Origin of the sequence: Bradyrhizobium sp. SZCCHNR3119 (assembly GCF_032487775.1) — a bacterium.
Lineage (GTDB): Bacteria > Pseudomonadota > Alphaproteobacteria > Rhizobiales > Xanthobacteraceae > Bradyrhizobium.
In genome coordinates, this window is the sequence record NZ_JAUEUV010000001.1 from 1,080,557 (window position 1) to 1,136,473 (window position 55,917).

Below are 55,917 nucleotides of genomic sequence, written 5' to 3' on the forward strand. Positions count from 1 at the left end.
GCCGGATTGGCGGACCCAACCCCGATCACAGACTATTTCGTGCCGAGATTACCAGTTGTCGATGCTTGGACAGCACGACAGGCCGGCGTGCGTACACGAATCCGTCTCTGGACGGCAACTTCCGCCTTCATCTCACCACTGCCTGGCCGGGGTACTGCCGCAGCAGCGAGCATGCGACCGCTATAGCTCGAATAACTTCTTCTCGGTGCGATGGAGGCACGCACCCGGCCCTCCCGGGCCAATGAGATAATTGTCGCAGATCACGGCGAAAATCGCGTCGGTCTCATATCCTGGATGCACGGCCAAATTCATGCCGACGGCGATCGCCATGGTCTCGTCGCGACGGATCAGCGGCCGTTCCACCATATCGTAGCCCTGGCTGTGGGCATAGAGCCTCACCTCGGGCGGAAGGCCGCGGGTGGTCATGTAGTCGTCGTGGGCCGCGGCAATAGACCGGGCCGATGTTCCCGGCTTGAGCAGCGACAACGTATGGTCTTGAGCCGCCTTGACCGCCGCGAAGCCATCGCGCAGCTCCGCGCTGGCCTTGCCCAGCACCAAGGTGCGCGCAATCTCGCAAAAGAAGCCGCCGGGCCCGTTGACCTCGATCAGCAGCGACAGATGATCGCCCTCGGCCAAGGTGCGGCCCTGGAAGTGCCGGCCCATGAAGGGCGAGCGAATGCCGATCTTGGCGGAGGCGCCCAGAAAGATGCCCTGCTCGCTGCCGAGCTGCTGGGCCTTCATCTGCGCGGCCGAGGTGATGTCGATATCACGCAGTCCGGGACGAATGACGCGGCAGACATGCGCGAACACCTCATCCTGCTGCGCCGCGGTGCGTCGGATCAAGCCCTGCTCCTCCTCGCTCTTGATCGCCTTGATCGCATCGATCTCCTCCGTGACGTCGACGATCTCGATATTGGCAAGCCCAGCGCGCAGCGCCTCGCTGAACCCGGCGAGAACCCCCCCGGCATTGGCGAGCCCGACCCGCCGCACATTCCGCGCCTGCAGATCCGCCACGGCCAAATCGGCGTCATAGCGCACCGTATAATCGATCGACGGAAATGACGGTGTCGTCAGGATGGTACCGACACCGCGGTGGATCGGGTCTTCACCCTTGAGCGAACGCCGACCGTTGAAGACGCCCATTTCGATCACGGTCATGAGGTCGTCGGCATAGAACAAGACCGTCCGCGGATAGCCGTTGTTGGCCGGAATGTCGGTCAGCCACTTGACGTTTCCGCCGAGCCAATCATTGGTGGCCTGCACGATGACGACGTCGATGCCGTGCTGCTTCAACGCGGCCCGCATCGCGGCCCAGCGCCGAGAGAGTTCCGCATCGCTGATGCGGACCGGAATTCGTTCGTGCACGCTCATGCGGCAGCTCCAGCTCGACCTGATATGATCCGATTGCGCATCCGCGCATGATCGCCCGCCGCAAACGCCCTCACGTTCTCCATCACAAGCGGTAGCAGCTGCTCTTCATAGCAGTCGCTCATGCCGCCGAGATGCGGCGTGATCAGCACATTGTCCAGCTGCCAGAGGGCGCTGGTGGCAGGCAACGGCTCGACATCGAAGACGTCAAGACCTGCCCCGGCGAATGTCCGCCGCTGCAGCCGGTCGATCAGCGCGGCCTCATCCACGACCGGCCCGCGCGCCAGATTGATCAGGAAGCTGTGGGATGGCAGCGCGTCCAGCACCGTCCCGTCGATCAGGTGCCGCGTCTCGGGCGTATAAGCTGCAAGCACGATCAGGAAATCGGCCTCCCGCGCGGTGCGCACCAGTTCGCCGCGGGGACGAACAGCGTCAAATCCACGTCCCTCGCCGCGCGCGTCGCTGATGCCGATCACGCGCACGCCGAATGCCTGGCAGCGCACCGCCAGATCCTCGCTGATCGCCCCGACCCCGACCAGCACGGCGGTCTTTCCGAGCAGGAGACGCTGCGGCCAACGCTCCCATGCTGCGCGATGCTGGTTGTCGACCATCCGCGGCAGTCCCCGCCCCAACGCGAGCATGTGCATGAACGCCATCTCCGACATCTGAGGCCCGTGGATGCCGCGCGCCGAGGTGACGAGGATGTGGTTCGGCAGGCCAAGCGCCAGCAATGGATCGACCCCGGTGGTGAAGGCTTGGATCCATTGCAGCCGCGGGGTGGCCGCAACGAGCCCAGGCGTGATCGACTGCGCGAGTCCCATCAGCACCCGGGCCGAGGCTGCGTGCGCGAGCACCGCCGATGCCGACCCTCCGGCATGGATGATGACCTCCGGACAAGTTTCGGCGAGGCGCGCCGCAAGCCGTGGCACGTCCTGCGTGATTACGACGATCTCGAGAGGACGATCAGCCATACAGGACCCTCGGCAGCCAGAGTGCGAGTTCGGGAAAGATCAGGAGCAGAGCAAGCAGCAGGAAAGGCGCAATCAGGAACGGCAGAATGCCGCGATAGATTGCGCCGAGGCTGATATCCGGCACCTGCGCCTGGATCACGAACAGGTTCATCCCAACCGGCGGATGGATCAGGCCGAGCTCGACCACGATCACCACGATGATCGAGAACCACACCGGGTCGTAGCCATATTGCGTGACCAGCGGCAGAAACACCGGCACCGTGATCAGAACCATGCCGATGCCTTCGAGGAAGCAGCCGATCACGACATAAGCGACTATGATGATGCCCATCACCGCAAGGCCGGGCAGATGCAGCGATTGGGCGATCGTGGCGAGCAGCTGTGGCAATTGCGTCTGAACGACGAAGCTCGCGAAATAGGTCGCGCCGATGATGATGGCGAACAGCAAGGCCGAGGTCGATACCGCGCCCTCGACCGCCTGAAACAGCTGGGCTGCCGACAGCCTGCGGCCGATCACGCCGAGCACGATCGCGCCGAACGCACCGAGCGCAGCGGCTTCGGTCGGACTGAAAATGCCGCCATAAATGCCGCCAATGGTCAGCGTGAACAGCAGCAGGAATTGCCAGGGCTGGCGTAGCGCGCCGAGACGCTCGCGCCAGCCGACGGGCTTGCCGAGCGGGGCGAGCTTTGGGTTCAGCTTCGCCGCAAGCAGCGCCAGCGCGACATAGGACACGGTGAGGATAATCGCCGGAAACAGCGCAGCCGCGAACAGCTTTGGCACCGACTGCTCGGCGATGGCGCCGTAGATCACCAGGATGATCGATGGCGGCACCAGAATGCCGATCGATCCCCCCGCCGCGATCGCACCGGCGGCAAGACCGTCATCGTAGCTCGCCTCGCGCATTTCCGGCAACGCAATGCGCGACATGGTGGCCGCGGTCGCAATCGATGAGCCGCAGACCGCACCGAAGCAGGCGGAGGCCCCGATCGCCGCGACCGCGAGACCGCCGCGCACGCCCGACAGCAGCAGGCGCGCGGCATTGAATAGATCCGCCGATAGCCGCGTGCTCGAAGCGACATCGCCCATCAGGATGAACAGCGGAATCACCGACAGTGCATAGGAATTGGCGACGTCGAACGGCGTCGTGCCGAGCGTCGTGAAAGCTGCGGCCCAGCCATTGATGACGGTGTTGCCGGTGAGGCCGACGATGAGCAGTGCCGCCCAGACCGGAACGCGCAGGAACAAAAGCGCAAACAGCGCGAGAACGCCGATCGCACCGATCCACTGGACACTCATGCCCCCTCCCCGCCTTCGGCATGAGAGATCCTGCGCGAGGCCGGTACTGGCCGCACCAAGGGTCCGAGCGCGCACAGCAGCGTGCCGATCAGGCCGACGATCGCAAAGATCCAGAGCACCCAGAGCTGCAGACCCAGCTCCAGCTTGCGATCACCGTAATCATAGGCCTGCAGGGCGGGCGCGATCATCGCCGCGGTGACAACGATGAGAAGCGCGAGCGAGATCACGTCGGAGAGGCGGACCAGCACGCGCTCGACGCGTGAGCTGACCAGGGAATCGACGATATCGATCACGATGTTCTTGCGCGCAAAGAAACTCGCCGACATCCCATGAAAGACGAAAACGACGAGGCACGCCTCGACGATGTCGTAGGCCCCGCGGATCGGGCGGTTGAAGAGAAAGCGCAAAGTCACGTCGACGCATGTGCTGAGCATCATGATGACGAGCGCGATCATTGCGAGCCGGACTTGAGCTGTTTTCAGACGGGCGGTGAAGGTTTCAAGTGGCGCGGCGGCCATGTTGATATCCTATCGCAGCACACCGCCGGGTTTTCGGCAGGCGTCAGGTGGCTTCCGCTTTAGGCGGTGTAGGCGTCGAGAAACGCTTTGCCCGGCTTGCCTGCCTTCTCGAGCTCGCCGAGGGCCTTGTTGCGCAGCGGAGCAAGAATCTCCTTCACGCGGGAGAGCTCAGCATCGGCGAATTGCGAGATCTGCACGCCCTTGCCGGCCATGTACGCACGACCGGCCTTTTCGCTGGCGTCGAAGGCAGCTCCGAAGCGCTCGGCCATCGCGGGCCCCGTGGTCTTGTCGATCAGCTGTTGCAGTTCGGCCGGCAGTGATTTGAACTTGTTTGGATTCATGGCCACCGCGAAGGTCGCGGTGCTGACACCCGGCTCCAGTGAATATTTGATCACGGTACCCAGATCAAAGCTTTGGCACGCTTCGTAGGGAAATGTCGCGGCATCAATGATGCCCTTGGAGAGGCTGTCTGCGGTTTCGGCCGGAGGCACGGCGAGCGGCGTTGCACCGAGCAGCGGAATGATCTGCGCGAACTGCTCGCCGGCATAGCGGACCCGCAAGCCCTTGAAATCTTCGAGCTTGGCAACGGGACGCTTGCTGGTGTGGACCATGAGCGGATTGGTCACCGCCATCCACAACACCTTCATGCCCTGATGTTCCGGATAGAGGTAGGTCGGCGCCAATTCTGTGAGCCTACGCGAGGTGACGGCGCTGTTGTTGCCTGCCTTCGGCGCCGAGTAAGGCAACGCCACCAGATCTGCCATTGGGAAACGGCCGGGCGTTGCGCCATGGAGACCGACCGCGATGTCCACGACGCCGTTGCGCACGAGATCGAATTGGCGGTTCACCGGACCGAGCTGGGAGGCCGGGAAGATGTTGAGCGTCAGCTGCCCTTGCGACTGCTCGGTGAGGCTCTCGCCCCATTTTGTCAGCTCGCGGTGAAACGTGTGATTGGGCGGCAGATAATGCGAGACTTTCAGACCGATCGGCTCGGCCCTGGCGGACCGTGAGCCGACCATCCCGACCGCAGCTCCCGAGATGGCCCCAAGCAGAGCCGACCGACGTGTGATCATGGCGTTTCCTCCTGCCCTCATGCGCCCGGAGCTTGTTCGCCCCCGGTCCTACAGCGTGGATGTCTCGAACGGACATCTTCTATCGCTGTATTGTTATTCGGTTCAGATGTACCGCATCATGGTTGCGCTCGCAAGAGCCCATTCGCCCCTCAGCGCGACAGAATGCCTTCAACCCTCCGCCGGAAGCCGAGCAGCTTTTCGGCAAAGGCGTCGCGGTTTTCCAGAAAGCGCTGCGTCGGCACTGGAATCGACACCGCGACCGGACGGCCGAAATGATCGATCACGGCCGTGCCGATCGCGCTGATGCCCGCACCATGCTCTTCGAGATCGTAGGCGAGATGAGTGCGGCGAATATCATTGAGCTCGTCGATCAGGCGCTTGCGGTTGGCGAGCGGGAAGTCGGGGTGCTCGGCCAGGCTCTTCTCGATTAGTTCCTCGCTTTCTTCCGGCGAGAAACAGGACAGCACGGCCTTGCCGTTCGCGGTGCAATGGAGCGGGAAACGCTCGCCGACTGCGGACAGCGCTGTTAGCCGGCGACGGCCAGGCACCTGATCGACGAACACCACCGACCCGCCCGACAGGACGGACAGATCGACGGTTTCGCCAACCTCTTCGCCCAAGGCGAGAAGGTGCGGACGAATAATTTCGCTGGAATTTGCACCGATTGAAGCCGCGATCCGCAACAGGCCCATGCCGATCCGAACCTGTCCGGGCCCGCTCGACGTGACGAAGTCCTCGGCCATCAGCGCCGCCACGATCCGCTGCACCGTCGAGCGGGCGAGCCCGACCGACTTCGCAATCTGGCCGAGGCTCAAGCCGTTCGGATGGCTCTCCAGCGTGCGCAGAATGCTGCCGGCGCGCGCCAGCACCTGGATGCCATTGCCGCCACGTTCATCAGACGGTGGCGGCGCGGAGGCTCTGGTTTTTAATGCCCGCGCTGCGGCTTTCGACATCAGTCTCTTATCCTCCGATTGGACCGATCATGCGATCGGAATCTGCTCGCTGACACTTTAGCGCAACGGCCAAAAACACGACGACGCCGCGCGCTCGGATCACACCGATGTCCCTGACTGGCCGACGCGCCGGTTGGCATGAGCCGTTGCGCGTCCGAATTTCGGTTGACCTTTTCCGTTATATGGTACATGTGTATCGCAATGTGGGGCAAGCAGGATTACTTGCTTCGAGGAAAAAGCAGTTCAAAGGGGAAGGATGCGCATGTCCATCAAGATTCGGGGCATCGATTTTCAGAGCAACACCGACAACGCCATGGGTCTGAGGTTCACCAACCTCTCCCATCGCTGGGGATTCCAGTGCCCGAACTGGCCCTATTTCGAAGACGTGAAGATCGAGCGCATCCACTACATGGCGAAGTCTGGCGTGCTGTCTCAGCGCATCACGACCTCGATGCATTCGACCACGCATATCGATGCACCGGCCCATGTGGTGCAGGGCACGCCCTTCATCGACGAAGTGCCGCTGCCGCATTTCTTCGGCTCGGGCCTCGTGGTGTCGCTGCCGAAGAAGAAGTGGGAATCCATCACCGCCGATGATCTGGAAAAGGCCTGCGGCCATGCGATCCGTCCGCACGACGTGCTGATCATCAACACCGGTTGGCATAAGGCTTACGAAGATGGCGATTACTTCGCCTACTGCCCGGGCTTGGTCCCGTCAGCGGCAGACTGGATGGTCGACAAGCAAGTGAAGGTGGTGGGCCACGACACCCAGGCCAACGACCATCCGCTCGCCACGGCCATCGGCCAGCATCGCAACGGCCCGCTGCTGCCGCATCTGCGGGAAGAATATCGCGCCTGGTCCGGCGGTCGCGACTGGACCGAGGACTTCCCGGAATGGGAGCCGGTCCATAACAAGCTCTTCAAGCACGGCATTCTCGGCATCGAGAATGTCGGCGGTGATCTCGACGAGGTCACCGGCAAGCGCTGCACCTTCGCGTTCTTCCCTTGGAATTGGGATCGCGGTGACGGCTGCATCATCCGCTTGGTTGCCATCACCGATCCAAACCAAGCTTACCGCATCGAGAAGGGCGAGGCGTTCTGATGCATGTGAAGCGCTTCCATGATGCCAAGCCCTATGACGCGCCCAACCACCGCGGCGTGGTTGGCCTGCGGCTGCAGGGGTTTGAGCCGGGCGGCCCGACCAACCAATGGGTCGGCCTCTCGCAATTCCTGCCAGGTGGCGGCGCCGGTCCGGATTCGACGCCGTTCGAGAAGGTCTATGTCGTCCTCGCCGGCGAGATGACGGTGATCGTAGACGGGAAGGAGACCGTGCTCAGTCCCTATGACAGCTGCACCATCGCGCCGAACGAGGTCCGCGAGATCGTCAATCGCCGCAATGATGTCTGCACCATGCTGGTCATCATCCCCTATCCGCCGGGTGTCACGCCATGAGCAAGAGCGCGAACTTCCTGAAAAATCCCCTGTCTCTGTTCGATATCGGCGGCAAGGTCGCGGTCGTGACCGGCGCCTCGGGTGCGTTTGGCGCGCTGGCTGTCCAGGTGCTGGCCGGAGCCGGTGCCAAGGTCGCTGCGGTCGCCGGCAATGCTGAAGCGCTGGACAAGACGGTCGCCGATGCGAGAGCGCTCGGCGCCGAGGCGCTGAGCATCCAAGCGCGCCCGCGCGATGAGAAGACCTGCGACGACATTGTTGCCAAGACGGTCGCTGCCTTCGGCGGCGTCGATATCCTCGTCGTCGCCTCCGGCAAGAACGACGTATCCAAAATCGTCGACATGGCGCCAGCGCGCTTCCTCGACGTGATGGATGCCAATGTGACGCAGTCCTGGCTGATGGCCAAGGCAGCCGGCAAGCAGATGCTGGCGCAGGGCCGCGGCGGCAAGATCGTGCTGATGTCCTCGGCGCGCGGCAAGCTCGGCCATCCCGCCGGCTATTCGGCCTATTGCGCCTCGAAATCCGCGATCGACGGCATCACTCGCGCACTCGGCTGCGAATGGGGCGATAGCGGCATCACCGTCAATGCGATCGCGCCAACGGTGTTCCGCTCGCCGCTGACGGCCTGGATGTTCGAGGACACCGAGCGGGCGCGCGACGTACGCAAAGGCTTTCTGGCCCGCGTTCCCAAGGGACGGCTCGGCGAGCCGCAGGATCTCGCAGGTCCCCTGCTGTTCCTGGTCTCGCGAGCCTCGGATTTCTACACCGGCCATACCCTCGACGCCGACGGCGGCTACACGGCGGGATAATCCCCGCCGCCGAACTCCTGACAGCTGGAGACAGGCATGTTGCAGCGGATTGCAGTGATCGGTGGCGGCACGATGGGGCGCGGCATCGCGGCCGCGTTCGCGCTGCGCGGCTTTCCGGTGAACTTGGTCGAACCCTCGGCCGCGCAGCGCGCCACCATCAGGTCTGAGGTCGAGGCCGGCTATGACCTCCTGGTGGACGAGGCATCTGTCGCAGCGGACGCGGCCACAGCCGCCATCGAGCGCATCACTCTATTCGAATCCTTGGCGCCAGCAGTCCAAGACCGCGACTTCATCGTCGAGGCCGCGCCCGAGAAGCTGGAGCTGAAGCAGGCGCTGTTGGCAGAGCTCGACAGTCTGGCGCCGGCTCACGCGATCTTCGCCACCAACACCTCGAGCCTGCCGCTCGCGCCAATGATTGCAGCTCTGCCGGGGGCGCGTCAGGCCCGCACGCTGGTGACGCATTGGTACAACCCGCCGCTGCTGATGCCGCTGGTCGAAATCTCCGCCTTCGGCAACATGCCGCCTGACCTGCTCGAAGAGGTCATAGCCCTGCATCGGCAGATCGACAAGCGCATCGCCAAGGTGGCGAAGGATGTGCCAGGCCTGATTGCCAATCGGATTCAGCAGGCGATCGCGCGCGAGGTGTTCTCCCTGATCGAGCAGGGCGTCGCCGACGCCGCCGACGTCGACACCGCGCTGAAATTCGGCCCGGCCTTCCGCTATGCCACCACCGGCCAGCTCGAGGTCGCCGATTTTGGCGGCCTCGATATCTGGCTCACCGTCGGCGACAATCTGCTCGCGGCGATGGACGCCTCGCGCCAGGCCAGCCCGTTGCTGCGGCAGAAGGTCGCCGAGGGCAAGCTCGGGATCAAGACGGGTGAAGGATTCTACGTCTACGACAAGGAGAACATCCCTGCGATCCGCCGCGCCTTTCTCGGGCGCCTGGTGAAACAGCTCAAGGCGTCAAGCGATTATTCGTGAGATTCTAGTCAACGATCAAGCCGTAACGCCGCTGGTGCACAAAGGAGAGGAAAAAGATTTATGGCCGACACCATCATCACCGTCGCTCCCACCGGCGCGTTTCCAACCAAGGAGCACAATCCAGCAATTCCACTCACGCCACGCGAAATTGCCGAGGACGTCTACGAATGCTGGCAGGCCGGCGCAGCAATCGCGCATTTGCATATGCGCGACGATGCCGGCAAGGGTACCATGGACAAAGGTCGATTTATCGAGACCGTCGGACGCATCCGCCAACGCTGCGACGTCGTGCTGAACCTCACCACGTCAGGCGACCTGAACGCGACAGATGAGACCCGCATGGCGCATCTGATCGAGCTGAAACCCGAGCTCGCTTCCTTCGACGCTGGCTCGATGAATTGGATGCATTCGACGCTGTTCATCAATCATCCGGCCTTCCTTGAGAGGCTTGCCGGAGTCATGAACGAGAACGACGTTATGCCGGAGATCGAGGTATTCGATCCGGGCATGCTCTACAACGCCATCCACTACATGAAGAAAAGCGTGTTGCGAGGACCCGGCTATTTCCAGTTCGTACTGGGCGCAGCCGGAGGTATCGCCGCTACGGTCGAAAACCTCGTGTTCCTCAAGAGCCTCTTGCCACGTCATGCGGAGTGGTCGGCTTTCGGCATCGGCGCTGGCCATCTGCCAATCTTGTTCGCCACCCTTTCGCTAGGGGGGCATATCAGGGTCGGTATGGAGGACAACGTACTCTATGCCAAGGGCCGCCTTGCCAAGAACAATGCTGAGTTTGTTGCCCGCGCTGCACGTCTCGTTCGCGAAGCAAACGGGAGCGTTGCAACCGCACCCAGCGCGCGGGAGATACTCAACCTTTCGGGACGACCATCTCACGCCGCGTAGCATGGTGTCTCGCGCTTGAGACGAAGACAATAAGCAAGATCAACGATAACTACATCGGGAGGAAACGGTGGAATTCGAGGACTGCAATCATCTGCTTGATCCCGGCTATCTTCCGTTCGAGTCGGGCTACAAGGATCTCGCCGCCGGCAAGAAGCTGGTCGCCGCCTTGACGCGGATGCCGGGCTGCCGCGCCAAGATGGTGCACTGGTGGTTCGGCTGGCTCGGCGGCATCGAGCAATACAAGCTCTGGCATCCGCGGGATCATGTCGCCAGTGCCTGGCTCAACCGAGTCGACGGCAACTATATCGGCGCCTCTCACGTCGTCAGCGAATATATGGTAGGTCCTACAGGGCCGCTTTATGATCTCGTCATCGACTTCCACCATCCGCACGAGATCTTCGACGCCGCACGCTATGACGCCTCCGGCGCAGTCGCAGTCTGCGCGCGCATCGGCGATCAGGACGCGCCGGTCCATGTCGGCCGGATGTGTCATTTCGTGCGGGATACCGATTATGGCTGCGAGATGCGCTCCCGCTTCTGGCTCGGCATTCTCGCCGACAAGAAGACGCGCGAGCCGGTGCCCGAACATATCGCCGTCGAAGGGCGCAAGCGCCAGCTCAACGACGATTTCACCCGACGCCTGCACCAGCACGCCACCGAGGAAATGGGTTACCTCGCCGAGATCTTGCCCGTCCTGTACCGGCGCTATACCGGCGACAACACGTTCTAAGGCGGCGCGGGGCGCTCCGGCTCAAGGAGCGCCCCCAAATAAGAGATGGGCCAAAACGGCCTCGCGCAGCAATTGGAGGAAACATGGCCACCCGCACGTCGCAGGCGCCGTTATCAAGACGGCTTCCCGTCCTCAAACGAATTCTGCCCATCACGCTGCTTTCGCTGGCCGCAGCTTGGTCCGCAACGCCAGCCAACGCAGCCGACGACATCGTCATCGGCGCGTCGATTCCGCTGAGCGGACCGCTGGCCGGGTTCGGCAGCTTCCAGAAATGGGGCTACAGCCGTGCGGTCGACGAGGTCAACAAGGCTGGCGGCATCACCATCGATGGCAAGAAGATGCCGGTCCGGCTCGTGCTGCGTGACGACAAGACCGATCCCAACGTCACCGCCGCCAATACCGAGAGCCTGCTGTCGCGCGATCAGGCGCGCGCCCTGCTCGGCTCCTGCACCCCGGCACTGGTCAATGCCGGCGCGCTGGTCGCCGAACGCAAGAAGATCCCGCTGGTCACCGGCTGCAATCCGATCGAGGCATTCAAGTCGGTCCGTAAGTGGAATTACGTCTGGGACCTGTTCTTCCACGAGCCCGAACTCGCCGCGATCCCGTTCAAGGTGCTGGACGATCTCAAGCTCGAGACCAACAAGAAGGTCGCGATCTTCCATGACAACGGCCCGGACGGCCAGGTCGTTGGCGGCACGCTGTGGCCGCAGATCGCCAAGGACGCCGGCTATGACGTCGTGCAGAACGCGTCGTTCCCAGTCGATAACACCCAGTTCACTTCGGTTGTCGCCGAGGCGAAGGCGAAAGGCGCCGAGATCGTGCTGGTCGATGCCATCACCCCGCAAGCGGTCTCGATCCGCAAGCAGATTGCGTCCGCAGGCTTTGCACCCAAGCTGCTCGTCATCGAGAAGGGGGCCGAGCCGGTGCAGTTCGCCGAAGCGCTCGGCAAGCTTGCTGACGGTGTGCTGGTCGGCGGCTACTGGGATCCGAGCTTTCCCTATCCGGGCGCCAAGGATCTCGCGGCCGCGTTCGAAAGCGAGACCAAGCTGACCTTCAGCCAGCACATCGCCGACAGCTATGCTGCGGCGCAGATCCTGCTCGACGCGATCGCGGCGGCCGGCTCGCTCGATCCCGAGAAGATCAACGCTGCGGCCGCCAAGACCGACAAGACCTATGTGGTCGGGCCCATCAAGTTCGACGAGAACCACACCGCCAAGCTGCCGCTGGCGATGCTGCAATGGCAGGGCGGCAAGACGAGCATCGTCTGGCCGGCGGACCGCGCCACCGGCAAGATCCTGTTCCCGGTGCCTTGACCGCTGAGACAAGGCCGGCGCCGATCGCGCCGGCCGTCACCGATGTCATGCGGGCGAATGCGAATGCCTGGTCTCGATGTGATCGTCAATGCACTGATCTCGGGCCTGCTGCTCGGCGGCATGCTGGCGCTGACGGCGCTTGGCCTGTCGATCATCCTTGGCGTCATGCGTCTGGTGAACCTCGCGCATGGCGAATTTCTCGTGGCGGGCGCCTATGCCGGCCTCTTCCTGCTGCAGCGAACCGGCATCGATCCGCTGGCCGGATTAGCGCTGATCGGCCTCATTCTCGCGCTGATCGGCTATCCGATCTATCGCTTCCTGCTGGAGCCGCTGGCCGGCAAGGGATCGGAAGCGGCCATGATGACCATGTTCGGCCTCTCCATCATCCTGCAGAACCTGTTCGTGCTGCTGTTCAGCGCCGACACCCGCGCCATCGAGCGCGATTACGCCACGGTTCCGCTGACGCTCGGCCCGATCAGCGCGCCGCAGATCTACGTGATCGGCTTCGCCATCTCGGCCGCGCTGATCCTGGCGGTGCATCTGTTGATCGCACGCAGCCGGTTCGGCAGCGAGCTGCGCGCCAGCGCCGACCAGCCGCTTGCGGCTGCCATCATCGGCATCAATGTCAGCCGGGTCTATGCCTTGACCTTCTGCCTCGGCACCGCCTGCGCCGGAATCGGCGGCACGCTGATCGGGGTGGCGCTGTCTTTCACGCCGACCAGCGGCGCCACCTATCTGTTGACGGATTTCGCGGTGATCGTGCTCGGCGGACTCGGCAATGTGCTGGGAACGCTGGTCGGAGGCATCGTGCTCGGCGTGCTGCAGAGCGTCGGCGGGCTCACGCTCGGGGACGGCTATCGCGACCTGGTCGGCCTGGTGCTGTTCCTGGCGATGCTGCAGCTCAGGCCGCAGGGCTTCCTCGGGAGCCGCGCATGACCGTGCTGACCACACGCGCTCCCGAGCACAGCCTGCTGCTGCATCATCCGCTTGTCCGCCTCGCCCTCGCCGGCATCTTCTTCGCGGCGCTGATGGTCGCGCCTTCGATTCTGCCAACCTATTTTGTCGAGATCGGCTTCAAGCTGCTGCTCTATATCGTGCTGGCGGAAGCGTGGAATCTGCTTGCCGGCTATGGCGGGCTGGTGTCCTTGGGAAGCTCCTCCTTCTTCGGCCTTGGCGCCTATGTCACGGTCGGGCTGCTCAATTACGCCGATAGCGGCATCGCCTTGGCGCTGGCTGCCTCGGCGGTTGCGGCCATGGCACTCGCGCTTGTGATGTCGCGCGGTCTGTTTCGGCTGCGTGGACTCTATTTCACCGTCGGCACCTTGGCGCTTGCCGAAGCGCTGCGGCTGCTCGTCGTCAATGTGCCCTGGTTCGGCGGCGCTACCGGCCTGTTCGTCAGCGCCGATTTGCCCGATATCACAGCGTTGTTTCGCGACACCGCGCTGCTGCTTGTCCTCGCCTCGCTGGTTATGACCTTGGCAACCGGCTCTCGCTTCTCGGTACTGCTGCGGGCGGTGCGCGACGACGAGGACGCCGCAAGCCAGGTCGGCGTGCGTGCGTTCCGCGTCAAGCTCGCGGCGTTCACTGCGGCCAGCGCGCTCGTCGCAATTGCCGGGGGTCTTCAGGCGATCAAGCTCGGCGCCATCGAACCCTACGGCAGCTTCGGCCTGCAATGGTCGGTCGATCCGCTCGCGATCGTGATCATCGGCGGACTCGGCATGCGCTTCGGCGCCATCATCGGCGCAGTCTTCTTCGTCGCCATCGGCGAGCTGCTCGCCGACTACCCAGAGCTCCATGTCGCGATCACCGGAGTCATTCTCATCATTCTGATCCGCTTCGCGTCGCGCGGACTCTGCGGCCTCGTCGAAGCCGCGCTGCGGCGCGCCGGCCCCACCAGGGCTGCGAGCTCATGACCGTCGCCACCAATACGACTCCGCTGCTCGACGCCGTCGGTCTCGGCAAGCGCTATGGCGGCCTCGTCGCGATCGAAAGCCTGGATATCAGGCTCGAAAAGGGTCGCGTGCTCGGTGTGATCGGCCCGAATGGCGCCGGTAAGTCGACCCTGATCGGGCTGCTCGGCGGCGCCATTTCCGCGAGTGCAGGACGCATCGATTTCGAGGGCCGCGACATCACCGGTCTGCCCGCCTCCGAGCGAGCGCGGAGCGGCATCGGCCGCACCTACCAGATCCCCCGCCCCTTCCTCGACATGACCGTGGAGGAGAATCTCGCCGTCGGCCAATTCTCGCTGACCCCGTTCATCGCCACCTCGACGGCCGCGGCCGAACGGCGCGACATCCTCGACCGCTGTGGGCTCGGCGGTGCCGCCCACGTCAAGGCCCGCGATCTGCCGCTGCTCCGGCGCAAGCGCCTCGAAGTCGCCCGCGCGCTAGCGCTCAAACCAAAGCTGTTGCTGCTCGATGAGGTCGGTGCCGGCCTGATCGACAGCGAAGTCAGCGAGCTGATCGCCCTGATCCAGTCGCTGAACGACGGCGAGCGCTCGATCATCGTCATCGAACACGTGATCCGGATCGTGAAGGAGTGCTGCGACGATCTTATGGTCATCAACTTCGGCAAGCTCCTGGCGAGGGGGCCGACCACCGACGTGCTGGCGAGCGACGATGTCGCCGCGATCTATCTCGGCACCAGCCATGGCGCCGCCCCCAAGACCTCCTCTTCAGAGACGCCGCGCGCCAACGTCATTGCGTCGACGGCAGGCGCTGAGCCGCTGCTTGCACTCGATGGCGTGTACGCGGGCTATGGCCAGGCTCGGGTGATTCATGACCTCAGCCTGTCGGTGATGCCGGGTCAGGTCGTGGGCATTCTCGGCAGCAACGGCGCCGGCAAGACCACCCTCGCTCATGTGATCAGCCGCGCCTTGCCAATCACTGCCGGCCGGATCCGATTCGATGGCGAGGACATCACACGCTTGCCGCCGCATGCGGTGGCGGCGCGCGGCATCGCCCATTGCATGGAGGGGCGGCGCATCTTCGGCTCGTTGTCGGTCGAGGAAAATCTGCTGGTGGCTGCACGCCGCGCCGACACAGCAGAACGCAAGGCGCGTCTGGCGCGCGTCTACGCCCTGTTTCCGGTGCTCGCGGAGCGGCGTAACGCGCCGGGCACCTCGATGTCGGGCGGCCAGCAGCAGGCCTTGGCGATCGGTCGCGCGTTGATGGCCAAGCCGCGGCTCGTTATTCTCGACGAGATCAGCCTTGGTCTCGCGCCGGTCATGATGGACCGCCTGTATGCGGCGCTTGCCGAGCTCAAGCGCGAGGGGCTGTCCATGCTGGTCGTGGAGCAGGATATCGAGCGCGCGCTCGACCTTGCCGATGTCGCCCACATCATCAACAAGGGACGGATTACTCTGTCCGGCCCGCCGGCCGTCCTGCGTGCGGACGAGCGGCTGCGTCATCTTTATTTCGGGACCGAAGAATGAGCGGCCGGACAGCGTCGCAAGGAGCGTGACATGAAAAAGATTGCCGTCGAAGAAGCCTTCGTCACCGCCGAGATCGCCGCAGAATGGACGAAGGTGCTGGCGCGCTCAGACGTCGAACCAGGCTTTGCCAAGATGGGCGAAAGCATCCTGGCCGACACGCCCGGCAACGCGCTGCTGCATGGACGCCTGGTTGACATCGGCAAGGGCCGGATCGCGCATATGGACGAGGTCGGCGTCGACATGCAGGTGCTCTCCTTGACGTCCCCCGGCGTCCAGGTGTTCGCGCCCGATCTCGCCGTACGGCTCGCAGCCGACGCCAACGACGCGCTCGCCGAAGCAGTGCGCGCTGCACCGACGCGGCTGGCCGGACTGGGCGCCATCGCGCCGCAGGATCCCCCCGCGGCCGCGCGCGAGATCGAACGGATCAAGTCGCTCGGCCTGCGCGGCCTGATCGTCAACTCCCACACGTTCGGCGAATATCTTGACGCGCCCCGCTATGTCCCGATCTTCGAGGCGATGGAGGCGACCGGCCTGCCGATGTACTTGCATCCGCGCGAACCTGCACCCGGAATGGTTCAGCCGTTCCTCGATTACGGCCTTTATTTCGCCGGCTGGGGCTTTGCGGCGGAGACCGGCCTGCACGCCATGCGGCTGATCATGTCCGGCAGCTTCGCTCGCCATCCGAAGCTCAAGATCATTCTCGGCCATATGGGCGAAGGCATCCCGTTCTGGCTGCAGCGCATCGACAATCGCTATCTCCTGCAGGTGAAGATCGGCGCCGTCGAAAAGCTGCCCCGGCTGCCGAGCGAGTACTTCCTGGACAACTTCGTGATCACAACGGCCGGGGTCACCTCCATGCCCGCGCTTCGGCTGTCGATCGACGTGCTCGGAGCTGAACGCATCCTGTTCGCTGCCGACTTTCCTTACGAGGATGATGCTGAGGCGCTCCGCTTCCTCGAAGGAGCTGCGCTCACGCAGCGCGAGCGCGAGCTGATCGCATACCAGAACGCCGAGCGCCTGTTCGCGCTCTCCTGAGCGGACCGGCCGCACATCTCGGCGGGCGGCCGACCTACGAATCCTCGTCAGCGGAGGGCCCATGCGGTGCCATAGACTGGACCTGAACCTGCTGCTGGTCCTCGACCTGCTGCTCAAGCTGAGGAACGTCAGCCGGGTCGCCGAGACACTCAACCTGACTCAGTCCACGATCAGCAGCGCACTGGCGCGGTTACGCAGTCACTTCGATGACGACCTCCTGATTCAATCCGGCCGCGAGATGCTGGCGACCCCGTTCGCCGCGCAGATCGCGGACTCGGTCGATCAGTTCGTGGCGCGCGCCCGTACGATAGCGCTGGCGCGCGCCGAGTTTACGCCGGAAACCGCAGAGCACGACTTCGCGGTCGTCGCGTTGGATTACGTAGCCGGTATTCTCTTGTCCAATCTCATCAAGCGGGTCGCCCAGGCTGCGCCGGGTATTTCGATTTCCCAACTGCCGCTTCCGGACACGCGTGAGCGTGCGTCCGCCGCTGAATTCGATGTTTTCATCGGCTCCAACGTTCCCTTCCATGCCGCCGTCAACACCAGCGTGCTATGGGAGGAGCGGTTCGTTCCTGTTGTCTGGGCCGGCAATACGGCGGTGGTGGACCCCGTCTCGCTGAACGCGATTGCGGCCTTCACCCACGTTTCTGTTGCACTCGACGAGCGCTTGAGCGTCCGCATCGTCGATCAGTTCTTCCAGTCCGTGGGGATCCGGCGGACGAAAACGATCCGCCTGCAGAGTCTCCTGCTGGTGCCCGAGTTCATCGTCGGCACGCCGTATATGGCGATCCTGCCGTTGCGCCTGGTCCTGTCTCGCGCGCAAGGGCTGCCGCTTCGTATTCTGCAGACCGACTTCGAGCTCCCAACCATCACCGAAAGGCTGCAGTGGCCCGTGCATCTCGACAAGGATCCTGCCAATATGTGGCTGCGCGAGATGATCCAAACCTCGGCGGCCGACGTGGAGGCACGATGGCCCGTTTGCGCACCAGTCTGCCCACCCTTGTCCGGAGCGGCGCTGCGTGAATATCGCAGCGCCGCTTCGAAGCCAGCCACGTGAGCAATGAACTAGAACTTCACGGTGATACCGCTATAGACCGTCTTTTCCGTGCAGGAGTTCGTGCTTTGGCCGGTCGCGGCGACAGTGCACACGCCGGGCATGGCGTTGTGGTCGAGACCGAACTTGTTCTGCCAATACCGGTAGGCAACCCAGACATCCACCAGATGCGAATATTTGGGACCCATCATTGCCTTGCTGGCATCGAACGTCAGCCTGACAGGCTCGCTGTTGAACTCGACGGCGCTGGCCGTGCTGAACCGTCCAGCGCCTGAGAGTGCCGGCAGGCCATTCGAATCCCCTTTGGTCCCATACCAGCCGGCGCGTCCGCTGATCGAGAAGAATTGCAGGGACGGCGGCAGGAAACCCAGGTCCATGTAATAATTGGCTTCCACAGCCCATGTCGGGTGGTAGCTGACATTGCCGGTGGCGTTACAGCTGACGCCGGCAACCTGCCCGCCTGCAAAGGCGGTTCCGCACTGAGTAAACGCGTTGTGGTTGGAGAATTCCCAGGACACCAAGGGCGCGACGTTGAAATAGCCCTTATACGGCAAGTCAAACGCAAATTGGAGCCCGGCAACGGCCTCGCGCTTGGCCGGCGCGAGGAAGATGTTGTCAGTCTCGACGTCCGCGCCGATCTCGAAGGACACGTCGTGCAACGGTCCAACACTGAAGGCATTGGTGTTGAATATCTGATTCCAACCGAAGGTGCTTCGGAACAAGCCGTAGAACTCGGTCCCCCCCGCGCAATCTCCCGGCGTGAAATTGACCGTGACGCCAGCATTGATGCAGGGCGACGCCGGGTCATTGTGACCCGACTTGAGCATCATGATGTTCACGAAGTTGGTGCCGTAGGCCCATGCGTCGAAGTGCGTGAACGCGTAGACCTGCTTCGCGGTCGTGCCGTTGACCGTTCCGTTCGGGTTGACGCTGAACTGGCCGGGGGTTGTTCCGCTCGGCATCCATGAAAAGGTCGCTCGATTGTCGACGACGAAGAAGAACGGTTGATCCGGCGGCGGGTTTGCCATGACAGCCAAGTCCGCAGCATTGGCAACCACACCCAGCTGAACGATGATGACAGACGCAAGCAAGTGGCAACGAAATGCCATATATCCTCCCCCATTTTTTGTTTTCGGCGGCTGTGATCCTCTTCGGGATACTGGCCAACCGCGCTCTCTGAAGAGCTTGCATAAACATCGCGATCCTGGAGAGTTGGCGCTCTCCGAACAAACGAAATCGATCGATACGAGCTATTGTCGTTCTTGATAGCATCCCATCGATTGGCTCCCGCACGCGTTCCTTCAGCAGGTCACGCCGCGCAGAGACCACCGCTGCAACATCCCGTACGACCGATGGTCGCGACTGATAATTAGTCGGCGGAACGACGAATTATCGAGGATTTCTTTGATGATATATGGACCAGCCTAAGTCAGGCTTGCCACGGCACTGAGCGCAACGATCTCGTCCTGCTTACCGGTCCCGCCGCTGGTGCCGATCGCCTCGATGATCTTGCCGTCTTCTACGATCGGGACGCCGCCCGGCACTGCGACGAGTCCCGGCGTGAGCGTCGTGATATAGACACGCCCTGCTTCCACCAGATCGAAGAACGCCTTTGTCGGGCGTCGAAATCGAGCCGCCGTACGCGCTTTCTCGATCGCGATCATCCATGACGCAAGGTGCGTGTCGTCCATTCGCTCGAGATAGACGAGGTCGCCATTTGGGTCGGTGATTGCGATCGAGAATGTCCAGCCGCGTCTCGTCGCCTCGTTGACGGCTGTTCCTGCCAGCTCCTTGGCGCGCGAAAGTGTGATCGGGACGCCGTAAGCCAGCGGGCGCGTCTGTTCGGACATGAAAATCGACCTGCTTTGTTTTGAACTCTCGAGTGCGCGTCACATCTTCCTTGTGCGGACTTCAGGCGGAAAGACGTGCAGACAGATCCGCTGACCGCGTCTCGACGCCGCTGGTCCGCAAGTGCACGCCGACGAAGCATGCAGCCGCTCCCCATGCCAGCATCGCCGCGGTGATACCGAGCGCCGGATAGCCGAAGCCGGTCACAACGCTGCCTCCGAGAAACGGCCCGATCGCGGTGCCGATCATCATCATCGCCGGCGTCAGCGCCGCCATGTGACCGCTGCGATCGAGCTTGGCGATCAGGCCGAACATGAAGACATGGGAAAATACGACAAGAAAGACCGGTGTCGAGGCTGCTATCGCATAGACGGCGAACAACGTGGCGTGGGTGATGATCAGTGATGCGCAGCCGTGCAGGAACATGCCACAGGCGGCCACGTGGGTTGGCGACAGACGTCCTTGAAGGAGCCCGGCGAGAGCGGGAGCGGAAAGATTGATAAAGGCTGCTATTGCAAGCATCGTCGCGACCGACGCGGCAGGAAACCCATCATAGGAGCCGACACGCTCGATAAAGCTGAAAATGGCCGACTGCGCGGAGGTCAGCAGCACAACGCCCAGGAAGGCCATCACGCGAGTATCGAGCGGGCTCCGCTCGGGTTCCCCCACCACAGCCAATGTCACACTCTCCAGCTTGTGCGGAAAGGCGATCGCGCTGAGAACCGAAGCCGCCAGCATCAAGGAGCCCAAGACGATAAAGACAGCGGCAACGCCGCTCTGGGTCATCAAATGAGGAACGACAGCGAAGAACGGGATGCCGAATGCACCCACGCCGACGTTGACCAGCGCAAAGAGCCGATGCGGATTGCGGCTGCGGCCGATCGTGCCGTGCACGCAAGAGAGCCCTGCCCCAGCGCCAAGCCCGGCAAGGAGGTGCAGAGGCGTAAACACCAGGAGCCCATCGAGTTGCGCCATTGCCAGGAAGCACCCGGCCGCGACAGCAAAGCCGAGACCCGCCACCAGCCTGCCGTCGACCCGATCGAAGCGCGGTCCCAAGATCAGATTACTGGCGAGAATGCCCGCGATATAGAGGGTGACAAGCAACCCCGCTTGTTGTGACGTAAAGCCATGCGACTGGACTAGACCGCCGACCCATAGCGGCAAAACGACAAGATCCGCGAGCCCCGCCACATGTGATACCAGGAGGACGGCGCGACCTGGCCATGTCTCGCTTGTGGTTTTAATCATTTTCCTTCCCCGATCGTTTTTGTTCGTTTGTATCGAGCTTTTTGTTTTACCGGACAGATCTCCGAAGAGGCAAATCGTCCATCGTACCCAGTTGCACAGCCCCCCTGCGCAAAACCACCGCGACCCGTGACGACTGGAATTCCCTATCCGCGTCTCACGACCAAGTCTTGCTGGCTGCTCCGCGTCAAACAAACATCCGCAGCATCTCAAGCGCCGTTTCGGGACGTGGGATCTTGAAGCTGACGTCCTTCCAGTCCGCGACCGCGGGACGATCGAGACATTCGCGCAGCCAACGCTGCATGGACGGCCAGGCTTCGATATCAATGCCGGCGAGCGGGAGAAGCGTCATGACCGATGCGACGTTCAGGTCGGCAACGGTGAAGTGCTCATTCACAAGATAAGCCTGCCTCTGCAGATGCGTGTTGAGAACGCCCCAGGGTCGTGCAAGCTTGCCGAGAGCGATTTCGACCTCGGCCTCACGTCGCGCACTCGCAGGCTCGAACAAAACTCGGTTGGCCGCAGCCAGCAGCAGCGGCTTCTCGATTTCGGTGATGACCCAGAAGCTCCACTGCGTCGCGAGTGCCTCCTCCTCCATCGTGCGAGGTGCGAGCGGTCCGCCATACTTGCGTGCGAGATAGAGATTGATCGCAAGCGACTCGCACAGTCGAAGGCCGTCGTCGTCCAGCGCGGGGACACGGCCATTGGGATTGATGGCGAGAAACTCCGGGGTGCGCGTGCTGCCGTCCTGAAAATTGGTCGGCACATTCTCCCATTCCAACCCGAGTTCCCTGAGCATCCACGCGTTCCGGAGGGCCCGCGAATGCAACGATCCATAGAGCGTGATCACCTTAAAACCTCGATGCTGCAGATATCGATGAGCGCGTCACAGGGACCGCTCAAGCGCCGTTTGGCTGACCCAGGTGCCGTGGAAACCTTCGTGCACGCGGCAGGGAAATTTCACGATGGCAACAGGTCCGCGGCTCAGATGCAGGGCGTCGAGGATCACAAGATCAGTCCGGTTCTCCGCTCTTCGGCCGACCATTGACAGCAACCAGCCGTCGCCCTCTTTGGCATCCGCGCTCCTGGGCACGAAGTAAGGCTCCTCGGGAGAGGAGTCGGGTCCTGCATAATAAAAATCCAGTTTCCCGCTCGCCTCGTCGAAGTGACCCAAACACGTGAAGGGCGGCCCCTTCGGGCCAAACGGCAGCATGGGTCCGAGCTTCGGATTGTTGGTTCCGAACCAGTAATGCCGGGCGCGGCTCATCGCGAAGCGGGGATCGATCACCGGCATCTCGCCAATGTGCTCGATGAACCGTGTAATCTCGACGCGGTCGGCTTCGCTCGCGAGATCGACGACCCAGCGCTCGCCAAATGGCGGCAACTCGTGAGCATTAGGGTTGTGCAGGTCCGGAAACTGGCTCAGCCAGCCGGACTCGGTCACGAAATGATCGAGAACCAGCCTGCTGCCATCTTCCCAGGCGTTGAAGCTGTGCGTCTGCATCGCCGGCTTCGGCGCGGTGAACCAGCGGATCGCGCTGACGCCCTGCTCACGCGGGATCACGCCGATATAGGTCTTTCGATGACTGTCCCAATGCCAATACGACTCGCCGCGCTGGACGCGCTCCCAATCGCACACCATCGGACAGATGACGAAAGCGATGTAGTTTCGCGAGACCAGGAAGTCATGCACCATCGAGCAGTATGGCGCCTTGAAGCGCTCGGTGCGAGTGAAGCAGCCTTCGCGATCAACCCTGTAGAGCTCGATTTCGTCGCTCGCCACACCTTCGCAATTGTAGGCGAACGCAATACATTCGCCAGTCAAGGGATCGAACTTCGGATGAGCCGTGAAAGTGCGGCTCTTCAGCTGGCCGGCGAAATTGCTCTCCCCGCGGGTTTCCAGGGTGAGCGGATCCAGCTCATACGGCCTGCCCGATTCCTTCAGGGCGTACAGCTTGCCGTGGTGCCACATCACGGATGTGTTCGCGGTGTTGGCGTTCTCGCCCGCAACTTCGGGGGAATCCGTGAACGGATTGCGGTAAGCCCCGAACAGCGCTCGCCTGGCCGCCCGCTCCAGCTCGAACTTGCGCGTGCGCACGTAGCGCGTGGTGAGATCGGCGTGCCCGCGCTCGAACCGCACCATGTGCACCATGCCATCGCCGTTGAGGAAAATGTCGCGGCCGTGCAGCGGCGGATAGGCATGATCCGCGCTATTGCGGTAATAGACGCCTTCGAGTTCGGGAGGAATGGCGCCGACGACTTCCAGATCGTGAACGCTGCCTTCGATCCGAACGGGCGCAGCATAACCCTGAAAGACAATATCATCCGGAAACTGCAGGCCCTCCGCCAGCCGCACATGTTCGTTCATTTCGAGTTCCTTTCACAACGAGATCGGGACAACGCGGGAGGGATCATCGAAGCCGGTGTCCGATCATTCCATGATCGGGCCGGTCATCGACGTCGCGCACAGCTGGGCCGCCGCCCTGCAAACACGCCAGGAACGCTCTGCTTGGTTTCCTGAAGTTTCATCCGCCTCACATGCGGGAGATAACCGCTGAAGACGGCAGCCGAGAGCCCATCCGAATTGTCAGTCGCGCGGGCCACGACGGCATCGACACCACCCAGGCGAAGCATCCCTCCATCGACCACTCTTATGTTTCTATTTTTCGAATACGTACTCTATGGATGGTCCCTCAAACCACAAAACGGATTGTATCGATGAGATGTATCGACATTCTCGATACTAACCCGTTCCGCAGAGTGGCGCCGGATCACAGATCCAGACCGTGTTCTTCGCTTTTCACGATCTTCAGTTTGACAGCCCGTCATTTTCGAGAGTACTCTCAAAAACAACAAGCGCGGACTTGGTTGACGGGACCAGATCCGACGCGGCGGTTTTGGGAGGAAAGCATGCTCAAGGCATCATTGATTATCGACGGCGCAGAGCGGCCCGGCGCGGCCGGGCAGTTCGAGAGGCGCAGCGCGATCAGCGGCGATCTGGTCACGGAAGCAGCCGCAGCGACGCCCGAGCAGGCCATTGAGGCCGTCGCGTCCTGCGCGGCGGCCTTCCCCGCCTGGGCTGCCACGGCACCAGCAGCAAAACGCGATATTCTCCTGAAGGCTGCAGCCCTGCTCGAAGCGCGCACTGACGAATTCAGGGACGTCATGATCGGCGAGACCGGAGCATCGAAGTCCTGGTACGTGTTCAACGCGAAACTTGCCGCCGGCATGTTGCGGGAAGCCGCCGGTCTCACCACCCAGGTGAAGGGAGAGATCATTCCGAGCAACAAGCCAGGAATGTTCTCGATGGCAGTACGACGTCCGGCCGGTGTGGTGTTGGCGATTGCGCCGTGGAATGCGCCGGTGATCCTGGCGGTCCGTGCGGTTTGCACGGCCATTGCTTGCGGCAACACGGTCGTTCTCAAGGCCTCCGAGCTCAGTCCCGGGACCCAGTTCAAGCTCGCACAGGTGATGCACGATGCGGGACTGCCTCCAGGCGTGCTCAATTTCATCACGCACAAGCCGCAGGATGCGGGAGCCGTCGCGGAGGCGATGATCGCGCATCCGGCCGTGCGCCGCGTCAACTTCACCGGTTCGACGCGAACCGGCAGGATTGTCGCCGAAACCTGCGCCCGCTATCTGAAACCGGCACTGCTCGAACTCGGCGGCAAAGCTCCGATTCTTGTGCTGAAAGATGCGGATATCGACGCCGCGGTCGCAGCGACTGCGTTCGGCGCCTACATGCACCAGGGCCAGATCTGCATGTCGACGGAGCGCGTGGTTGTCGATCACACCGTCGCCGACGAATTCGGCGACAGACTGGCGGCCAAGGCCAAAACTCTGGTCGCGGGCAATCCGTTAACCAGCGATGTCCCGCTCGGCGGATTGATTTCCGTCCAGTCCGTCCATCGCGTGCAGGCGCTGATCGCGGACGCAGTCGGAAAGGGGGCGAAGCTGCTCGCCGGTGGCGACGCGGACGGCCCGCTGATGAATGCGGCGCTGCTCGATCACGTCAGGCCCGGCATGGACATTTACTACGAGGAGTCCTTCGGACCGGTAACGACGATCGTGCGCGTCAATGACGTCGAGGACGCCATCCGCGTCGCCAACGACACCGAATATGGCCTTTCCTCTGCGATCTTCACCCGAGATGTCGGCCTCGCAATGGCGATCGCGCAGCGGCTCGATTTCGGCTGCTGCCATATCAACGGACCGACCGTCAATGACGAAGCGCAGATGCCGCTCGGCGGCATGAAGGCCAGCGGCTATGGCCGGTTCGGCGGCGCGCCGGGCATCCACGAGTTCACCGACGTGCAGTGGATCTCGGTCGAGGATCCCAACCAGCACTATCCGATCTGACCCTTGGCCGCGATCGCGAGGAACATCAAATGTCGAAGAGCTATGACATCGTGGTAGTCGGATCCGGCCACAACGGCCTGACGACCGCAGCCTATCTGGCCAAGGCAGACCTCAGCGTGCTCGTGCTGGAAAAGAACGACTGGCTCGGTGGCGGCGTGGTGACCAAGGAAATCCTGGCTCCCGGCTTCAAGTTCGATCTGCATTCGTCGTTGCACGTCAACATCCAGGCCAATCCTCTGATCAGGAATGACGAGCTGAAGCTGCAGTCCAAATATGGCTTGAAATATCTCTACCCTGATGCCGTCTATTCGACGATGTTCGAAGACGGCTCTTCGCTGATCACCTACAAGGATGTCGAGCGGACCTGCGAGAGCATTGCCAGGATCTCGCCCAGGGACGCCGATGCCTACCGCCGCTTCGCGGCGATGAGCATGAAGATCGTGCCGATGGTGACGCAGAGCCTGTTCACGCCCGCGCCGCAGCAAGGGCCCTTCTACGCCCTGCTCGACCAGAGTCTCGAAGGACAGGAGATCTTCCGCGCCCTGCAGATGAGCAAGCTCGACATCTGCCGCGAATGGTTCGAGAGCGACAAGCTGATCATTCATCTGCTCAAATTCGCCGCGGAGACGCTGACGGCGCCGGAGGAGATGGGCACCGGGTTCATCCTCTACACCATGCCCGGCATGGTCCATACCTATCCGATCGGCGTGCCGGTAGGCGGCAGCGGCGCGCTGGTCGATGCATTGGTCGCCTGCCTCGCGGATCACGGCGCAGAGTTTCGCACGGAAGCGCCAGTTGAAAAGGTGCTGGTGCAAAACGGCCGCGCCACCTGCGTCCGTTTGGCATCCGGCGAGGAGATCACAGCGCGCGTCGCCGTGATCGGTCAGATTCATCCCTGGCTGATCGGCGATATTGTCGAGAAGGTGGCGCCGGACGTCGCCGCCCGCGCCAGGCGGGTCAAGACCGGCGCCTTCTCCATCATGCCCCAGCATCTCGCGCTCAACGAGCCGCCGAAATACAAGGCCGGCGCGGACGCAGGGCGCGTGATCTTGGCCAATTATGCGCCGCCCACGCTCGAGCGATTCCTGCGCGTCTTCGACAATTATCGTTACGGCGACATGTGGAACGAAGGATCGACCGACACCATCCTCGCCTCGCATATGCAGTGCCAGTTCGACGAAACCCAATGTCCCCCGGGCAAGGCCGCGATCACCGTCTATGGCTTCGGTCCGTTCGAGCTGCGGACCGGCGCGGCATCCTGGGATGAGCGCCAATGGGAAATCGGCGACTGGCTGCTTGAGCGTTACCGCGAATATGCGCCCAACGTCACCCGTGAGAACATCATCGGCCGCCGTTTCGATACACCATTGGAGGTGTCACGGCATTCGTCGATGTTCCAGAAAGGCGACGTGAGCGGGGCCGGCGAATATCTGCACCAGATCGGCGGCCACCGCCCCAATCCCGAGCTCGCGAAACTGAAGATACCGGGGATCGAGAACCTCTATCTCACGGGGACCGCGATCAATGTCTCGAGTGTCAGCGGTGCAGGCCGCGCGACCGCGATCAGGGCATGCCAGGATCTGAAGATCAACTTCGAGCGTCTGATCGGGTGAACTGATGCGGATCTTCACACCCGAAGGGACCGAGCTGATGACGATCACCAGCGTCGAAGCGACGAAGGATGGGATTGTCGTCGGCGGCACCATCATGGGTGCCATGCCGATGAAGGGCGTGCTTCGCGGCGACGAGCTGCGGGCCGGCTACAGGTTTCTGAGCTGGGCTCTTGTCATGAGAGGATTGCGTATGGTCTTCAGCGGAAAATGATCACCAGCCCGCACATGATCGCATCATTGCAGCTTCCGCGCACCGTGTTCGGTGCCGGCGCTCTATCCTGCCTTGACGAGGAGCTCGGTCGTTTCGGCATGCAGCGGCCGATGCTGGTGACCGACCAAGGGATCGTGACAGTCGGCGTGGTCGAACGCGTCAACGCCGTGCTCAAGCAGCGCACCGTCGCGGCAATCCTGAACGACGTCACCGAAAATCCGCTGTTCTCGGACGCCGACCGGGGTGCGGCGCTCTACCGGACAAGCAACTGCGACGGTGTGATTGCGCTCGGCGGCGGCTCGGTGATCGACACTGCAAAATATATCGCGCTGCTCGCCACCAACCCTGGCACCGTCAGCGCCTATGCCGGCAATCCCGCGGCGAAGCCTCGACGATGCGCCCCGCTTGCGGTCATTCCAACCACAGCCGGCACCGGAAGCGAGGCGTCGCCGGATGCTGGCATCCACCCGGATGCCGCGACCGCCTCGACGGGAATGAGCTCACCCGCCATCGTGCCGCATCTTGCAGTGCTCGATCCGGAGCTGACATTGACGTTGCCATCCCGGCTCACCGCGGCCACCGGTATCGACGCGATCTCGCACTGTGTGGAAGGCTATCTTTCCAGCCGAATGTCGCCCTTTGCCGACGCGCTCGCATTGGACGGCATCCAACGAGCAATGGCGGCCATCCGAGATGCGACCCAGCGCGGAGACGATGTTCGCGCGCGATCGGAGATGATGGCTGCTGCCTATGCGGGCGGCGTGGCCATCGGCATGGGCCTGGGGCCGGCCCATGCCATCGCGATCACCTGCGGCGACCAGGGCTTCCATCATGGCCTGTTGAGCGGCATCGGCCTGGTCTGCTCGTTGGATTTGGTCAGCCGTCACGCCCCCAATCGGGCCGCGGCCATTGCGCAGGCGCTGGGACTGTCCCCCGGCGCGTCGCTTTCCGCGGCAATCGCGGACTTGATGCGGGCGCTGAACCTGCCGGCGACCTTGGTCGAGCTTGGCTACAGGGCGGTCGACGTCTCAGCTCTGGGCTCGCGCGCACATGCGAGCCCGTTCAACCTGACCGCACGCTACCACCCGTCTGCGGCGGAATATACGGAGATGATTCAGCGCTCATTGGATGGGGTGATCGGTGTGTGACGTCCGCCTGATTATGCTATCGTGCACCGAATGAGCACGCATCCGACCCGCACGAAAAAAAACCGTCACTTCCAGGACGCAAGTCAGGACGACACCAAGCGCCTGCGGACGCGGGCGTTGATATTGGATACGGCGATTGCTGTCCTGGCCAAGAAGGGACTCGAGCGAACTTCGATTCTGGAAGTGGCAGAACAGGCTGGGCTTTCCAACGGAAGCTTCTATTACCATTTTCGCAACAAGGCGGAGCTGATCGAGGCAGTCGCCGGTGCTGTCGCCGCCGCACTGGTGCGCGAGGTCGACGAGGCCATTGCCGGGGTCGAACAGGGCACGGAACGTGTGGCGCTCGCAACGATGCTGTTCATCGAACGTGGCCTTCAGGATCCCACATGGGGGCGCCTGATCGTCAACGCGCTTGCGGAGCTCGGAGAGTTTCGCGAGCAGATCTTTTCCGGCATTCGCAAGGATGTCCGGATTGGAATCAAGCAGGGCTATTTCAAGACCGCCGACTCCCCTGCCCTCTACGCGATGTTGTTGGCGATCGTGGGCGCAGCCATGCGCGAAGGCCTGGGCCGGCCGGATAAATCGATTCCCGCTATGGCAGCCGAAGCAATCCTGCGTGTTCTGGGCGTCGAGGCAGCCAAGGCGGGGTTGATCGTCGCGCGCCTCCGGACCGGAAATGCAGGACGAGCGTAGTTTTGTAAGTGCAGATTGCTAGGCCGCCTCCAGCGACCTGCGCGCAGAGATCTGTCCCTCATCATTCATTCGCGCGAACCCGCGGGTCGCGCAGCGACTGCAGCAGCAGACTCATCCCTCACGACGCTCAATGGAGAGCGCGGTGTCTTCCCACCGCTGCGTACTGGGGGTGCCGGCAATACGCCTTAACAGTGAAACCGGACGCTTCGACTGCGCCGGAGAAATCGTCTGCTTATCCTCCGTTCTAGACTGAAGTGAGGGTCGGCCTCCCCGCAATTCAGTCCGTGGCCGAGTGTGTGATTTCGGGATTTCTGTCGCGAGGTCGATGAGGGCACCTACTCTACGCGCCATATGTTTGCTTGATGGAAACAAGCACCGATCCCCAGTAATGTGGACGACTATCTAAGCGAGCACGTTGGCGCCCCTTTCCGGACCGCTTTCTGGCCTGCTCCACTATCTCGGCTGGCCAGCGCCCATTCTTCACGTCCTGAAGCACAGCCGTCCTCACTATTTGTCTCACTTCAATAAGGGCCCTGGTCTGGGGCTGCTCGGACAGCGAAATCAGGCTGAGTTCCCGTATCAAGCTTGGCTCGACGATGCGCCGCGCATGAATGCCGCTTTTCAAGAGATCGCTGCCCACGGTTGACCTTGCTAGAATGGCGCATCCCAGGCCGGCCTCCAGTGCTGTGCATGATGTTCAGCGAATCGATCTCTAGCTTTGGGCTCGCCTTGATCTGGTTGCGAAGGATCTGTGTTTGAATGATTGCACGCGATGTCGGCGGCGTCAGCCCGAGCACCGCGCCTTGAGGTATGTCCGCGAAGGCGACAGGCGAACCGGATGACGCCGCTTCGTGTTCACGTGGGCGCTCATCTACACCGCAGCAACGATAGTGATGGCCTTTCAGACGAGCTCTGAGGGCCTGCTCTTTTGGCGTCTCATTGCGGGGATCGGATTGGGCGTCGAGGCGGTGCCCCTAAGCGCAAGCCGTCAGATGTCTAGGCGACGGCGTCGAAAGGATCTCTGCGGGGCCGGCGGGGTGCCGAAGCCGAAAGTGTGAAATGGTTCACGGCGGTGGGAAATCGCTCACGGCGAGCGCGTCGGATGTAAGATCGTTCATGGTGCGAAACAGATTGCGCCGTCTCCGACTACACAGCGCTACCCGAAACTTCCTCGATCAGAGGAGTTGTTTGCGACTACCAGGAATCGTGGATGTTTTGTACGGGTCGATTTTCTTGGGTCGATTTTCCTGGGCTTGAAATCGTGAAAATCTCAACGAATTCAAATGGTAGCGGGAGGCGCTACCTGCATCCCCCCGACCGCCCCCACTGATTTCCTACCCGAATTTATGGTTTCGGTGGCGTGACAGGCACCTTCATCCCGGCCGCAAACCCCAGCAAAAACAGACACGCGCCGGCGGCCGCCAAGGCCGCAAACGGGCCTGCGGAAAGTCCCGTGCCGAGGATAAACGCGCCCGCCCCCATTATGAGACAAAGCGCAAGGCCGGTCGCCGGCCTTTCAGCTTTCGTTTCCATGGTGCGACCTTACCATGCTCGCAGCCCCTATGAACTTTCCTGCGCACCTCGGCGCATATATCGCTATTAGCAATTGACAAAAATATTGCTATAAGCAATATTCACACCATAAAAACGATCGCTTACACCCTCACGGCAATGACCGCCCTTAAGCGCCATGCCAACAGAGCTAAGCTGATCCGGTCTAAGATCGAGCAGTATGCCGCAAACCCGGCAGCCCAAGCCCGCAACGTCAAGGCGCTGGTCGGAAGCGATCGTTTGCGGTTGCGCGTTCAAGACTTTCGCATCTTGTTTACTGAGACTGCCGACACCATCACCATTCACGATATCGGCCCGCGTGGCGGGATTTATGACTAAGGACAACCGACATGCCCGTGATGACCAAAACCCCGCAAGGCGATGACATCGTGATCTTGTCCCGCAAGGAATACGATCAACTGGTTGCCGCAGCCAATGAAGACGCCGCCGACGCGGAAACCCTGCGCCGCTCGATCGCCCGCGTTGAGAGCGGCGAGGAAGAAACCTTTAGCAGCGACGAGGTTGACGCGTTCCTTGCGGCGAAAACGCCGCTCGCATTCTTCCGCAAAAAGCGCGGCTTGAGCCAAGATGAACTGGCTAAATGCGCGGGCATCACGCAAGGCTATCTGTCCGAGATCGAGGTCGGGCGCAAGAGCGGCGACGTTCAAACGCTGCGCAAGCTGGCGAACGCGCTGAAAGTGACGCTCGATAGTTTGGTGCCCGACGAGCCGAGCGAGGAAGACGCACCGCGCCCGCGCGCGAAAAAGCGCAAGGCCTCCTGAGGCAATGAACTTTGACAGACTGGCAGGCCTCGCAAGCGCGGTCGGGATATTGTTAATCCTGACGATAGTCATTGCTGGGGCAGAGCCGGGTTTTAAGCTCAAGGACTGGCAACCGCTGATGGCGGCGATCATCGCGCTTGGCGCGGGAACGCTCGCCTACCGTGGTGCGATGGCAAAGGTCAATTTCGGCAGGGAAAAGGAACAGCGTGACACGGAACGAAAGAAGCTCGGCCTCTATTTGAGGCTTCGCCATGCCGCCGAAAAGCTCCGGGAGGAAGCCGATAATGTCGTCCAACGGCTCGGCTTCAATATGTGGTCCGCCCATCGCAAAGTGAGCACACCACAGATCCAAATGACCGATCGAGCCGACTTCGACGAGGCCTGGAACCATCTTGAGATGTTTCCAGCCACGTTGAGTTTTGACCTTGATTTGATTCGCTCTGAACTTCCGCGCGCTTTGAAATTGCTGAAGTCGATTCCAGAAACCGACACCGCGGAAGTCCCTATCACTGGTTTCGGGGATTTTCACCCCCTCGGCGAGTATCGCACAATTGCGGAAAAGATCGTTAAAGCCGCCGACCGAATCGTCCAAAAGCTGGACAGTGAAATTGTGACGTTCAGGACTTAGGTTTTGATCGACCTCTGAATCTCATGGTCCAACCACTTGCAGTTAATGTCTAAGCAAGCGGGGGACGGCCGATTTCGCAAAAGCACTGCTGCGAAAACGCCGCTCGCATTCTTCCGTAAAAAAACGCGGCTTGAGTCAAGATGATCTCGCCAAACGCGCGGGCATCACGCAAGGCAATCTGTCCGAGATCGAGGTCGGGCGCAAAAGCGGCGACGACGGCGACCTTTGCGCGATCGGGCTCGCAGTGTCTCAGTTCACCCAATTCGTAAGAGCAGTTTTGACGATGTCGTAGAGGAGCGCGGCCGCCAGCGAACCCATTATTGCCAACCACCAGCCCCGTTGACGGATTCGAGGTGTGCCCCGGACACTTTCAATCTCAACTTTCGGGAAAACCCATCTGGCGTAGGAAAACAACACCCGAAAGATCTGCAATGAGAGAAAGAAAGCGTACACATAGACCGCCGCGCTCACCATGGACGGCATAGTCATAGGGAGTGACTTGCTCAAGCGATAGTCCAACCAAATCGCGATTGGCAGACCCAAACAAAACAGAAGCAAGTCATAAACTCCCGCGCGGTGTAACCAATCATGTCCAGCCTTTCGCTCTTTGAAAAACGACTCTAGCTTCGCGTTCGATGCGACAAACCAAGAGTAATTGTCCGCTGAAACTTCATAGTTGCTTTCGTTCGGCGTCGGCAACGTTGGAAGCCTCTGAAAGTCGAGCAGCGGCGATGCTGTAAAATCCAAGAACAGAATAATCTTGCAGATCGGATCTAGGCCTAAAACAGCCAGCGGAACCGTAGCGGTCGAAAAAAATATTGACCGGATATCGTGCGGAAGATTTCCCTCTTCGAGGAACGCCTCATTATTTTCGTAAAGAGATTCGTCCTCGACTCTCGCAATTGTCATCGACGTAACAAAGGACCCGAACACCTTTTCTTTCGAGCCTCAAACTCAGTCTGCCCCTCGTTTGGCAGCAATGCGAGATGGCCGATAACTTTGTCTCGGTATTCGATCTGCTGATCGTTTATCAGTCGGTAGAGGCGCCTTAAATCACCTCGCTGCAAACGAGTAGCTGCGATCGAACGCTTTGCTCCGTGATTGCGCCAAGCCTCCGGTACCTTAAAGGCGTTATCTGTCGCCCGAAGCTCCTCCCCCAAATGCAAAGTTGCTGGGAATGCAGAACGCAAGCCAGTCACTTGTCAATGGTTCCCGCTAACAATAGGAAGGGCCAAAGCGCCCGAAATCTGCCCAGACACATCAAGGGACTCCCAAAACAACAATGAAAACAAACCACTAGTACAGGGTCTCACCTACCTTCACACGGGACAGGTCCAAGGTTCGATCCCTTGTGCGCCCACCATTTAAGTCCGCTGATTTCAAACGGATTTCTCTTACTTGCACCCAAGAGCGCTCACCCGCTACAAAGCCGCAATCGCCACCTTGGCCGAGGAGTTGGCCCAGGGCGACGCCGAGCTCACCGCCGGCGCATTCGCTGTGATCCGCGAGCTCGTGACTGCGATCGTTGTGCATGCTGCGCCGAGCGACGCCGGCGGGGACGGCAAGGAAAAGGCCGAGGGACGGCGGGTCAGACTCGACATCAAGGGGCGCTTGGCCGCGATCTGCGGCAATCCAGAGATGTTCCCTAATATATCGGTGTCGGGGGGATTGTTGGTAGCGGGGGAGGGACTCGAACCCCCGACCCCAGGATTATGATTCCCGTGCTCTAACCAGCTGAGCTACCCCGCCACGGCGTTCGGCAGAGGTCCGTAAAGGGGTCAGAAGACCGCGGACCGCATTGCGAACGCGCGGCATATAAGGAGCCGGTCCGGCCCCTGTCAAGCAAACGTCGCAGGTGCAGCAAGAAGCTTCCGTTCGGCGCGTCGCGTCATAACCTGAGACGGGTTGGGTCGACTGCGGCGACACCCGCCGCCTGCTGCGCTCGCCGGCGCACGCGACAGCCATCCAGTTCACTTCGGCTGCACGTTGGGATTGCCGCCGGGGCTGCCGGGCGGCGGGATCACCGGCGTCGTGCCGCCTTCCGGGGTGGGCGCATGCATCTGCGGATCGACGCCCGATGGCGGACACAGCACGCCATTGGTCTTGGCAAGCTTCTCACCCAGAGGTTCCCCGGATTGACCGGTGGTGATGCCGTCTGGCGTCGGCATCGCCCGCGCGTTCGGCGCGCAAGCGGCGTTCTGATCCGGGGCCGGCGCAGGCGCTGTGGCCTGCGGCGGCGTAGCCGGGGTTGGCGGCGCTTGGGCGTGAGCCGCGGCGGCGGCCGTCGCAAGCACGAAGGAAACCACGAATGACTGCCTGATGCTCATGGCTCGGCAACGCCGGCCCTGCCATGTCGTTCCGCCGATGGCGTCATCTTGGCAGACGGAACCGCCCGTCCCTGCGCTACGTGGGGCCCGTCAGCCCTTGCGGTAACGGATCAGCGAGAAATGTCCGAGCGGCGGCATCGGCCGGCGCTCGGATAACGCTACGCCGCCATGCTTCGCGGCCCAATTGGCGAGCCGCGCCCAGGGGAATTCTGGCCGCCAGCCGAGCCGCCGCGCGATCGGCGCAAACGCCAGTTCGAACAGACGCCGCGGCCCCTTCTCGGCCCCGATGTGATTGACCAGGATCAGTTCGCCACCGGGCTTGAGCACACGGATGAAATCGTCGAGCGTGGCTTCGGGATCCGGCACCGCGGTGATGACATACTGCGCCACCACCGCATCGAAGAAATTGTCGGGGAAGGCGAGGTGCTTCGCATCCATCACCGCAAGCACTTCGACATTGCCGAGCTTCAGCTCGCGCACGCGCTGCTGCGCCCGCCGCAGCATCGGCTCGGAAATATCGACGCCGCAGATCCTGGTCGTGCGCGCGTAATCCGACAGCGACAGCCCGGTGCCAACGCCGACGTCGAGAATGCGGCCACCGATCCGATCGGCCTCCGCAATGGTCGACTGCCGTCCCTGCGCAAACACCTTGCCGAACACCAGATCATAGATCGGCGCCCAGCGCTCATAGGCCTTTTCGACCCCGGCGCGGTCGATGTCCCCCATGCCCCTCTTACCCTGACTTGATGATCAGCCGCGAACCGCCTCGGCGATGCGCTGCGGCCCCGTATGGCGGCCTGCCGCCTGTGACGATACCTTTGACTTGGCGTCGGCACTCTGGATGAAGCCGCCGCCGAGCACGCGCGCACGGCCGGACGGCGCATCGTAGAACACGCACGCCTGGCCCGGCGAGACGCCTTCTTCACCCGCGACCAGTTCGACCTCGTAGTGGCCGTCGGCGCCGCGCAGCCAGGCCGGCTGCGGCGGACGGGTCGAGCGCACCCGCACGAACAGTTCGAGCCCGTCGCGCACGGCGGCATCGAGCGCACCGTCGCCGATCCAGTTGACCTCGCGCAGCACGATGCGGTGGGTACGCAGCGCCTCGCGCGGACCGACCACCACGCGCCGGGTCTGCGCATCGAGGCGCACGACGTAAAGCGGCGCTCCCTTGGCGATGCCGAGTCCCTTGCGCTGGCCGACGGTGAAATTGGCAATCCCAAGATGAGTGCCGAGCACGCGCCCTTCGAGATCGACGATCTCGCCCGGCTCCATCGCGTTCGGCCGCAGCCGCCCGATGATGTCGGTGTAGCGGCCGGTCGGGACGAAGCAGATGTCCTGGCTGTCGTGCTTGTCGGCGACCTCGAGCCCGAACCGCCGCGCCAATTCGCGCACCTCCGGCTTCGTCATGTCGCCGAGCGGAAAGCGCAGGTAATCGAGCTGCTCCTGGGTGGTCGCGAACAGGAAGTAGCTCTGGTCGCGATCGGCATCGGCGGCGCAAATCAGCGCACGCGATCCATCGGCCAATCGACGCGAGGCGACGTAATGGCCGGTTGCCAGCACGGAGGCGCCGAGTTCGCGAGCAGTGGTCAGGAGATCGCCGAACTTGATGGCGCGGTTGCATTCGATGCACGGCACCGGCGTTTCGCCCGAGGCATAGCTGGCGGCAAAATTGTCGATCACCTGCTCGCGGAAGCGATCCTCATAATCCAGCACGTAATGCGGAATGCCGAGCCTTGCCGCGACATTGCGCGCGTCGTGAATGTCCTGGCCGGCGCAGCAGGCGCCCTTGCGGTGGGTCGCCGCGCCATGGTCATAAAGCTGCAGGGTGATGCCGACCACGTCGTAGCCTTCGGACTTCAACAGCGCGGCCGTCACCGACGAGTCGACGCCGCCGGACATGGCGACGACCACCCTGGTGTCCTGCGGACGGCCTTCGAGATCGAGACTGTTGAGCATGGTCAGGTCACTGCGATGGACCACGTCGGAATTCCCGACGATCGGGAACTCTCTGCTGGCCCGTTATGCGGTCAAGCCCTTTGCGCGATGTCCGGGCGGAACGAGACCGCATCGGAACCCGCTGAAAAAGCACCCCTTTAATATAGGTGCCTATCCTGTGAAGCAATCATCCTGGGCGCAGGACCGCGCGGCAAATCTTGCCGGCCGGGCAGAAAAAGCGCGGGCGCTGCCGCATAGGGGACAGGTCCCCCCTCTGGCAATCCATTGATATCACGATAAAATTCTCCCTGCCCCGCTCTGGCCCGCTCCTTGCTGAAACGCCCTTTGATCGAGTCGCTCGTGAGAGGTTCTAAGGTGGTCAGCGTCACGTCAGAGATTCCGGCCAGCACGGCCTTCCAGGCAACGGCAGCGCGATCGACGCGGCCCGACCCTGCGCAGCTCAGAGACGGCTTTGCGGCGCTGGTCGATGCGGCGACCCCACCCACCGATTCGTCATCCTCCGCGCCGGCCTTGCCTACGCCCCCGAGCCCGCCACAGCGCAGCAGCGCCAATTCATCCAGCGCGAGCCGCGACTCCTCGCGCAGCAGCACCGACCCCTCCGGACCGCAATCCGCCAGCGATACGAACACGAATTCGGCGCGTACCGACCGGGCCGACGACAGCGGCCAGAGCGACAAGGCCACCAAGACCGGCAGCAAATCCGGCGCGACCGGGAAGAGCGGGACGGATAGCAGCAAGTCGGCCGACACCTCCGACACCAACAAGAGCGCCAAGGACGATGGCGCAGCCGCCGCCCCCGTGGACCCGACGGCGGCATCAGCCGCTCCAGTTGCCGTCGCGGTGCAGCCGAATGTCTCCGCGGCCGATGCGCCGGCAGCCCCTGCGGCCACTGACGGCACCGGTGCCACGGCCGGAGTGGCGGCTGCGGCCGCCGCCCAGGCGGCCGGCTCCGCAGCCGGCGCAGCGGATGCGAAGACGGGCCTGATCGCCGCGGCAGCGAAGGCTGGCACTGGCGCAGCCGCCAATTCCGCTGGCGAAACCGCAGCCGGCGGCACATCCGGGACACCGTCGACCACCGATCCGACTACGCCGAGCGAAACGGGTACATTCACGGCCGCGCTGGACGCTGCCGTGCCGTCGACCGGGAAGGCGCCGGGCAAGGCTGCGCCCGCGCAGGGCAAGGTCGCCACCGGACTCACCGGTGACGGCGCGAAGACATCCGATCCGACCGCTCCGACAACTCAGGCCGTTCAGCCCAATCACGCCGAGCCCGGGCAACAGCAGACCGTCGTCGACAAGGCCGCCGTGCCGGTCGCCGATGCAGCCAAAGCCGAAGGCAATGCGGCTTCGCCGGCGGCGCATGATCGGGCTGGCGCGCAGGCCAATGCCCAAACCGCAGTGACCTCCGACCCCGGCGCCCAAGTTGCCAACACGCTGCAGCAGCAGCTCTCTCCGCCCACCGCGACAGCCGCGCCGATCACATCGGCAAATCTGACCGCGACCGCAGCGACGTCGGCCACCGTCCCCCTGCACGGGCTCGCGGTGGAGATCGCAGCCTCCGCACTGAACGGCAAGAGCCGCTTCGAGATTCGACTGGATCCAGCCGAACTTGGCCGTATCGACGTCCGCATCGATGTCGACAAGAACGGCCAGGTCACGTCGCATCTGCGGGTCGAGAAGCCGGAAACCCTGTCGATGCTGCAGCAGACCGCGCCGCAGTTGCAGCAGGCGCTCGCCGATGCCGGCCTCAAGACCAGCAATAGCGGGCTGCAATTTTCGCTCCGCGACCAGAATTCGTCCGGCCAGAACGGCAATGACAACCAATCCAACGGCAATGCGCAGCGCCTGATCGTGACCGAGGACGAAACCATTCCGGCCCAGGTGGCCGGACGCTCCTATGGTCGCATGTTCGGGCCGCAGGGCGGCGTCGATATCAGAGTCTAAGGGAGAGCATCATGGCCATTGGCGACGCAATCACGGGAAGCCCGGTGGTTTCAGGAACCACGCCCACCTCCTCCAATTCGGGCTCCAATTCGGGCGTCTCCTCGACGGCGAACAGCTCGATCGCGGGCAACTTCCAGACCTTCCTGACGCTGTTGACGACGCAGCTAAAGAACCAGAACCCGCTCGACCCGCTGGACACCAACCAGTTCACGCAGCAGCTGGTGCAATTTGCCGGCGTCGAGCAGCAGCTCAAGACCAACGATCAGCTCTCCTCATTGGTCTCGCTGCAGCAGACGACCCAGGCCACCCAGGCGCTCAACTTTGTCGGCAAGACCGCCGTGGTCAACGGCTCGACGACCAGCTTGGCCAATTCGAAGGCGGCTTGGAATCTCAACATCCCGTCGAACTGCAATCTGACCGTGAACATCACCAACAGCGTCGGCCAGACCGTCTTTACCGGGAAATATTCCGCCCCTGCCGGCAACAACCAGCCATTCCAATGGAATGGCCAGGGCAATGACGGCACGCAATGGCCGGACGGACAATACAAGCTGACGACAACGGCGACCGACAGCTCCGGCAAGCCGGTGGCGGTCAACACCCAGATCGCGGGCCTGGTGTCCTCCGTCGACCTGACCCAGCAGCCACCGATGCTGTCGATCGGCGGACAGACCTATGCGGTCAACCAGATCCAGCAAATCATCAACTGACTTCGGATCGAATCGCGGCTTCGTTGCCCATGTCGGAACCGAGGCTTCTCGTGCGGCTTTGAATTTGTAGTTCCGACGAGGGAGTGCGCGGGGGATCTGACCGGAGCTTCAAATTCGCCGCACGAACCGATTCAGACTCGTGCAGGGCAGCAAGACGCCCAACACACCCGAGACACCGGACCGACATCCGGGCCAGCTTAACCAAATATTTACCATGACTCGCGGTCTGGCGCTTTTCGGCGCCGGACCCTCCGTCATTTCCAATGAGCCCTTTATTGCAGCTCTCTGCTTAGGCAATTTTTAAGCCGGGCGGCGTAGGTTGGTACCGTGAGTTCAGTGGTTAAGAGTTTGTGAGTAAGCCATGACAGAACCCCATCGCCCGAGGGTGAAATACGTCATCGGGCCCGACGGCAGTCCGCTCACTATCGCCGATCTGCCTGCCCCCGGCACCAAACGGTGGGTGATCCGCCGCAAGGCCGAAGTTGTCGCTGCCGTCCGCGGTGGATTGCTGTCCCTCGAAGAGGCCTGCAGCCGCTACACCCTGACTGTCGACGAATTCCTGTCTTGGCAGTTTTCGATCGACCAGCACGGCCTCGCCGGTCTGCGTACGACCCGAATTCAGCAATATCGGCAATAAATCCCTCACCGATAGCGTTTCGCCCTACAAAAAATCGGCTTGACCCCGTCAAGCCGATTTTTGTCATGTCCGCAGTTTGTTAGCAGCCCTTAACTATCGTTAACCATATCGAAACCTTCCCATAGGCAATAATTGCCCAGTGGTCCGATTCAGATTTTCGTCCACCGCCCGCGAGGCGCGGCGCACGGAGTCGGGATCGAGAGACCACCTGGAATGCAGGTGTCGGGTGAAGGTTGGGATCAAATCTCGCGTTCGTTGCAATCGGCCGTAAAGGCCCGCGAAGTTCAAATCCCGCCCCAGCAGCCATCTGTTGAATACCGAACTGTGGGGCAGTTGCTTGCAAGGCCTGGTGGATTTCCTGAAGGGTTTGGGTGCGGCGCGGTTGATGGCGATGATCGCGGTCACCGCAGCGCTGATCGGCTTCTTCGCCTTCGTCATCATGCGCGTCACCACGCCGCAGATGACCACACTCTTTACCGATCTCAGCATGGAGGACTCCTCCAGCATCATCAAGGACCTGGAACGCCAAGGCATTCAGTTCGAGCTGCGCAACGAGGGCAGCGTGATCCTGGTGCCGAAGGACAAGGTCACCCGCCTGCGCATGAAGCTCGCCGAGGGCGGCCTGCCCAAGGGCGGCGGCGTCGGCTATGAGATCTTCGACAAGTCCGATGCGCTCGGCACCACGAGCTTCGTCCAGAACATCAACCATCTGCGCGCGCTGGAAGGCGAACTCGCCCGCACCATCCGCTCCATCGACCGCGTGCAGGCGGCGCGGGTTCACCTGGTGCTGCCGGAGCGGCCCCTGTTCTCGCGCGAGACGCCGGAACCGTCGGCCTCGATCGTCGTGCGCGTGCGCGGCGCACTCGAACCGGCGCAGATCCGCGCCATCCGCCATCTGGTGGCCTCCGCGGTCAACGGATTGAAGCCGCAACGGGTCTCGATCGTCGATGAAGCCGGCCAACTGCTCGCCGACGGCTCAGTCTCCGATGTCGAGCAGGCGGTCGGCGACGAGCGGCGCACCGCCTTCGAAAAGCGGCTGCGCAAGCAGGTCGAGGACATCGTCTCCTCCGTGGTCGGCCAGGGCCGCGCCCGGGTCCAGCTCTCGGCCGATTTCGACTTCAACCGCGTCACCCAGACTTCCGACAAGTTCGATCCCGAAGGCCGGGTGCTGCGCTCGAGCCAGACCCGGGAAGAATCCTCGGCGACCACCGAGAGCAATGGCCAGGTCACGGTCGCCAACGAGCTGCCGGCCGCGCCGGGCAACAACAACGGCAGTCCGCCTCCTCCCCGCGACCAGAGCAAGAAGACCGAGGAGACCAACAATTACGAGATCTCGCGGACGACCACGACCGAGGTGACCGAGGCCGGCCGCGTCAACCGCATCTCGGTCGCGGTGCTCGTCGACGGCGCGTACGCCAAAAACGAGAAGGGCGAGTTGGTCTACCAGGAGCGCAACAAGGAAGAACTCGACCGCATCGCAGCCTTGGTGCGCTCGGCGATCGGCTTCGACCAGAAGCGCGGTGACCAGGTGGAAGTGGTCAATCTGAAATTCGCCGACGCCCCCGCAGTGCCGCAGATCAACGAGCCGAGCGGCATCCTCGGAATGCTGCAGTTCACCAAGGACGACGTCATGTACGTCATCGAGCTCGCCGTGATGATGCTGCTCGGTCTGGTCGTGATGTTCATGGTGATCCGACCGCTGGTGAAGAAGATTCTTGCATCCGACGAGGCCGCCGCGCTGACCGGGCTACCGGCGCTGACCGACGAGACGGTGCAAGCCGTCGCCCAGGCCGCGAACTCCCAGCAGACCGCGCATCTGATCGACGTCGCCCAGGTTCAGGGCCAGGTTCACGCCCAATCCGTTCATCGCGTCGGCGAGCTCGCCGAACGCAACCCGGGCGAAGCCGCCTCCATCATCCGGCAGTGGCTCGCCGAGCCGCAGCAGGGCTGATCCGCCAACGCCAAGCGCAGAACTGAAACGCAGACCATAGATTGCCATGTCGCTCCCGCAGACGCAGAACGCAAACACGAACGACATCTCAACCGTCATCGCGACGCTCGCGAGCCGCCAGGCCCAGCGTCCGAAGAGCCAGCCTCTGAGCGGACCGAAGCGTGCGGCCGTCATGATGCTGGCGCTCGGCGAACAATATGGCGGCAAGATCTGGCAGCAGCTCGATGACGACGAGGTGCGCGAGCTGTCGCTCGCCATGTCGACGCTCGGCACGGTCGAGGCCGACGTGGTCGAAGACCTGATGCTGGAATTCGTCTCCCGGATGTCGGCTTCCGGCGCGCTGATGGGCAATTTCGACGCCACCGAGCGGCTGCTGCAGCAATATCTGCCGGCGGAGCGCGTCAACGGCATCATGGACGAAATCCGCGGTCCCGCCGGCCGCAACATGTGGGAGAAGCTCTCCAACGTCCAGGAAGAGGTGCTCGCCAACTACCTGAAGAACGAATATCCGCAGACGATTGCGGTGGTGCTGTCGAAGCTGAAGCCGGAGCATGCCGCGCGCGTGCTCGCCATTCTGCCCGAGGACATGGCGCTGGACGTGATCGGCCGCATGCTGCGGATGGAAGCGGTGCAGAAGGAAGTGATCGAGCGCGTCGAACAGACCCTGCGCACCGAATTCATGTCGAACCTGTCGCAGACCCGCCGGCGCGATGCCCACGAGGTGATGGCGGAGATCTTCAACAATTTCGACCGCCAGACCGAGACCCGCTTCATCACCTCGCTGGAAGAAGAAAACCGGGAATCCGCCGAGCGCATCAAGGCGCTGATGTTCACCTTCGACGACCTGATCAAGCTCGATTCCGCCTCGGCGCAGACCTTGATGCGCAACGTCGACAAGGAGAAGCTCGGGATTGCGCTGAAGAGCGCCAACGAGGAGGTTCGCAACTTCTTCTTCAGCAACATGTCCTCGCGCGCCGCCAAGATGCTGCAGGACGACATGGCCGCGATGGGACCGGTGCGCCTGCGCGACGTCGACGAGGCGCAAGCGCTGCTGGTCAATCTCGCCAAGGACCTCGCCGCCAAGGGTGAGATCATGCTCACCAAGAATCGCGCCGACGACGAACTGGTGTACTGATGGCCCAGCCCGCGAAATTCCTGTTCGATACGGATTTCTCCGCCCCCGACAAGAGCCGGGAACGGGCGGCGACCGCGGCGGAGATCGCCCAGAAGGTCGCGGCGGCCGAGGCCATCGCCTATCGCAACGGCTACGAGGCCGCGCAGCGCGAAGCGAAGGTGGAGGCCGACCGGCGCATGGCCGCGGCTTTGGAACAGATCAATATCCATCTGCAGGGCATCGCCGCGCGTTTCTCCAGCGTCGAGGGACGGATGGAGACCGAGGCAGTCGATGTTGCCATCGCGGTCGCCCGCAAACTGTGCAGCGCGCTGGTTGCCGCCGAACCGCTCGGCGAGATCACCGCACTGATCACCGACTGCTTCGCGCATCTGGTCGCGACGCCGCATCTCGTCGTTCGCATCAATGAGCAGCTCTACGAAGCCGCGCGCGAACGGATCGAGAAGCTCGCCAAACAGAGCGGCTTCGAGGGCCGCCTCGTGATCCTGGCCGAGCCGGAGATCGTGACCGGCGACTGCCGCATCGAATGGGCCGATGGCGGCGTGGTGCTGGAGCGCGCGGCGATCGACGCCAAGATCAACGAACTCGTCGGACGTTATATCGCGTCCAGGAATCAGGATATCGCGTCCAGGAATCAGGCCACCGCTGCGGCCAAGGGAGTTTAAGTCATGAGCGACACCGATTCTCAGGTCCCGCTTCCCGATCTGAATGGCGCCGACGCGCCGCCGCTCGGCGACGTCACCTATACCGAGGATGAACAGGCGGCCCGCGTTGCCGCAGACCTCGAAGCCGTGTTCGACGTGCCGGTGCAGGTCTCGGCCGTGCTCGGCCGCTCCAAGATGGACGTCGGCGAGCTATTGAAGCTCGGGCCGGGCACCGTGCTCGAACTCGACCGCAAGGTCGGCGAGGCTATCGACATCTACGTCAACAACCGTCTCGTGGCACGCGGCGAGGTGGTGCTGGTGGAAGACAAGCTCGGCGTGACGATGACAGAAATCATCAAATCCGATCGCAACTGAGATGGATGATCCCTGCGCGCCTGCTGCAGTGCTGCGCGGAATGACAAATAGGAGATCGACATGCGGCTTCTCATCGTCGGAACGCTGAAGGGCCAGCTGACCGCCGCCACCAAGATCGCCATGGACAATGGCGCGACCGTCACCCACGCCGAGGACAACGAGCAGGCGATGCGCGTCCTGCGCGGCGGCAAGGGCGCGGACCTGTTGCTGGTCGACGTCGGCCTCGATATCCGCGACCTCGTGATGCGGCTCGATGCCGAGCACATCCATGTGCCGATCGTCGCCTGCGGCATCACCAGCGACGCCCGCGCCGCGGTCGCCGCGATCCATGCCGGCGCCAAGGAATATATCCCGCTGCCGCCGGACCCGGAGCTGATCGCAGCGGTGCTGGCTGCGGTCGCCAACGATTCCCGCGACCTCGTCTATCGCGACGACGCGATGGCCAGGGTGATCAGGCTGGCCCAGCAGATCGCGGGCTCGGATGCCTCGGTGATGATCACCGGCGAGTCGGGGACCGGCAAGGAAGTGCTGGCACGCTATGTCCACAGCCGCTCCGCCCGCGCCAAACGTCCCTTCATCTCCATCAACTGCGCGGCGATCCCCGAGCATCTCCTGGAGTCCGAACTGTTCGGCCATGAGAAGGGCGCCTTCACCGGCGCGATCGCGCGCCGGATCGGCAAGTTCGAGGAAGCCTCCGGCGGCACGCTGCTGCTCGACGAAATCTCCGAGATGGACGTGCGGCTGCAGTCGAAGCTGCTCCGCGCCATCCAGGAACGCGTGATCGACCGCGTCGGCGGCACGCGGCCGGTCCCGGTCGACATCCGGATCATCGCGACCTCGAACCGCAACCTTGCCGACGCCGTGCGCGAGGGCACCTTCCGCGAGGACCTGCTGTTCCGACTCAATGTCGTGAACCTGAAAATCCCGCCGCTGCGCGAGCGGCCGGCCGACATCCTCGAACTCGCCCATCACTTCGCCCGCAAATATTCCGACGCCAATGGCGTGCCGCTTCGCCCCATTTCGGCCGAGGCCAAGCGCGTGCTGAGCAGCAATCGTTGGCCGGGCAACGTGCGCGAGCTCGAAAACACCATGCATCGCGCGGTGCTGATGGCGGTTGGCGACGAGATCGGGCCCGAGGCGATCCTGACCCCCGATGGCAGCCGTCTCGATATCGTCAAGACCCAGCCCGCGGTGGCGCACGCCACCATGGCCGCCGAACAGGTGACGCGGGCGCTGGTCGGCCGCACCGTAGCCGATGTCGAGCGCGACCTGATCCTGGAGACCTTGAAGCACTGCCTCGGCAACCGCACCCACGCCGCGAACATCCTCGGCATCTCGATCCGGACGCTGCGCAACAAGCTCAACGAATATGCCGATGGCGGCATCCCGATCCCGCCGCCGGGCGCGGGCGAGGCGCGGATGCCGACCACGATCGGCTAAATTCGACGACGCCATTCCAGACATCGCGAAACGATGCCCCCAATCGGGGCATCTTTCCGCGATCAGACTGCTTCAGCCCTGCCGTTCATTGCGAGCCTCCCGGTCCGCGCAAAGCGCGGCCGGATGACAGGCGCCGCGACGCAATCCGCAAGCACGGAAAAGTCTGGATTGCTTCGGAACTGACGCTCCGCGCCATGACGATAATCATGACGGCGCAGCCATTCACGAATAGCTCGGCGCGTCCGGACTGCGGAAGATGTGGATGGGGTCGCCGGGCGTGAACTCGCGTCTGGTGAAGACGGCATAGGCGTACAGCGCGAGATAAAGGATCGCGGCCGTGCCGACGACATACAAGACCCAAGTGCCGATACGCTTGCCGATGCGCTTCATTGGCTCCGCCGATAGGAGAATGAAGCGGTTCTAAGTCGTCTTCGCAGCGAATGCCACCCCGATGCGATGGGGGAGTTCCCGCGCAGCCTAACCCTTCAGCCGCGACGGCGGATTGGGCACGCTGAGCGCGGCAAGGCGCGCCATGTCCTCGTCGCGATCGATCGCGACATAGCTGCCCTGCCAATAGGCCAGCGCGGCGGCCGGCGGGGCGACATCGAGATGCACGACGCGGCCGATCACGATCGCATGCGAGTGCCGCTCGATCAGGTCCTCGACTTCGCAGTCGACCGCCGCCAGAGCGCCAACCAGCAGCGGCACGCCCGTCACCCGCCGGCGCCAGTCGGCACCCGCAAAGCGCTCGGCTCCCTTGAAGCCGCCCTTGCCGGCGAAGCGCTCGGCGATCTCGAGCTGATCGGCCGCCAGGATGTTGACTCCGAAGGCGCGCTCGCTCTGCAACAGCGGCCAGGACGAAGCGCCACGGTTGACGCTGACGATCAGGGACGGCGGATCGACCGCAAGCGAGGACACCGACGTCACCGTCATGCCGGTGATTTCGCTGCCGCGCCCGACCGTGATGACGCTGACGCCGCCGACGAGGTGGCGCATCGCGGCACGGAAATCCGCATCCGCCTCGGGCTTGATGCGTACGATCGAGTTCATGAGGTACCCCTATTCCGTCAAGCCCGGCCCGAGCAGCTCGCGCAGGATAGCGCCTTCGAGTGCCGCGAGCTCCGCGGAGCCGCGCTCGCGCGGCCGCGCAAATCCGACCTTGATGTCCTCCGCAATGCGGCCATCTTCGATCACCAGCACCCGATCCGCCAGGGCGACCGCCTCGGAGACATCGTGGGTCACGAGAATAGCCGTGAACGCCTGATCCGCCCAGACCCGCTCGAGCAGCCGCTGCATCGCGATCCGGGTCAAGGCATCGAGCGCACCGAGCGGCTCGTCGAAGGCCAGCAGCCGCGGTCCGCTGACCAGCGCGCGCGCCAAGGCCACGCGCTGCTTCTGGCCGCCGGACAGGATGGACGGCCATTGATCGCGCTTGTCGGCCAGTCCGACCTCGGCCAGCGCATGCTCGGCGCGCTGGCGTGCGCCTTGCGCCTTGCGGTCGCGCCCCAGGCCGACCTCGACATTGGACAGCACCCGCGCCCACGGCAGCAGACGCGGCTCCTGGAACATCACCCGGACGTCCTCCGGCCGCGCGGCCGCACCGAAGCTGATCGCGCCGGCCGTCGGCTTGTCGAGCCCTGCGATCAAACGCAACAGCGTGCTCTTGCCGCAGCCCGAACGGCCGACGATGGCGACGAACTGGCCTGCGGGAATGTGCAGGTCGATGCCGCGCAGCACCTCATGGTCGCCGAAGGATTTGCGCAGGTCGCGGATGGTGAGCGGCAGGCCGCGCACATCCGCCGTGTCCCGCAAGGCTTCCGCCTGCGGCAGGAAGTCCGACTGATCGATCGCCTCGGTGCCGGAGAGCGGAACGCGAAGAAGTTGCTGCATGGAAACCTCAAGCTTTGCTGAATGCCGGATGCCAGGCCAGCGTCAGCCGCTCCAGCACGCGCGCGGCGCTGTCGGCGAGCTTGCCCAGCAGGGCGTAGATCAGGATCGACAACACGACGACGTCGATCTGCATGAACTCGCGTGCCTGCATCGCCATGTAGCCGAGCCCGGACGATGCGGCGATGGTCTCGGCGACGATCAAGGTCAGCCACATGATGCCGAGCGCGAAGCGCAGACCGACGAAGATCGACGGCAGCGCGCCCGGGAAGATCACCCGGCGGAACAATTCGCCGTCGCTCATGCCATAGACGCGGCCCATCTCGATCAGCTGCGGATCGACGGTGCGGATGCCGTGCAGCGTGTTCAGATAGACCGGAAAGAACACGCCGAGCGCGACCAGGAACAGCTTGGCGCTCTCGTCGATGCCGAACCACAAGATCACCAGCGGAATCAGCGCCAGATGCGGCACGTTGCGCACCATCTGCAAGGTGGTGTCGGTGAGCTTGGCCGAGAGCTGCGACAATCCGTTGGCGAGGCCGAAGGCGAAGCCGATGCCGCCGCCGATCACGAAGCCGATGCTGGCACGCCAGAAACTGACCCAGATGTTCTGCGCCAGCTCGCCGGAAAGGAGCAGCTTCCAGCCGGCGCGGGCCACATCGCTCGGGGCCGGCAACACCCGCACCGGCACCAGGCCGGCGACGCAGGCGGCTTGCCAGATCAGGATGATGGCGAGCGGCACGAGCCAGGGGATCAACCCGTCGGCGCGCGGCAGAGTAAGCTTGCGCGCCCGGGGAAGACTGTCGATCAGGCTCATGATTGCGAGGCCCTCCGCAGCGGCAACTGCTCGTTGGCGATGGTCTCGCCGAACGGGCCGGTGTTCGCCCGCAGCCTGGAGATATTGCTTGGCCGATCCAAGGCAAGCCGCGGAAACACCAGTTCGGCGAAACGATAGGCTTCTTCCAGATGAGGGTAGCCGGACAGGATGAAAGTGTCGATGCCGAGATCTTGATACTCGCGGATGCGCGCAGCGACCGTGTCGGGATCGCCGACCAGCGCGGTGCCGGCGCCGCCGCGCACGAGGCCGACGCCGGCCCACAGATTCGGGCTGATCTCGAGCTTGTCGCGGCGGCCGCCATGCAGCTGCAGCATCCGCTGCTGTCCGACCGAATCCATCCGCGCGAAGATCTTCTGCGCGGACGCGATCGTATCATCGGTGACGTATCTGATCAGGTCGTCGGCCGCGGCCCAGGCTTCGGCATTGGTCTCGCGCACGATCACGTGCAAGCGAATGCCGAACGACAATTTGCGGCCGCGCGCATCGGCAACGGCCCGCACCTTCGCGATCTTCTCGGCGACCTGGGCCGGCGGCTCGCCCCAAGTGAGATATTTGTCGACGGTATCGACCGCGACGTCGATCCCGGCATCCGACGAACCGCCGAAGAACAAGGGCGGCCGCGGCGCCTGCACCGGCGCAAACAGCAGCCGGCCATCCTCGATCCGGATGTGCTTGCCGGAGAAATTCACCGCCTTGCCTTCGAGCAGATCGTTGTAGACGGTGAGGAATTCGCGCGTCACCTCATAGCGCTCGGCATGGCTGAGATAGATGCCGTCGCCCTTGTTCTCGATCGGGTCGCCGCCGGTGACGACGTTGACGAGCAGCCGCCCGTTGGTGACGCGGTCCAGCGTCGCGGTCATGCGCGCCGCCACGCTCGGCGATTGCAGGCCGGGGCGCACCGCGACCAAGTAGCGCAGCCGCTCGGTGAACGGCGCCACCGCCGAGGCCACGATCCAAGAATCCTCGCAGCTGCGCCCTGTCGGGATCAGCACGCCATAATAGCCGAGCTGATCGGCGGCTTGTGCGATCTGGCGCAAATAGTTGAAATTGACCTCACGCCCGCCTTCCGACGTGCCGAGATAGCGGCCATCGCCGTGGGTGGGCAGGAACCAGAGAATATTGGCGTTGGAAACGTTACTCATACGTTGCTCTCATCGTTGATGTGGCTGCGGCATGGCTGCCGCTGATGTCGCGGGTTCAGGTGGACGGCGTCCACTTCCAGACGATGTCGGCGACGTTGACGGGCTTTGGAATGAGACCGACCCGCGCGAAGCGATCGGCGACCGCCTGCTGGCTCTTGATGATGTCGTCATCGAGCGGAACGACGCTGTAGATCGAGCGATCGACGAAGCGCCTCACCGCGGCGAGATCGACGCCGGTCGCCTCGGCCTGCGCTTTTGCGACCTCCTCGTGATGGCTGTTTGCCCATACGCCTTCGGCGGCGAAGGCCGCGTTCAGCTTGGCGACCAGGCCCGGATACTTCTCCACGAAGTCGCTGCCGACGATGTAGAACGAATTCGGCTTGTGCACGTCCTTGTCGAAGACGATGGCCCGCGCATTCTCCTTCAGTTCGGCCAGCGCGAGATAGGGATCCCAGATCGACCAGGCATCGACCGAGCCTTTGACGAAAGCTGCCGTCGCATCGGCCGGCGCAAGCGGCGCCGGAATGATGTCGCTCCAGGACAGGCCGGCTTTCTCCAACGCGGCAACCAGAAGATTATGCGCGCTGGAGCCCCTGCCGAAAGCGACGCGCTTGCCCTTCAGGTCCGCGAGCGTCCTGATCGGCGAATCCTTCGGGACGATGATGGCCTGGCTGCTGCCATTCTGCTTGACAGCCGCGGCATAACGGACCTTGGCGCCCGCGGCCTGCGCGAAGATCGGCGGCGCGTCGCCGACATAGCCGAAATCCACGCTGCCGACGTTGATGGCCTCCAGCAACGGCGGACCGAATTGGAAATCCACCCAGACGATGTCGATGCCATCGGCCTTGAATGCGTCCTCCAGCGTATGGCGCGCCTTCACGGCCGGGAAGAAGCCGCCCTTCTGCGTGCCGATGCGGATCTCCTTCGGCCTGTCCTCGGCGAAGGCCGGCGCAGCCAAGGCTGCGATCGCCGCCGCGCCGAGCGATAGTTTCAAGAAGTCCCGCCGTTTCATTGCCATCTCCAGATCCCCACACCCGCATCCGCGTTGATGCGATGCGAAAGATGATGGGGATTGCCGAAATGGCTGTCGAGCACCCGGAAAAAATAGCGATATCAGTCCTGTCGGCAGGCTCCCGGCGCGATGTTTGTTTCAACAAGCAAAGCCGATGCAGGGAGAATTTCTAGCGGCCGAACGCGCACTCACGGTCCTTCACGGTTCATCAACCGTATTGGCGATCGGCTGCATCGCCTCCGTCCTCATCTCTGCGCAACCTTCGATGCGGTCCTGTGTCGATTGATCCAGGTCAACGTCGGCAACACGGCCGTTGATTAGCGTACAAACAGGCCGCGGCCCGGATGCCGCCAATCCCCCCTCCTCAGAAGAGAATTCTCTCATGTCGCCCGTGGGCAGCGATGCGAACGCGCATGCGCGTCGCAGACGCATGGAAATTTTCGCCTTCCTGTTTCTAACGGCTGTGCTGATGCCCGCGCTCGCAGTGGCGAGCGTCGGCTCCTATGGGCTTGCGGTGTGGTGCTACCAGATGCTCGCCGGGCCGCCGGGACCGCCTGCCTCGCACTGAACCGCTCTCCTCGACCATCAGGATTCCCCCGTGTCCCGCCTCCAATCTTCCATTAATCGCCGCGCGCTCATCACCGGCCGCGCACTGACCACCGAGCGCGTGATCGCGCCGCCCTCAGGCGAGATCGCCTCGATCATCGTGCAGGCCCGTCCCGATCAGCTCACCACGGTCGAAGCCGGCATCCTCGCGCTCCCTGGCTGCGAAATCCACGGCCGCGACATCAGGGGCAAGCTGATCGTCGTCGTCGATGCCCCCAACGCCGGCGCGCTCGGTTCGACCATGAACACGATCGCCTCGCTCCCCCATGTCCATTCCGCCTGCCTCGTCTTCCACGCCATCGACGCCGGCTAATCACAAGAGACCACAATGACCGACATGAAGATCGATCGCCGCCAGATGCTGAAGCTCGAGGCCGCCGCGATTGCCGCGGCCGCAGCCGGCATGCCGAGGTCGAGCCTGGCGGCAAACCTCATCACCGAGCGCGAAGCCAGCGCGCTGAAATGGGACAAGGCGGCCTGCCGCTTCTGCGGCACCGGCTGCAGCGTGATGGTCGCGACCAAGGACAATCGCGTGGTCGCCACCCACGGCGACATCAAGGCCGAGGTCAACCGCGGGCTGAACTGCGTCAAGGGCTATTTCCTGTCCAAGATCATGTATGGCCACGACCGGCTGACGCAGCCGATGCTGCGTAAGACCAACGGCAGATACGACAAGAACGGCGAGTTCACGCCGGTGTCGTGGGACGAAGCGTTCGACATCATGGCCGTGAAGTTCAAGGATGCGCTGAAAAAGCGCGGCCCTTCCGGCGTCGGCATGTTCGGCTCGGGCCAGTGGACGATCTGGGAGGGCTATGCCGCTTCGAAACTGTTCAAGGCCGGCTTCCGCTCCAACAATATCGATCCCAATGCGCGCCACTGCATGGCCTCCGCGGTCGCTGGCATGATGCGCACCTTCGGCATCGACGAGCCGGCCGGCTGCTATGACGATATCGAGGCCACCGACGCCTTCGTGCTGTGGGGCTCCAACATGGCGGAGATGCATCCGATCCTGTGGACACGGGTGACCGACCGCAGGCTGTCGGCGCCGCATGTCCGGGTCGCCGTGCTCTCGACCTTCGAGCACCGCTCCTTCGATCTCGCCGACATCGGCATGGTGTTCAAGCCGCAGACCGATCTCTACATCCTCAACGCCATCGCCAACCACATCATCAAGACCGGCCGCGTCAACAAGGAGTTCGTCTCCGCACATACCGTGTTTAGGCGCGGCCAGACCGACATCGGCTACGGGCTGCGGCCGGAGCATCCGCTGGAGCAGAAGGCGACCGGGCGCACCAAGGCCAATGACGCGACCGACATCAGCTTCGATGAGTACGTGAAATTCGTCTCGGACTACACGCTGGAGAAGGCCGCCGAGATGTCCGGCGTGCCGCTCAACCGGCTCGAGGCGTTGGCAGAGCTCTATGCCGATCCGAAGACCAAGGTGGTCTCGTTCTGGACCATGGGCTTCAACCAGCACACCCGCGGCGTCTGGTGCAACAACCTCGTCTACAACATCCACCTGTTGACCGGAAAGATCGCAGAAGCCGGCAACAGCCCGTTCTCGCTCACCGGCCAGCCCTCGGCCTGCGGCACCGCGCGCGAGGTCGGCACCTTCTCGCATCGCCTGCCGGCCGACATGGTGGTGACCAACAAGGAGCATCGCGCCAAGGCCGAGCACATCTGGAAGCTGCCGGAAGGCACCATTCCCGACAAGCCCGGCTATCACGCCGTTCAGCAGAGCCGCATGCTGAAGGACGGCCTGCTCAATGCCTATTGGGTTCAGGTCAACAACAATTTGCAGGCCGGCCCCAACGCCAACCAGGAGACCTATCCCGGCTTCCGGAACGCCGACAACTTCATCGTGGTCTCGGATGCCTATCCGTCGGTGACCGCGCTCGCCGCCGATCTCGTTCTGCCGACCGCCATGTGGGTGGAGAAGGAAGGCGCTTACGGCAATGCCGAGCGGCGCACCCAATTCTGGCATCAGCTCGTGACAGCGCCCGGCGAGGCGCGCTCCGACCTCTGGCAGCTGATGGAGTTCTCCAAGCGCTTCAAGGTCGAGGAGGTCTGGCCGGAGGAGCTGATCGTCAAGATGCCGGAGGTTCGCGGCAAGACGCTGTTCGACGTGCTCTATCGCAACGGCCAAGTCGACCAGTTTCCGGTCAGTGAGATCGAGGCCGGCTACGCCAACGACGAATCCAGGGCGTTCGGCTTCTACGTCCAGAAGGGGCTGTTCGAAGAATATGCCTCGTTCGGCCGCGGCCACGGCCATGACCTCGCGCCGTTCGAATCCTATCACCGCGAGCGCGGCCTGCGCTGGCCGGTGGTCAACGGCCAGGAGACGCGCTGGCGCTTCCGCGAGGGCAGCGATCCTTACGTGAAGCAAGGCGCGGGCATTCAGTTCTATGGCTTTCCCGACGGCAAGGCCCGCATCTTCGCCCTTCCCTACGAGCCGCCGGCGGAATCGCCCGACAAGGATTATCCGTTCTGGCTCTCGACCGGCCGCGTCATCGAGCACTGGCATTCCGGCACCATGACGCGCCGGGTGCCCGAGCTCTACAAGGCTTTCCCCGAAGCGGTCTGCTTCATGCACCCTGACGATGCGCAGGACGCGAACCTGCGGCGCGGCGACGAGGTGAAGGTGGCGTCCCGCCGCGGCTTCATCCGCGCCCGGATCGAGACGCGCGGCCGCGACAAGCCACCGCGCGGGCTCGTCTTCGTGCCCTGGTTCGACGAATCCAAGCTGATCAACAAGGTGACGCTCGACGCCACCGATCCGATCTCGCTGCAGGCCGATTTCAAGAAATGCGCCGTGCGCATCGAGCGGGTGTAAGCGCCATGTTCAAGAAACTCACGATGATGCTGCTCGCCGCGACCCTCGCGGCCGGATCAAGCGCGCTGCTGGCGCAAAGCGTGTCGTCCTCTCTGCGCGGGCCGGCGCCGCTCAACGAGGAAGGCCCGGCGCCGCCGATGACGGCGATGAAGAACACCGCCGAGAAGGAGGTGCGCAACTATCCGGAGCAGCCACCGGTGATCCCGCATTCGATCGAAGGCTATCAGGTCGACATGCAGGGCAACAAATGCCTGTCCTGTCATGCCCGCGCCCGTACCGCGGAGTCGCAGGCGCCGATGATTTCGGTGACGCATTTCATGGACCGCGACGGCCAGTTCCTGGCCTCGGTGTCGCCGCGCCGCTTCTTCTGCACCGAATGCCACGTGCCGCAGAGCGTTGCGACGCCGCCGGTCAGCAACGACTTCGTTGATATCGACACGATGCTGAGCCGCGAACGTCCCGGTGGCCGCCGATGAGTACCCGCGAAACCGAAGGCGGCGCGCCGGCCAAGCGCCGCGGATTGCTCGAGCGCGCCTGGACCTTCGTCCTCGACCTGATCGATGTGCTGCTCAAGCCGAGCTCGGTGTTCGCGCTCGGCGCGCTGGTGCTCGCCGGCTTCGTCGCCGGCGTCGTTTTCTGGGGCGGCTTCAACACCGCGTTGGAGCTGACCAACACCGAGAAATTCTGCACCGGCTGCCACGAGATGCGCGACAACGTGTTCGCCGAGCTGAAATCGACGATCCACTTCTCGAACCGCTCCGGCGTGCGCGCGAGCTGCCCGGATTGCCACGTGCCGCACAATTGGACCGACAAGATCGCACGCAAGATGCAGGCATCGAAGGAAGTCTGGGGCCATCTGTTCGGCTCGATCGACACCCGCGAGAAGTTCACCGATCGCAGGATCGAACTCGCCGCCCATGAATGGGCGCGCTTCAAGGCCAATGATTCGCTCGAATGCCGCAACTGCCACAGCGCGCAATCGATGGACATCACCAAGCAATCGCCGCGCGCGGCGGTGGCACATCAGCGTTTCCTGTTCACCGGCGAAAAGACCTGCATCGACTGCCACAAGGGCATCGCGCACCACCTGCCCGACATGCGCGGCGTGCCGGGGTGGCAGTAGAAGACCGTGTAGTCCTTACGCGTCGATATGTCGTAAGCCCTAGCCAAGAGCTCGGTGGTCTCCCCTCCCCCTTGCGGGGAGGGGTTGGGGGTGGGGGTCCACACGGGCAGTCTTTGCTGAGCCCCCCTCCCCGACCCTCCTCCGCAAGGGGGGAGGGAGCGCACCGCCCGCGTTGCGAGAGCGCAGCTCCCGACCTCGACACGTCAGGATCGTCTCTGCCCGAACCCGCTTGATCTCCCAGAAACAGCCCTTAGGTTCACCGGGTCCCGAGTCGCCCCCGCGGCTTCACCCGTTGAGCAATGCCCACCTTCACCCCGCACCAGGATTCCGCACTGAAAGCCGTCGGCGACTGGCTGAAGGCCAAGCCCGGCCGCAACGGCACGCCGCCGGTATTTCGCCTGTTCGGCTATGCCGGAACCGGCAAGACCACGCTGGCCCGTCACATCGCCGAAGGCGTCGACGGCGAGGTCAAGTTCGCCGCCTTCACCGGCAAGGCCGCGCTCGTCATGCGCAACAAGGGCTGCGACAACGCCTCCACCATCCATTCGCTGATCTACCGGGCGCAGGAGAGCGGCGAGGAGCAGCCGAATTTCGAGTTGTGGGACGATGCGCCGGCCTCCAAGGCCAAGCTGATCATCATCGACGAATGCTCGATGGTGGATGCCGATCTCGGCCGCGACTTGCTCTCCTTCGATTGCCCCCTGCTCGTGCTCGGCGATCCCGCGCAGTTGCCGCCGATCAAGGGCGGCGGCTTCTTCACGGAGTCGGAGCCGGATGCGATGCTGACCGAGGTGCATCGCCAGGCGCAGGACGATCCGATCGTGCGGATGTCGATGGATGTCCGCGAAGGCAACACGCTCGATGTCGGCCGCTACGGCGAGAGCGAAGTGGTGGAGCGCCACGAGCTCGACCCCACCCGCGTGATGGGCGCCGATCAGGTCCTGGTCGGGCGCAACAACACCCGCCGCGCCTACAACATGCGGGTGCGGCAGCGCCTCGACATCGAGGACACATTGCCGGTCGCCGGCGACAAGCTGGTCTGCCTGCGTAACAATCGCAAGAAGGGCCTATTCAATGGCGGGCTGTGGCGGGTGAAATCGCGCACCGCTTCGAAATCGAAGATCATCGGCATGCGGCTCGCGCCGGACGAGGATCTCGGTCGCAAGGTGACCAAGGTCTCGGTCCGCGGCGAGTGCTTCGCCGGCGGCATCGAGGACATTCCCTGGGAACAGCGCAAGCCCTATGATGAGTTCGACTACGGCTATGTGCTGACCGTGCACAAGTCGCAGGGCTCGCAATGGGACGACGTCGTGCTGTTCGACGAGAGCTTTGCTTTCGGCGAGAGCCGCGCCCGTTGGCTCTATACCGGCATCACCCGCGCCGCGAAGCGGCTCTCGA

At 63.1% G+C, this 55,917-nt stretch carries 57 protein-coding genes and 1 tRNA gene (1 of these 58 running past the window's edge); 35 read left to right on the forward strand and 23 right to left on the reverse strand.

Translation table 11 applies throughout. The features are described 5' to 3' along the window. Positions 1-180: 180 nt before the first annotated feature. The 6 genes from QX034_RS05200 to QX034_RS05225 all read right to left on the reverse strand — a co-directional run bounded on the left by QX034_RS05200 (position 181) and on the right by QX034_RS05225 (position 6,180). Positions 181-1,371 carry a M24 family metallopeptidase gene (locus QX034_RS05200; protein WP_316166462.1) on the reverse strand — a complete coding sequence of 397 codons (1,191 nt, stop codon included), beginning with the start codon at positions 1,369-1,371 and terminating at the stop codon, positions 181-183. Further along, entirely contained in the window at positions 1,368-2,339 is a 972-nt protein-coding gene (locus tag QX034_RS05205; protein ID WP_315727654.1) for a D-2-hydroxyacid dehydrogenase, read from the reverse strand. The genes QX034_RS05200 and QX034_RS05205 overlap by 4 nt, the downstream gene beginning before the upstream one ends. Then, positions 2,332-3,636, reverse strand: coding sequence for a TRAP transporter large permease (locus QX034_RS05210; protein WP_315806390.1), 1,305 nt, complete (start codon positions 3,634-3,636; stop codon positions 2,332-2,334). The genes QX034_RS05205 and QX034_RS05210 overlap by 8 nt, the downstream gene beginning before the upstream one ends. Beyond that, positions 3,633-4,154 carry a TRAP transporter small permease gene (locus QX034_RS05215; protein ID WP_315727650.1) on the reverse strand — a complete coding sequence of 174 codons (522 nt, stop codon included), beginning with the start codon at positions 4,152-4,154 and terminating at the stop codon, positions 3,633-3,635. The genes QX034_RS05210 and QX034_RS05215 overlap by 4 nt, the downstream gene beginning before the upstream one ends. A gap of 59 nt (positions 4,155-4,213) precedes the next feature. After that, positions 4,214-5,227 (reverse strand): TRAP transporter substrate-binding protein, encoded by a 1,014-nt coding sequence (locus QX034_RS05220; RefSeq protein ID WP_315727648.1) that lies wholly within the window; start codon positions 5,225-5,227, stop codon positions 4,214-4,216. A gap of 149 nt (positions 5,228-5,376) precedes the next feature. Further along, complete coding sequence (locus QX034_RS05225; protein WP_315704788.1) at positions 5,377-6,180, reverse strand: IclR family transcriptional regulator; 804 nt, start codon at positions 6,178-6,180, stop codon at positions 5,377-5,379. A gap of 262 nt (positions 6,181-6,442) precedes the next feature. Between QX034_RS05225 and QX034_RS05230 the strand changes: the two genes are divergently transcribed. The 12 genes from QX034_RS05230 to QX034_RS05285 all read left to right on the forward strand — a co-directional run bounded on the left by QX034_RS05230 (position 6,443) and on the right by QX034_RS05285 (position 17,887). Next, positions 6,443-7,282 carry a cyclase family protein gene (locus QX034_RS05230; RefSeq protein ID WP_315704789.1) on the forward strand — a complete coding sequence of 280 codons (840 nt, stop codon included), beginning with the start codon at positions 6,443-6,445 and terminating at the stop codon, positions 7,280-7,282. Next, the gene (locus tag QX034_RS05235) at positions 7,282-7,632 is read left to right on the forward strand and encodes a cupin domain-containing protein (RefSeq protein WP_315704790.1); all 351 of its coding nucleotides are present in this window, start codon (positions 7,282-7,284) and stop codon (positions 7,630-7,632) included. Before QX034_RS05230 ends, QX034_RS05235 begins: the two co-directional genes overlap by 1 nt. Beyond that, positions 7,629-8,438: an SDR family NAD(P)-dependent oxidoreductase gene (locus tag QX034_RS05240; protein ID WP_315704791.1), complete on the forward strand. Its 810-nt coding sequence runs from the start codon at positions 7,629-7,631 to the stop codon at positions 8,436-8,438. Before QX034_RS05235 ends, QX034_RS05240 begins: the two co-directional genes overlap by 4 nt. 36 nt (positions 8,439-8,474) lie before the next feature. Next, positions 8,475-9,419 carry a 3-hydroxyacyl-CoA dehydrogenase family protein gene (locus QX034_RS05245; RefSeq protein ID WP_315729648.1) on the forward strand — a complete coding sequence of 315 codons (945 nt, stop codon included), beginning with the start codon at positions 8,475-8,477 and terminating at the stop codon, positions 9,417-9,419. Between the two features lie 60 nt (positions 9,420-9,479). Beyond that, positions 9,480-10,319, forward strand: a complete 840-nt coding sequence (locus QX034_RS05250) for a 3-keto-5-aminohexanoate cleavage protein (RefSeq protein WP_315704793.1) — start codon at positions 9,480-9,482, stop codon at positions 10,317-10,319. Positions 10,320-10,386: 67 nt separating this feature from the next. Next, positions 10,387-11,049 (forward strand): DAPG hydrolase family protein, encoded by a 663-nt coding sequence (locus QX034_RS05255; protein ID WP_315704794.1) that lies wholly within the window; start codon positions 10,387-10,389, stop codon positions 11,047-11,049. An 83-nt stretch (positions 11,050-11,132) separates the two neighbouring features. Further along, on the forward strand, positions 11,133-12,362 hold the full coding sequence (locus QX034_RS05260) for an amino acid ABC transporter substrate-binding protein (protein WP_315704795.1): 1,230 nt from the start codon (positions 11,133-11,135) through the stop codon (positions 12,360-12,362). Positions 12,363-12,425: 63 nt separating this feature from the next. Then, positions 12,426-13,298: a branched-chain amino acid ABC transporter permease gene (locus tag QX034_RS05265; protein WP_315704796.1), complete on the forward strand. Its 873-nt coding sequence runs from the start codon at positions 12,426-12,428 to the stop codon at positions 13,296-13,298. Continuing rightward, positions 13,295-14,275 (forward strand): branched-chain amino acid ABC transporter permease, encoded by a 981-nt coding sequence (locus tag QX034_RS05270; protein WP_315704797.1) that lies wholly within the window; start codon positions 13,295-13,297, stop codon positions 14,273-14,275. The genes QX034_RS05265 and QX034_RS05270 overlap by 4 nt, the downstream gene beginning before the upstream one ends. Beyond that, positions 14,272-15,795 (forward strand): ATP-binding cassette domain-containing protein, encoded by a 1,524-nt coding sequence (locus QX034_RS05275; RefSeq protein ID WP_315704798.1) that lies wholly within the window; start codon positions 14,272-14,274, stop codon positions 15,793-15,795. The genes QX034_RS05270 and QX034_RS05275 overlap by 4 nt, the downstream gene beginning before the upstream one ends. A 30-nt stretch (positions 15,796-15,825) precedes the next feature. Then, positions 15,826-16,830 (forward strand): amidohydrolase family protein, encoded by a 1,005-nt coding sequence (locus QX034_RS05280; protein WP_315704799.1) that lies wholly within the window; start codon positions 15,826-15,828, stop codon positions 16,828-16,830. Positions 16,831-16,891: 61 nt separating this feature from the next. After that, positions 16,892-17,887 carry a LysR family transcriptional regulator gene (locus QX034_RS05285; RefSeq protein WP_315704800.1) on the forward strand — a complete coding sequence of 332 codons (996 nt, stop codon included), beginning with the start codon at positions 16,892-16,894 and terminating at the stop codon, positions 17,885-17,887. An 8-nt stretch (positions 17,888-17,895) separates the two neighbouring features. On the opposite strand, the gene QX034_RS05290 is transcribed toward QX034_RS05285, so the two are convergent. From QX034_RS05290 to QX034_RS05310, 5 genes are all read right to left on the reverse strand, one after another. Continuing rightward, the gene (locus QX034_RS05290) at positions 17,896-18,993 is read right to left on the reverse strand and encodes a hypothetical protein (RefSeq protein ID WP_315704801.1); all 1,098 of its coding nucleotides are present in this window, start codon (positions 18,991-18,993) and stop codon (positions 17,896-17,898) included. 315 nt (positions 18,994-19,308) lie between these two features. Beyond that, the gene (locus QX034_RS05295; RefSeq protein WP_315729649.1) at positions 19,309-19,734 is read right to left on the reverse strand and encodes a heme-binding protein; all 426 of its coding nucleotides are present in this window, start codon (positions 19,732-19,734) and stop codon (positions 19,309-19,311) included. A 61-nt stretch (positions 19,735-19,795) separates the two neighbouring features. Then, a complete protein-coding gene (locus QX034_RS05300) occupies positions 19,796-20,980 on the reverse strand; it encodes an MFS transporter (protein ID WP_410050922.1) in 1,185 nt (394 codons plus the stop codon). Positions 20,981-21,164: 184 nt separating this feature from the next. Next, positions 21,165-21,827, reverse strand: coding sequence for a glutathione S-transferase family protein (locus QX034_RS05305; protein WP_315729651.1), 663 nt, complete (start codon positions 21,825-21,827; stop codon positions 21,165-21,167). 36 nt (positions 21,828-21,863) lie between these two features. Continuing rightward, positions 21,864-23,345 carry a carotenoid oxygenase family protein gene (locus QX034_RS05310; RefSeq protein ID WP_315729652.1) on the reverse strand — a complete coding sequence of 494 codons (1,482 nt, stop codon included), beginning with the start codon at positions 23,343-23,345 and terminating at the stop codon, positions 21,864-21,866. A 542-nt stretch (positions 23,346-23,887) separates the two neighbouring features. Between QX034_RS05310 and QX034_RS05315 the strand changes: the two genes are divergently transcribed. From QX034_RS05315 to QX034_RS05335, 5 genes are read left to right on the forward strand one after another with little or no spacing between them, the layout of a single operon-like run. Beyond that, positions 23,888-25,336: an aldehyde dehydrogenase family protein gene (locus QX034_RS05315; RefSeq protein ID WP_315729695.1), complete on the forward strand. Its 1,449-nt coding sequence runs from the start codon at positions 23,888-23,890 to the stop codon at positions 25,334-25,336. Positions 25,337-25,365: 29 nt separating this feature from the next. Next, positions 25,366-26,949: an NAD(P)/FAD-dependent oxidoreductase gene (locus tag QX034_RS05320; RefSeq protein ID WP_315729653.1), complete on the forward strand. Its 1,584-nt coding sequence runs from the start codon at positions 25,366-25,368 to the stop codon at positions 26,947-26,949. Between the two features lie 37 nt (positions 26,950-26,986). Next, positions 26,987-27,160 (forward strand): hypothetical protein, encoded by a 174-nt coding sequence (locus QX034_RS05325; RefSeq protein WP_315732571.1) that lies wholly within the window; start codon positions 26,987-26,989, stop codon positions 27,158-27,160. Positions 27,161-27,174: 14 nt separating this feature from the next. Beyond that, positions 27,175-28,308: an iron-containing alcohol dehydrogenase gene (locus QX034_RS05330; protein ID WP_315729654.1), complete on the forward strand. Its 1,134-nt coding sequence runs from the start codon at positions 27,175-27,177 to the stop codon at positions 28,306-28,308. A gap of 30 nt (positions 28,309-28,338) precedes the next feature. Next, on the forward strand, positions 28,339-29,001 hold the full coding sequence (locus QX034_RS05335; RefSeq protein ID WP_315729655.1) for a helix-turn-helix domain-containing protein: 663 nt from the start codon (positions 28,339-28,341) through the stop codon (positions 28,999-29,001). Positions 29,002-29,341: 340 nt separating this feature from the next. Here QX034_RS05335 and QX034_RS33985 read toward each other — a convergent pair whose 3' ends face one another. Continuing rightward, complete coding sequence (locus tag QX034_RS33985) at positions 29,342-29,683, reverse strand: hypothetical protein (RefSeq protein WP_409997628.1); 342 nt, start codon at positions 29,681-29,683, stop codon at positions 29,342-29,344. Positions 29,684-30,672: 989 nt separating this feature from the next. Between QX034_RS33985 and QX034_RS05340 the strand changes: the two genes are divergently transcribed. The 4 genes from QX034_RS05340 (at position 30,673) to QX034_RS33990 (ending at position 32,254) form a co-directional block, all read left to right on the forward strand. Beyond that, the gene (locus QX034_RS05340; protein WP_315704810.1) at positions 30,673-30,891 is read left to right on the forward strand and encodes a type II toxin-antitoxin system RelE/ParE family toxin; all 219 of its coding nucleotides are present in this window, start codon (positions 30,673-30,675) and stop codon (positions 30,889-30,891) included. Positions 30,892-30,902: 11 nt separating this feature from the next. Next, positions 30,903-31,334, forward strand: coding sequence for a helix-turn-helix transcriptional regulator (locus QX034_RS05345; RefSeq protein ID WP_315704811.1), 432 nt, complete (start codon positions 30,903-30,905; stop codon positions 31,332-31,334). 4 nt (positions 31,335-31,338) lie between these two features. Beyond that, positions 31,339-31,962: a hypothetical protein gene (locus QX034_RS05350; RefSeq protein ID WP_315704812.1), complete on the forward strand. Its 624-nt coding sequence runs from the start codon at positions 31,339-31,341 to the stop codon at positions 31,960-31,962. 88 nt (positions 31,963-32,050) lie between these two features. After that, entirely contained in the window at positions 32,051-32,254 is a 204-nt protein-coding gene (locus QX034_RS33990; protein WP_409997629.1) for a helix-turn-helix domain-containing protein, read from the forward strand. Here the strand turns inward: QX034_RS33990 and QX034_RS05355 are convergent. The 5 genes from QX034_RS05355 to mnmA all read right to left on the reverse strand — a co-directional run bounded on the left by QX034_RS05355 (position 32,212) and on the right by mnmA (position 36,245). Then, positions 32,212-32,871 (reverse strand): hypothetical protein, encoded by a 660-nt coding sequence (locus QX034_RS05355; RefSeq protein ID WP_315704813.1) that lies wholly within the window; start codon positions 32,869-32,871, stop codon positions 32,212-32,214. The genes QX034_RS33990 and QX034_RS05355 overlap by 43 nt on opposite strands. A gap of 763 nt (positions 32,872-33,634) precedes the next feature. After that, a tRNA-Met gene (locus QX034_RS05360) sits at positions 33,635-33,711 on the reverse strand. Positions 33,712-33,932: 221 nt separating this feature from the next. Continuing rightward, the gene (locus tag QX034_RS05365) at positions 33,933-34,289 is read right to left on the reverse strand and encodes a hypothetical protein (RefSeq protein WP_315704814.1); all 357 of its coding nucleotides are present in this window, start codon (positions 34,287-34,289) and stop codon (positions 33,933-33,935) included. Between the two features lie 90 nt (positions 34,290-34,379). After that, on the reverse strand, positions 34,380-35,015 hold the full coding sequence (locus QX034_RS05370) for a class I SAM-dependent methyltransferase (RefSeq protein ID WP_315704815.1): 636 nt from the start codon (positions 35,013-35,015) through the stop codon (positions 34,380-34,382). A 24-nt stretch (positions 35,016-35,039) separates the two neighbouring features. Beyond that, positions 35,040-36,245, reverse strand: a complete 1,206-nt coding sequence (gene mnmA, locus QX034_RS05375) for a tRNA 2-thiouridine(34) synthase MnmA (RefSeq protein ID WP_315704973.1) — start codon at positions 36,243-36,245, stop codon at positions 35,040-35,042. A gap of 354 nt (positions 36,246-36,599) precedes the next feature. On the opposite strand from mnmA, the gene QX034_RS05380 reads away from it, so the two are divergent. From QX034_RS05380 to QX034_RS05415, 8 genes are all read left to right on the forward strand, one after another. Further along, a complete protein-coding gene (locus tag QX034_RS05380) occupies positions 36,600-38,189 on the forward strand; it encodes a flagellar hook-length control protein FliK (protein WP_409977590.1) in 1,590 nt (529 codons plus the stop codon). Between the two features lie 11 nt (positions 38,190-38,200). Beyond that, entirely contained in the window at positions 38,201-38,899 is a 699-nt protein-coding gene (locus tag QX034_RS05385) for a flagellar hook capping FlgD N-terminal domain-containing protein (protein WP_315704817.1), read from the forward strand. Positions 38,900-39,260: 361 nt separating this feature from the next. Then, positions 39,261-39,536, forward strand: a complete 276-nt coding sequence (locus QX034_RS05390; RefSeq protein ID WP_002714638.1) for a DUF1153 domain-containing protein — start codon at positions 39,261-39,263, stop codon at positions 39,534-39,536. A gap of 337 nt (positions 39,537-39,873) precedes the next feature. Beyond that, complete coding sequence (gene fliF / locus QX034_RS05395; protein WP_315704974.1) at positions 39,874-41,487, forward strand: flagellar basal-body MS-ring/collar protein FliF; 1,614 nt, start codon at positions 39,874-39,876, stop codon at positions 41,485-41,487. A gap of 46 nt (positions 41,488-41,533) precedes the next feature. Then, complete coding sequence (fliG, locus tag QX034_RS05400) at positions 41,534-42,622, forward strand: flagellar motor switch protein FliG (protein ID WP_315704818.1); 1,089 nt, start codon at positions 41,534-41,536, stop codon at positions 42,620-42,622. Beyond that, the gene (locus QX034_RS05405) at positions 42,622-43,284 is read left to right on the forward strand and encodes a FliH/SctL family protein (protein ID WP_315704819.1); all 663 of its coding nucleotides are present in this window, start codon (positions 42,622-42,624) and stop codon (positions 43,282-43,284) included. Before fliG ends, QX034_RS05405 begins: the two co-directional genes overlap by 1 nt. Positions 43,285-43,287: 3 nt before the next feature. Continuing rightward, the gene (fliN, locus tag QX034_RS05410; RefSeq protein ID WP_315704820.1) at positions 43,288-43,638 is read left to right on the forward strand and encodes a flagellar motor switch protein FliN; all 351 of its coding nucleotides are present in this window, start codon (positions 43,288-43,290) and stop codon (positions 43,636-43,638) included. A gap of 60 nt (positions 43,639-43,698) precedes the next feature. After that, entirely contained in the window at positions 43,699-45,078 is a 1,380-nt protein-coding gene (locus QX034_RS05415) for a sigma-54 dependent transcriptional regulator (RefSeq protein WP_315704821.1), read from the forward strand. A 222-nt stretch (positions 45,079-45,300) separates the two neighbouring features. Here QX034_RS05415 and QX034_RS05420 read toward each other — a convergent pair whose 3' ends face one another. The 6 genes from QX034_RS05420 to QX034_RS05445 form a co-directional block, all read right to left on the reverse strand. Further along, the gene (locus tag QX034_RS05420) at positions 45,301-45,468 is read right to left on the reverse strand and encodes a hypothetical protein (protein ID WP_315704822.1); all 168 of its coding nucleotides are present in this window, start codon (positions 45,466-45,468) and stop codon (positions 45,301-45,303) included. Positions 45,469-45,555: 87 nt separating this feature from the next. Further along, positions 45,556-46,128, reverse strand: a complete 573-nt coding sequence (locus QX034_RS05425; protein WP_316185013.1) for a flavin reductase family protein — start codon at positions 46,126-46,128, stop codon at positions 45,556-45,558. A 9-nt stretch (positions 46,129-46,137) separates the two neighbouring features. Beyond that, positions 46,138-46,968 (reverse strand): ATP-binding cassette domain-containing protein, encoded by an 831-nt coding sequence (locus QX034_RS05430; protein ID WP_315704824.1) that lies wholly within the window; start codon positions 46,966-46,968, stop codon positions 46,138-46,140. Between the two features lie 7 nt (positions 46,969-46,975). Further along, complete coding sequence (ssuC, locus tag QX034_RS05435; RefSeq protein ID WP_315704825.1) at positions 46,976-47,782, reverse strand: aliphatic sulfonate ABC transporter permease SsuC; 807 nt, start codon at positions 47,780-47,782, stop codon at positions 46,976-46,978. Next, on the reverse strand, positions 47,779-48,945 hold the full coding sequence (ssuD, locus tag QX034_RS05440) for an FMNH2-dependent alkanesulfonate monooxygenase (protein ID WP_315704826.1): 1,167 nt from the start codon (positions 48,943-48,945) through the stop codon (positions 47,779-47,781). Before ssuD ends, ssuC begins: the two co-directional genes overlap by 4 nt. A gap of 55 nt (positions 48,946-49,000) precedes the next feature. Then, the gene (locus QX034_RS05445) at positions 49,001-49,957 is read right to left on the reverse strand and encodes an aliphatic sulfonate ABC transporter substrate-binding protein (RefSeq protein ID WP_315704827.1); all 957 of its coding nucleotides are present in this window, start codon (positions 49,955-49,957) and stop codon (positions 49,001-49,003) included. 382 nt (positions 49,958-50,339) lie between these two features. Between QX034_RS05445 and napE the strand changes: the two genes are divergently transcribed. From napE to QX034_RS05475, 6 genes are all read left to right on the forward strand, one after another. Then, positions 50,340-50,525 carry a periplasmic nitrate reductase, NapE protein gene (gene napE / locus QX034_RS05450; RefSeq protein WP_315704828.1) on the forward strand — a complete coding sequence of 62 codons (186 nt, stop codon included), beginning with the start codon at positions 50,340-50,342 and terminating at the stop codon, positions 50,523-50,525. A gap of 30 nt (positions 50,526-50,555) precedes the next feature. Beyond that, a complete protein-coding gene (locus QX034_RS05455; protein WP_315704829.1) occupies positions 50,556-50,876 on the forward strand; it encodes a chaperone NapD in 321 nt (106 codons plus the stop codon). Positions 50,877-50,891: 15 nt separating this feature from the next. Continuing rightward, the gene (gene napA, locus QX034_RS05460; protein ID WP_315727644.1) at positions 50,892-53,396 is read left to right on the forward strand and encodes a nitrate reductase catalytic subunit NapA; all 2,505 of its coding nucleotides are present in this window, start codon (positions 50,892-50,894) and stop codon (positions 53,394-53,396) included. A 23-nt stretch (positions 53,397-53,419) separates the two neighbouring features. After that, on the forward strand, positions 53,420-53,872 hold the full coding sequence (locus QX034_RS05465; protein WP_409977591.1) for a nitrate reductase cytochrome c-type subunit: 453 nt from the start codon (positions 53,420-53,422) through the stop codon (positions 53,870-53,872). Continuing rightward, a complete protein-coding gene (locus QX034_RS05470) occupies positions 53,869-54,519 on the forward strand; it encodes a NapC/NirT family cytochrome c (protein ID WP_315727641.1) in 651 nt (216 codons plus the stop codon). The genes QX034_RS05465 and QX034_RS05470 overlap by 4 nt, the downstream gene beginning before the upstream one ends. Positions 54,520-54,818: 299 nt before the next feature. Next, positions 54,819-55,917, forward strand: the 5' portion of a protein-coding gene (locus QX034_RS05475) for an ATP-dependent RecD-like DNA helicase (protein ID WP_315704833.1). The gene runs 11 nt beyond the window's last position; only the first 1,099 of its 1,110 coding nucleotides appear in the window; the start codon lies at positions 54,819-54,821; its stop codon lies beyond the right edge, outside the window.

What these genes read in the sequence shown, in the direction of transcription:
- QX034_RS05270 (WP_315704797.1), top strand. Translation starts at nt 13,295, where the DNA reads ATGACCGTGCTGACCACACGCGCTCCCGAGCACAGCCTGCTGCTGCAT.
- QX034_RS05370 (WP_315704815.1), bottom strand. Translation starts at nt 35,015, where the DNA reads ATGGGGGACATCGACCGCGCCGGGGTCGAAAAGGCCTATGAGCGCTGG.
- QX034_RS05350 (WP_315704812.1), top strand. Translation starts at nt 31,339, where the DNA reads ATGAACTTTGACAGACTGGCAGGCCTCGCAAGCGCGGTCGGGATATTG.
- ssuD (WP_315704826.1), bottom strand. Translation starts at nt 48,945, where the DNA reads ATGAGTAACGTTTCCAACGCCAATATTCTCTGGTTCCTGCCCACCCAC.
- QX034_RS05445 (WP_315704827.1), bottom strand. Translation starts at nt 49,957, where the DNA reads ATGAAACGGCGGGACTTCTTGAAACTATCGCTCGGCGCGGCGGCGATC.
- QX034_RS05235 (WP_315704790.1), top strand. Translation starts at nt 7,282, where the DNA reads ATGCATGTGAAGCGCTTCCATGATGCCAAGCCCTATGACGCGCCCAAC.
- QX034_RS05355 (WP_315704813.1), bottom strand. Translation starts at nt 32,871, where the DNA reads ATGACAATTGCGAGAGTCGAGGACGAATCTCTTTACGAAAATAATGAG.
- QX034_RS05365 (WP_315704814.1), bottom strand. Translation starts at nt 34,289, where the DNA reads ATGAGCATCAGGCAGTCATTCGTGGTTTCCTTCGTGCTTGCGACGGCC.
- fliG (WP_315704818.1), top strand. Translation starts at nt 41,534, where the DNA reads ATGTCGCTCCCGCAGACGCAGAACGCAAACACGAACGACATCTCAACC.
- QX034_RS05265 (WP_315704796.1), top strand. Translation starts at nt 12,426, where the DNA reads ATGCCTGGTCTCGATGTGATCGTCAATGCACTGATCTCGGGCCTGCTG.
- QX034_RS05285 (WP_315704800.1), top strand. Translation starts at nt 16,892, where the DNA reads ATGCGGTGCCATAGACTGGACCTGAACCTGCTGCTGGTCCTCGACCTG.
- QX034_RS05335 (WP_315729655.1), top strand. Translation starts at nt 28,339, where the DNA reads ATGAGCACGCATCCGACCCGCACGAAAAAAAACCGTCACTTCCAGGAC.
- QX034_RS05225 (WP_315704788.1), bottom strand. Translation starts at nt 6,180, where the DNA reads ATGTCGAAAGCCGCAGCGCGGGCATTAAAAACCAGAGCCTCCGCGCCG.
- QX034_RS05345 (WP_315704811.1), top strand. Translation starts at nt 30,903, where the DNA reads ATGCCCGTGATGACCAAAACCCCGCAAGGCGATGACATCGTGATCTTG.
- QX034_RS05465 (WP_409977591.1), top strand. Translation starts at nt 53,420, where the DNA reads ATGATGCTGCTCGCCGCGACCCTCGCGGCCGGATCAAGCGCGCTGCTG.
- QX034_RS05295 (WP_315729649.1), bottom strand. Translation starts at nt 19,734, where the DNA reads ATGTCCGAACAGACGCGCCCGCTGGCTTACGGCGTCCCGATCACACTT.
- QX034_RS05230 (WP_315704789.1), top strand. Translation starts at nt 6,443, where the DNA reads ATGTCCATCAAGATTCGGGGCATCGATTTTCAGAGCAACACCGACAAC.
- QX034_RS05250 (WP_315704793.1), top strand. Translation starts at nt 9,480, where the DNA reads ATGGCCGACACCATCATCACCGTCGCTCCCACCGGCGCGTTTCCAACC.
- QX034_RS05415 (WP_315704821.1), top strand. Translation starts at nt 43,699, where the DNA reads ATGCGGCTTCTCATCGTCGGAACGCTGAAGGGCCAGCTGACCGCCGCC.
- QX034_RS05325 (WP_315732571.1), top strand. Translation starts at nt 26,987, where the DNA reads ATGACGATCACCAGCGTCGAAGCGACGAAGGATGGGATTGTCGTCGGC.
- ssuC (WP_315704825.1), bottom strand. Translation starts at nt 47,782, where the DNA reads ATGAGCCTGATCGACAGTCTTCCCCGGGCGCGCAAGCTTACTCTGCCG.
- QX034_RS05275 (WP_315704798.1), top strand. Translation starts at nt 14,272, where the DNA reads ATGACCGTCGCCACCAATACGACTCCGCTGCTCGACGCCGTCGGTCTC.
- QX034_RS05210 (WP_315806390.1), bottom strand. Translation starts at nt 3,636, where the DNA reads ATGAGTGTCCAGTGGATCGGTGCGATCGGCGTTCTCGCGCTGTTTGCG.
- QX034_RS05405 (WP_315704819.1), top strand. Translation starts at nt 42,622, where the DNA reads ATGGCCCAGCCCGCGAAATTCCTGTTCGATACGGATTTCTCCGCCCCC.
- mnmA (WP_315704973.1), bottom strand. Translation starts at nt 36,245, where the DNA reads ATGCTCAACAGTCTCGATCTCGAAGGCCGTCCGCAGGACACCAGGGTG.
- QX034_RS05385 (WP_315704817.1), top strand. Translation starts at nt 38,201, where the DNA reads ATGGCCATTGGCGACGCAATCACGGGAAGCCCGGTGGTTTCAGGAACC.
- QX034_RS05390 (WP_002714638.1), top strand. Translation starts at nt 39,261, where the DNA reads ATGACAGAACCCCATCGCCCGAGGGTGAAATACGTCATCGGGCCCGAC.
- QX034_RS05200 (WP_316166462.1), bottom strand. Translation starts at nt 1,371, where the DNA reads ATGAGCGTGCACGAACGAATTCCGGTCCGCATCAGCGATGCGGAACTC.
- QX034_RS05260 (WP_315704795.1), top strand. Translation starts at nt 11,133, where the DNA reads ATGGCCACCCGCACGTCGCAGGCGCCGTTATCAAGACGGCTTCCCGTC.
- QX034_RS05280 (WP_315704799.1), top strand. Translation starts at nt 15,826, where the DNA reads ATGAAAAAGATTGCCGTCGAAGAAGCCTTCGTCACCGCCGAGATCGCC.
- QX034_RS05240 (WP_315704791.1), top strand. Translation starts at nt 7,629, where the DNA reads ATGAGCAAGAGCGCGAACTTCCTGAAAAATCCCCTGTCTCTGTTCGAT.
- QX034_RS05215 (WP_315727650.1), bottom strand. Translation starts at nt 4,154, where the DNA reads ATGGCCGCCGCGCCACTTGAAACCTTCACCGCCCGTCTGAAAACAGCT.
- QX034_RS05320 (WP_315729653.1), top strand. Translation starts at nt 25,366, where the DNA reads ATGTCGAAGAGCTATGACATCGTGGTAGTCGGATCCGGCCACAACGGC.
- napA (WP_315727644.1), top strand. Translation starts at nt 50,892, where the DNA reads ATGACCGACATGAAGATCGATCGCCGCCAGATGCTGAAGCTCGAGGCC.
- QX034_RS05300 (WP_410050922.1), bottom strand. Translation starts at nt 20,980, where the DNA reads ATGATTAAAACCACAAGCGAGACATGGCCAGGTCGCGCCGTCCTCCTG.
- QX034_RS05420 (WP_315704822.1), bottom strand. Translation starts at nt 45,468, where the DNA reads ATGAAGCGCATCGGCAAGCGTATCGGCACTTGGGTCTTGTATGTCGTC.
- QX034_RS05315 (WP_315729695.1), top strand. Translation starts at nt 23,888, where the DNA reads ATGCTCAAGGCATCATTGATTATCGACGGCGCAGAGCGGCCCGGCGCG.
- QX034_RS05340 (WP_315704810.1), top strand. Translation starts at nt 30,673, where the DNA reads ATGACCGCCCTTAAGCGCCATGCCAACAGAGCTAAGCTGATCCGGTCT.
- QX034_RS05430 (WP_315704824.1), bottom strand. Translation starts at nt 46,968, where the DNA reads ATGCAGCAACTTCTTCGCGTTCCGCTCTCCGGCACCGAGGCGATCGAT.
- QX034_RS05220 (WP_315727648.1), bottom strand. Translation starts at nt 5,227, where the DNA reads ATGATCACACGTCGGTCGGCTCTGCTTGGGGCCATCTCGGGAGCTGCG.
- QX034_RS05425 (WP_316185013.1), bottom strand. Translation starts at nt 46,128, where the DNA reads ATGAACTCGATCGTACGCATCAAGCCCGAGGCGGATGCGGATTTCCGT.
- QX034_RS05470 (WP_315727641.1), top strand. Translation starts at nt 53,869, where the DNA reads ATGAGTACCCGCGAAACCGAAGGCGGCGCGCCGGCCAAGCGCCGCGGA.
- QX034_RS05245 (WP_315729648.1), top strand. Translation starts at nt 8,475, where the DNA reads ATGTTGCAGCGGATTGCAGTGATCGGTGGCGGCACGATGGGGCGCGGC.
- QX034_RS05205 (WP_315727654.1), bottom strand. Translation starts at nt 2,339, where the DNA reads ATGGCTGATCGTCCTCTCGAGATCGTCGTAATCACGCAGGACGTGCCA.
- napE (WP_315704828.1), top strand. Translation starts at nt 50,340, where the DNA reads ATGTCGCCCGTGGGCAGCGATGCGAACGCGCATGCGCGTCGCAGACGC.
- QX034_RS05330 (WP_315729654.1), top strand. Translation starts at nt 27,175, where the DNA reads ATGATCGCATCATTGCAGCTTCCGCGCACCGTGTTCGGTGCCGGCGCT.
- QX034_RS05310 (WP_315729652.1), bottom strand. Translation starts at nt 23,345, where the DNA reads ATGAACGAACATGTGCGGCTGGCGGAGGGCCTGCAGTTTCCGGATGAT.
- QX034_RS05290 (WP_315704801.1), bottom strand. Translation starts at nt 18,993, where the DNA reads ATGGCATTTCGTTGCCACTTGCTTGCGTCTGTCATCATCGTTCAGCTG.
- fliN (WP_315704820.1), top strand. Translation starts at nt 43,288, where the DNA reads ATGAGCGACACCGATTCTCAGGTCCCGCTTCCCGATCTGAATGGCGCC.